The 56103-nt window shown below is 70.9% G+C and carries 52 protein-coding genes (1 of these 52 running past the window's edge); 29 read left to right on the top strand and 23 right to left on the bottom strand.

Translation table 11 applies throughout. The features are described from left to right. The 5 genes from BLW84_RS03055 to BLW84_RS03035 form a co-directional block, all read right to left on the bottom strand. Nucleotides 1–1893 carry the 5' portion of a VanW family protein gene (locus BLW84_RS03055; protein WP_093260970.1) on the bottom strand. It extends 180 nt beyond the left edge of the window, so 1893 of the gene's 2073 nt are visible here — the first part of the coding sequence; its start codon is at nucleotides 1891–1893; the stop codon falls past the left edge of the window. A gap of 81 nt (nucleotides 1894–1974) precedes the next feature. Then, complete coding sequence (locus tag BLW84_RS03050) at nucleotides 1975–2295, bottom strand: GroES family chaperonin (RefSeq protein ID WP_093260968.1); 321 nt, start codon at nucleotides 2293–2295, stop codon at nucleotides 1975–1977. Nucleotides 2296–2534: 239 nt separating this feature from the next. After that, nucleotides 2535–4388 (bottom strand): NHL domain-containing thioredoxin family protein, encoded by a 1854-nt coding sequence (locus BLW84_RS03045; RefSeq protein WP_093260966.1) that lies wholly within the window; start codon nucleotides 4386–4388, stop codon nucleotides 2535–2537. Nucleotides 4389–4545: 157 nt separating this feature from the next. After that, complete coding sequence (locus BLW84_RS03040; RefSeq protein ID WP_143060848.1) at nucleotides 4546–5169, bottom strand: hypothetical protein; 624 nt, start codon at nucleotides 5167–5169, stop codon at nucleotides 4546–4548. 218 nt (nucleotides 5170–5387) lie between these two features. Then, complete coding sequence (locus BLW84_RS03035) at nucleotides 5388–5807, bottom strand: hypothetical protein (protein WP_143060847.1); 420 nt, start codon at nucleotides 5805–5807, stop codon at nucleotides 5388–5390. A gap of 574 nt (nucleotides 5808–6381) precedes the next feature. Here BLW84_RS03035 and BLW84_RS03030 point away from each other — a divergent pair. Continuing rightward, nucleotides 6382–6801, top strand: coding sequence for a hypothetical protein (locus BLW84_RS03030; RefSeq protein WP_093260960.1), 420 nt, complete (start codon nucleotides 6382–6384; stop codon nucleotides 6799–6801). On the opposite strand, the gene BLW84_RS03025 is transcribed toward BLW84_RS03030, so the two are convergent. Next, complete coding sequence (locus BLW84_RS03025; protein ID WP_093260958.1) at nucleotides 6788–7978, bottom strand: ATP-binding protein; 1191 nt, start codon at nucleotides 7976–7978, stop codon at nucleotides 6788–6790. The two genes, BLW84_RS03030 and BLW84_RS03025, sit on opposite strands and share 14 nt — an antisense overlap. Before the next feature lie 204 nt (nucleotides 7979–8182). Here BLW84_RS03025 and BLW84_RS03020 point away from each other — a divergent pair, with 204 nt between their 5' ends. Beyond that, nucleotides 8183–9373, top strand: coding sequence for a CoA transferase (locus BLW84_RS03020; protein WP_093260955.1), 1191 nt, complete (start codon nucleotides 8183–8185; stop codon nucleotides 9371–9373). Between the two features lie 433 nt (nucleotides 9374–9806). Here the strand turns inward: BLW84_RS03020 and BLW84_RS03015 are convergent, their stop codons facing one another. Then, on the bottom strand, nucleotides 9807–11084 hold the full coding sequence (locus BLW84_RS03015) for an acetyl-CoA C-acetyltransferase (RefSeq protein ID WP_093260953.1): 1278 nt from the start codon (nucleotides 11082–11084) through the stop codon (nucleotides 9807–9809). Nucleotides 11085–11189: 105 nt separating this feature from the next. Between BLW84_RS03015 and BLW84_RS03010 the strand changes: the two genes are divergently transcribed. Together BLW84_RS03010 and BLW84_RS03005 are read left to right on the top strand one after the other, a co-directional pair. Continuing rightward, the gene (locus BLW84_RS03010) at nucleotides 11190–12527 is read left to right on the top strand and encodes a 3-oxoacyl-ACP reductase (RefSeq protein WP_093260951.1); all 1338 of its coding nucleotides are present in this window, start codon (nucleotides 11190–11192) and stop codon (nucleotides 12525–12527) included. Between the two features lie 27 nt (nucleotides 12528–12554). Continuing rightward, nucleotides 12555–13394 (top strand): MaoC/PaaZ C-terminal domain-containing protein, encoded by an 840-nt coding sequence (locus BLW84_RS03005; protein ID WP_093260949.1) that lies wholly within the window; start codon nucleotides 12555–12557, stop codon nucleotides 13392–13394. Between the two features lie 13 nt (nucleotides 13395–13407). Here BLW84_RS03005 and BLW84_RS03000 read toward each other — a convergent pair whose 3' ends face one another. Continuing rightward, nucleotides 13408–14061, bottom strand: a complete 654-nt coding sequence (locus BLW84_RS03000) for a TetR/AcrR family transcriptional regulator (protein WP_093260947.1) — start codon at nucleotides 14059–14061, stop codon at nucleotides 13408–13410. A 121-nt stretch (nucleotides 14062–14182) separates the two neighbouring features. Between BLW84_RS03000 and BLW84_RS02995 the strand changes: the two genes are divergently transcribed. The 5 genes from BLW84_RS02995 to BLW84_RS02975 all read left to right on the top strand — a co-directional run bounded on the left by BLW84_RS02995 (nucleotide 14183) and on the right by BLW84_RS02975 (nucleotide 17928). After that, nucleotides 14183–14737, top strand: a complete 555-nt coding sequence (locus BLW84_RS02995; RefSeq protein ID WP_245760891.1) for an SCP2 sterol-binding domain-containing protein — start codon at nucleotides 14183–14185, stop codon at nucleotides 14735–14737. Between the two features lie 145 nt (nucleotides 14738–14882). Then, nucleotides 14883–16091, top strand: a complete 1209-nt coding sequence (locus BLW84_RS02990; RefSeq protein ID WP_093261133.1) for an acyl-CoA dehydrogenase family protein — start codon at nucleotides 14883–14885, stop codon at nucleotides 16089–16091. A gap of 95 nt (nucleotides 16092–16186) precedes the next feature. Then, on the top strand, nucleotides 16187–16756 hold the full coding sequence (locus tag BLW84_RS02985) for a hypothetical protein (RefSeq protein WP_093260943.1): 570 nt from the start codon (nucleotides 16187–16189) through the stop codon (nucleotides 16754–16756). A 359-nt stretch (nucleotides 16757–17115) separates the two neighbouring features. After that, entirely contained in the window at nucleotides 17116–17349 is a 234-nt protein-coding gene (locus BLW84_RS02980; protein WP_093260941.1) for a hypothetical protein, read from the top strand. 108 nt (nucleotides 17350–17457) lie between these two features. Continuing rightward, on the top strand, nucleotides 17458–17928 hold the full coding sequence (locus BLW84_RS02975; protein WP_093260939.1) for a pyridoxamine 5'-phosphate oxidase family protein: 471 nt from the start codon (nucleotides 17458–17460) through the stop codon (nucleotides 17926–17928). Between the two features lie 51 nt (nucleotides 17929–17979). Here the strand turns inward: BLW84_RS02975 and BLW84_RS02970 are convergent, their stop codons facing one another. From BLW84_RS02970 to pdhA, 3 genes are all read right to left on the bottom strand, one after another. Next, entirely contained in the window at nucleotides 17980–19293 is a 1314-nt protein-coding gene (locus tag BLW84_RS02970) for a dihydrolipoamide acetyltransferase family protein (RefSeq protein WP_093260937.1), read from the bottom strand. Nucleotides 19294–19556: 263 nt separating this feature from the next. Further along, nucleotides 19557–20573: an alpha-ketoacid dehydrogenase subunit beta gene (locus tag BLW84_RS02965; protein ID WP_093260935.1), complete on the bottom strand. Its 1017-nt coding sequence runs from the start codon at nucleotides 20571–20573 to the stop codon at nucleotides 19557–19559. Continuing rightward, nucleotides 20573–21790 (bottom strand): pyruvate dehydrogenase (acetyl-transferring) E1 component subunit alpha, encoded by a 1218-nt coding sequence (pdhA, locus tag BLW84_RS02960; protein ID WP_093260933.1) that lies wholly within the window; start codon nucleotides 21788–21790, stop codon nucleotides 20573–20575. The genes BLW84_RS02965 and pdhA overlap by 1 nt, the downstream gene beginning before the upstream one ends. Before the next feature lie 354 nt (nucleotides 21791–22144). Here pdhA and BLW84_RS02955 point away from each other — a divergent pair, with 354 nt between their 5' ends. From BLW84_RS02955 to BLW84_RS02930, 6 genes are all read left to right on the top strand, one after another. Next, nucleotides 22145–22804 carry a GOLPH3/VPS74 family protein gene (locus BLW84_RS02955; RefSeq protein ID WP_177226242.1) on the top strand — a complete coding sequence of 220 codons (660 nt, stop codon included), beginning with the start codon at nucleotides 22145–22147 and terminating at the stop codon, nucleotides 22802–22804. A gap of 129 nt (nucleotides 22805–22933) precedes the next feature. Further along, nucleotides 22934–23584: a GOLPH3/VPS74 family protein gene (locus BLW84_RS02950; protein WP_093260929.1), complete on the top strand. Its 651-nt coding sequence runs from the start codon at nucleotides 22934–22936 to the stop codon at nucleotides 23582–23584. Between the two features lie 105 nt (nucleotides 23585–23689). Beyond that, nucleotides 23690–24241 (top strand): GOLPH3/VPS74 family protein, encoded by a 552-nt coding sequence (locus BLW84_RS02945; protein ID WP_177226241.1) that lies wholly within the window; start codon nucleotides 23690–23692, stop codon nucleotides 24239–24241. Nucleotides 24242–24293: 52 nt separating this feature from the next. Beyond that, nucleotides 24294–25709 (top strand): M20/M25/M40 family metallo-hydrolase, encoded by a 1416-nt coding sequence (locus BLW84_RS02940; RefSeq protein WP_093260925.1) that lies wholly within the window; start codon nucleotides 24294–24296, stop codon nucleotides 25707–25709. A 20-nt stretch (nucleotides 25710–25729) separates the two neighbouring features. Beyond that, nucleotides 25730–26560, top strand: coding sequence for an ABC transporter ATP-binding protein (locus BLW84_RS02935; protein ID WP_093260923.1), 831 nt, complete (start codon nucleotides 25730–25732; stop codon nucleotides 26558–26560). After that, nucleotides 26557–27204, top strand: coding sequence for a hypothetical protein (locus BLW84_RS02930; RefSeq protein WP_093261131.1), 648 nt, complete (start codon nucleotides 26557–26559; stop codon nucleotides 27202–27204). The genes BLW84_RS02935 and BLW84_RS02930 overlap by 4 nt, the downstream gene beginning before the upstream one ends. Before the next feature lie 28 nt (nucleotides 27205–27232). On the opposite strand, the gene BLW84_RS02925 is transcribed toward BLW84_RS02930, so the two are convergent. The 5 genes from BLW84_RS02925 to BLW84_RS02905 form a co-directional block, all read right to left on the bottom strand. Further along, nucleotides 27233–27424, bottom strand: coding sequence for a PspC domain-containing protein (locus tag BLW84_RS02925; RefSeq protein WP_245760890.1), 192 nt, complete (start codon nucleotides 27422–27424; stop codon nucleotides 27233–27235). Between the two features lie 172 nt (nucleotides 27425–27596). Then, nucleotides 27597–28013, bottom strand: a complete 417-nt coding sequence (locus BLW84_RS02920; protein ID WP_093260921.1) for a hypothetical protein — start codon at nucleotides 28011–28013, stop codon at nucleotides 27597–27599. A gap of 30 nt (nucleotides 28014–28043) precedes the next feature. Then, complete coding sequence (locus BLW84_RS02915) at nucleotides 28044–29690, bottom strand: glycosyltransferase family 87 protein (RefSeq protein WP_245760889.1); 1647 nt, start codon at nucleotides 29688–29690, stop codon at nucleotides 28044–28046. A 78-nt stretch (nucleotides 29691–29768) separates the two neighbouring features. Further along, complete coding sequence (locus tag BLW84_RS02910; protein WP_143060846.1) at nucleotides 29769–32723, bottom strand: transglycosylase domain-containing protein; 2955 nt, start codon at nucleotides 32721–32723, stop codon at nucleotides 29769–29771. A 420-nt stretch (nucleotides 32724–33143) separates the two neighbouring features. After that, nucleotides 33144–33548: a DUF5318 domain-containing protein gene (locus BLW84_RS02905; protein WP_207954109.1), complete on the bottom strand. Its 405-nt coding sequence runs from the start codon at nucleotides 33546–33548 to the stop codon at nucleotides 33144–33146. Nucleotides 33549–33796: 248 nt separating this feature from the next. On the opposite strand from BLW84_RS02905, the gene BLW84_RS02900 reads away from it, so the two are divergent. Then, a complete protein-coding gene (locus BLW84_RS02900; RefSeq protein ID WP_093260915.1) occupies nucleotides 33797–34387 on the top strand; it encodes a PadR family transcriptional regulator in 591 nt (196 codons plus the stop codon). Between the two features lie 20 nt (nucleotides 34388–34407). Further along, the gene (locus BLW84_RS02895) at nucleotides 34408–35499 is read left to right on the top strand and encodes an inositol-3-phosphate synthase (RefSeq protein ID WP_093260913.1); all 1092 of its coding nucleotides are present in this window, start codon (nucleotides 34408–34410) and stop codon (nucleotides 35497–35499) included. A gap of 540 nt (nucleotides 35500–36039) precedes the next feature. Here BLW84_RS02895 and BLW84_RS02890 read toward each other — a convergent pair. Then, a complete protein-coding gene (locus BLW84_RS02890; RefSeq protein ID WP_093260911.1) occupies nucleotides 36040–36891 on the bottom strand; it encodes a GGDEF domain-containing protein in 852 nt (283 codons plus the stop codon). A 293-nt stretch (nucleotides 36892–37184) separates the two neighbouring features. Here BLW84_RS02890 and BLW84_RS02885 point away from each other — a divergent pair, with 293 nt between their 5' ends. Beyond that, nucleotides 37185–38489, top strand: coding sequence for a glycosyltransferase 87 family protein (locus BLW84_RS02885; RefSeq protein ID WP_093260909.1), 1305 nt, complete (start codon nucleotides 37185–37187; stop codon nucleotides 38487–38489). 60 nt (nucleotides 38490–38549) lie between these two features. Here the strand turns inward: BLW84_RS02885 and BLW84_RS02880 are convergent, their stop codons facing one another. After that, complete coding sequence (locus tag BLW84_RS02880; RefSeq protein ID WP_093261125.1) at nucleotides 38550–39917, bottom strand: hypothetical protein; 1368 nt, start codon at nucleotides 39915–39917, stop codon at nucleotides 38550–38552. Between the two features lie 177 nt (nucleotides 39918–40094). Beyond that, nucleotides 40095–40958 (bottom strand): hypothetical protein, encoded by an 864-nt coding sequence (locus BLW84_RS02875; RefSeq protein WP_093260907.1) that lies wholly within the window; start codon nucleotides 40956–40958, stop codon nucleotides 40095–40097. A 201-nt stretch (nucleotides 40959–41159) separates the two neighbouring features. On the opposite strand from BLW84_RS02875, the gene BLW84_RS02870 reads away from it, so the two are divergent. Beyond that, complete coding sequence (locus BLW84_RS02870; RefSeq protein WP_093260904.1) at nucleotides 41160–42338, top strand: AI-2E family transporter; 1179 nt, start codon at nucleotides 41160–41162, stop codon at nucleotides 42336–42338. Nucleotides 42339–42591: 253 nt separating this feature from the next. On the opposite strand, the gene BLW84_RS02865 is transcribed toward BLW84_RS02870, so the two are convergent. Further along, entirely contained in the window at nucleotides 42592–43788 is a 1197-nt protein-coding gene (locus BLW84_RS02865) for a GGDEF domain-containing protein (RefSeq protein ID WP_245760888.1), read from the bottom strand. A gap of 173 nt (nucleotides 43789–43961) precedes the next feature. Here BLW84_RS02865 and macS point away from each other — a divergent pair, with 173 nt between their 5' ends. The 6 genes from macS to BLW84_RS02845 all read left to right on the top strand — a co-directional run bounded on the left by macS (nucleotide 43962) and on the right by BLW84_RS02845 (nucleotide 49165). Then, nucleotides 43962–45146 carry a MacS family sensor histidine kinase gene (gene macS, locus BLW84_RS02860; protein ID WP_093260902.1) on the top strand — a complete coding sequence of 395 codons (1185 nt, stop codon included), beginning with the start codon at nucleotides 43962–43964 and terminating at the stop codon, nucleotides 45144–45146. Then, a complete protein-coding gene (locus BLW84_RS02855) occupies nucleotides 45143–45820 on the top strand; it encodes a response regulator (RefSeq protein WP_093260900.1) in 678 nt (225 codons plus the stop codon). Before macS ends, BLW84_RS02855 begins: the two co-directional genes overlap by 4 nt. Before the next feature lie 503 nt (nucleotides 45821–46323). Then, nucleotides 46324–46485 carry a hypothetical protein gene (locus tag BLW84_RS47200; RefSeq protein ID WP_168584091.1) on the top strand — a complete coding sequence of 54 codons (162 nt, stop codon included), beginning with the start codon at nucleotides 46324–46326 and terminating at the stop codon, nucleotides 46483–46485. Nucleotides 46486–46566: 81 nt separating this feature from the next. Continuing rightward, a complete protein-coding gene (locus BLW84_RS47195) occupies nucleotides 46567–46740 on the top strand; it encodes a hypothetical protein (RefSeq protein ID WP_177226239.1) in 174 nt (57 codons plus the stop codon). 87 nt (nucleotides 46741–46827) lie between these two features. Further along, nucleotides 46828–48159: a hypothetical protein gene (locus tag BLW84_RS02850; protein ID WP_093260898.1), complete on the top strand. Its 1332-nt coding sequence runs from the start codon at nucleotides 46828–46830 to the stop codon at nucleotides 48157–48159. Between the two features lie 250 nt (nucleotides 48160–48409). After that, entirely contained in the window at nucleotides 48410–49165 is a 756-nt protein-coding gene (locus tag BLW84_RS02845) for an AfsR/SARP family transcriptional regulator (RefSeq protein ID WP_177226238.1), read from the top strand. Nucleotides 49166–49404: 239 nt separating this feature from the next. Here the strand turns inward: BLW84_RS02845 and ptsP are convergent, their stop codons facing one another. Next, nucleotides 49405–51042: a phosphoenolpyruvate--protein phosphotransferase gene (ptsP, locus tag BLW84_RS02840; protein WP_093260894.1), complete on the bottom strand. Its 1638-nt coding sequence runs from the start codon at nucleotides 51040–51042 to the stop codon at nucleotides 49405–49407. Nucleotides 51043–51253: 211 nt separating this feature from the next. Between ptsP and BLW84_RS02835 the strand changes: the two genes are divergently transcribed. Then, nucleotides 51254–51529 (top strand): hypothetical protein, encoded by a 276-nt coding sequence (locus tag BLW84_RS02835; protein WP_093260892.1) that lies wholly within the window; start codon nucleotides 51254–51256, stop codon nucleotides 51527–51529. 297 nt (nucleotides 51530–51826) lie between these two features. On the opposite strand, the gene BLW84_RS02830 is transcribed toward BLW84_RS02835, so the two are convergent. Next, nucleotides 51827–52159: a glutaredoxin family protein gene (locus tag BLW84_RS02830; protein ID WP_093260890.1), complete on the bottom strand. Its 333-nt coding sequence runs from the start codon at nucleotides 52157–52159 to the stop codon at nucleotides 51827–51829. A gap of 275 nt (nucleotides 52160–52434) precedes the next feature. Here BLW84_RS02830 and BLW84_RS02825 point away from each other — a divergent pair, with 275 nt between their 5' ends. Continuing rightward, nucleotides 52435–53139, top strand: coding sequence for a TetR/AcrR family transcriptional regulator (locus tag BLW84_RS02825; RefSeq protein WP_093260888.1), 705 nt, complete (start codon nucleotides 52435–52437; stop codon nucleotides 53137–53139). 288 nt (nucleotides 53140–53427) lie between these two features. Then, nucleotides 53428–53940: a hypothetical protein gene (locus BLW84_RS02820; RefSeq protein WP_143060845.1), complete on the top strand. Its 513-nt coding sequence runs from the start codon at nucleotides 53428–53430 to the stop codon at nucleotides 53938–53940. Nucleotides 53941–54141: 201 nt separating this feature from the next. Here BLW84_RS02820 and BLW84_RS02815 read toward each other — a convergent pair whose 3' ends face one another. Further along, a complete protein-coding gene (locus BLW84_RS02815; protein WP_093260884.1) occupies nucleotides 54142–55107 on the bottom strand; it encodes a hypothetical protein in 966 nt (321 codons plus the stop codon). 142 nt (nucleotides 55108–55249) lie between these two features. On the opposite strand from BLW84_RS02815, the gene BLW84_RS02810 reads away from it, so the two are divergent. Further along, nucleotides 55250–56077: an isocitrate lyase/PEP mutase family protein gene (locus tag BLW84_RS02810; RefSeq protein ID WP_093260882.1), complete on the top strand. Its 828-nt coding sequence runs from the start codon at nucleotides 55250–55252 to the stop codon at nucleotides 56075–56077. The last annotated feature ends 26 nt before the right edge of the window (nucleotides 56078–56103 follow it).

The raw sequence follows: 56103 nt of genomic DNA, 5'->3' as shown, positions 1-56103 counted from the left end.
CGGCGGCACGACCTTCTCCTGCGGCTGCGTGGGATTGGTCCGCTCGCCGGTCTGCGAGGACACGTCGAACTGCTTGGTGCCCCAGAGCTGCACCGTGATCGACGACGGCGTCCAGCGGGTGGTGATCATGATCCCGCTCTTGGCGACGTTCTTGAACTTGACGTCGATGATGCTCGCGCCGTTGGGGCTCTGGAACACGGTGGCCTCGCGGCCCGCCGGGTAGCGGCTGATGTAGTAGCTGTGCGCCTTGTGCTCGACGTTCTGCATGCCCGCGAAGTACGAGGCGTTGTACAGCGTCGTGGCGAACTGCGAGATGCCGCCGCCGACGGCCCGGCCCGGGCGGCCGTTCTCGATGATCCCGGACTCGACGTAGCCCTGCGGGATCCCGCGCGGCCCGGTGTGCCCGTTGAGGCTGAAGACCTCGCCCGGCTTAATGATCGCGCCGTTGACCTGCTCGGCGGTGCGCCGGATGTTCACCCCGGACGCGGCCTCGAACCCGCCGGTGCTGAACTCGCCGACCACCTCGCGGATGCCCATCTGGTTGGCCTGGTCGGTGGTGAACTTGGCGGGCTGGTGCACGTAGATGGCCTGCACCGCGCGGTCCTGCGGCCTGCGGAGCACCTCGTCGAGCCGCTCGAAGCTCTTGTTCCAGTCGACGCCGATGCCGTCGGTGGACGGCCGGACCACCGGCGCGCCGCCTTCCAGGACGATCTCGGCGTCCTTGCCGGGCTTGATCGTGTCGGCCAGCTGCGGTTCGACGCTGCCGATCGCGGCCGGCAGGTCCACGTGGGACTTCAGCCCGCCGGCGCCGTCCGGCTCGAACCGCAGCGCAGCGGCGATCGCCGCGGGCGCCAGCGTCGCGTCCTTGCCCTGGCCGCGCACCGTCACCGGCGCGGACACCGCGGGCTGCGCCACCTCGCGCAGCGCCCGCTGAACGCCCTCGCTGGTCGTGCTGACCGGCTGCTCGGTGAAGGGCACCTGAACGGCGACGTCGTCCGCCCAGTGGGTGAGCACCTCGTCGGTGGCCCGCTGCGCGTCGATGGACTGCCCGGTGACCGGGTCGACGGCGACCGGCTTGGCGCCCTCGAACCGGATGGTGCCTTCGGCCGCGGTCCGGTCCAGCTGCGGCCGGACCTGCTCCAGCGCCTGGACCAGCTGCTCGCGGTCGCCGTGGCTGACCGGGGCGACCTCGTGCGTCGAGAACAGCGAGCCGATCCGGGTGAACGGGTTCAGCGGCTGGCTGCCCGCCTGCTGGACGGTGGCCGTCCAGTCCATCTGCAGCCCGGCCTGCTCCGGGTTGATCGTGGCGGTGCGGTCGCCGACCCGCAGCTCGACGGGCTGGTTGAGGCCCGGGCCGAGCTTCTCGCGGAGCTCCGTCTCGGCGGCGGTCTCGTCCAGGCCGCCGATGTCGACGCCGGCCACCACCGTGCCGCGCGGCACCTGGCCGCTGGTGAAGACCAGGTCACCGATGTAGAGCAGCGCCAGCGCGCCGACCACGGCGCCGGCGACGATGCCGGCGCGGATCAGGCTGCGGCGCTTCTTGTCGGCGTCGGACGGCGGCGGGGTCGCGGCGGTCCAGCCGCCGGGCTGGGCGCCGACCTGCGGGATCGCCTGGGTCTCGCCGATGCGGAACGTGGAGAAGTCGCCGGGCACCGCGGCGATCTGAGCGGTCCGCTCGGCGTCGGACTCCGGTGCCGGCTGCTGGGCCTCCGGCTTCGCGGCGCCCGACAGGTTGGGGCGGGTGCGTTCGTCGAAGTCGGCCCGCACCGGTGGGATCCGGGTGGTCTGCTCGACGCTGGTCTCCGGCTGGGCAGCGCCGGAACGTTCCGGGTCGGTGCGCATCCGTTCGGTCGACGGCTCGGCACCGCTTCGATGATCGTGGTTTTCCGGCACCGCTTCCCCTTCTCGTGTCGGTCGTGCGGTGGGGCGCGTGACGATATCGGCGGCCGGCTCCGCGAGGGAAGGCCGCGTCGACTACAGGTACAGCCCGGTGCCCTGTTCGGTGCGTTCGCTGGCCACGGCGTGCAGGTCCCGCTCCCGCATCACGAGATAGGCCTGGCCCTGGACCTCGACCTCGAACTGCTCGTCGGGGTTGAACAGCACCTGGTCTCCGACCTTCACCGTGCGCACGTGACTGCCCACGCCGAAGACCTCGCCCCACAGCAACCGCTTGGCCACCTGGGCGGTCGCCGGAATCACGATGCCGCCGCTGCTGCGGCGTTCGCCGGATTCCGGGGAGATGCGCACCATGACCCGGTCGTGCAGCATCTGGATTTCGAGCTTGGCATCGGTCACCCGAAAAGTTTACTTGCCGCCGCCCGGCGACCAACCGGCCAGGGCAGGGCTTTCCGGCCCCGCCACGGCGGATCCACCGGTGCCACCAACGGTTTCCGCTGGTCAAGTGCTCGTGAGCGGTTTGGAGTGCCATAGCACTCCAAACCGCTCACGAGCATCTACCTGCGGAAACACCAGCACGCGACGTACCCGGCGGCCCCTGTCAACACCCGGTGCGGTGATCCACCCGGGCCGCGAGATCACGCCCCGGCGTCAAGGCCGCCCATCACCAGCGGCAGCCGCTCCGGCCCGGCGGCCGTGATCTTGATCGGCACGCCCCAGTCCTGCCTGGTCAGGCGGCAGGCCGGGTGCTCGACCGACGGGTCGTCGTCGCAGCTGGCGGCCTGCGCCACCACGTGCAGCACGCCCTGCTCGATGCCCTCGGCCAGCACCAGGCGCCGCGTCAGGTCGGTGCCCACACCGGAGCCCTCGATCAGCAGTTCCGCCGGCGAAGAGGTGATCTCCAGCCTGGTCGACGGCCCGTAGCGCTCGTCCAGCTTGGTGCCCGGCGGCGGCGTGAACACCACGGCGAGCTCGACCGCACCGCTGCCGATCTCCGTGGCCGGCCGCTTGACCTGCTGCGACGCCCCCTCGACGAGGCGCGCCGCGACGCCCGGCGGGACCGGCCGCTCGAGCCGGTGCGCGGCGGAGGCGACCACGACGAGCTCCCCGTCCACCACGGCCGCGCCGGAGGGCTCCGCGACATCGGTGGCCAGCGTCGACACCTCGCCGGTCGCCGGCTCGTAGCGCCGGACGGCGCCGTTGTAGGTGTCGCAGACCGCGACCGAACCGTCGGGCAGGACCGCGACGCCGAGCGGGTGCTGGAGCAGCGCCTTCTCGGCGGGGCCGTCGGCGTGGCCGAAGTCGAACAGCCCGGTGCCGACGGCCGTGCGCACCGCGAAGCCATCGCCCGCGGCCTCGACCCAGCGCAGCGCGGAGGTCTCGGAGTCGGCCAGCCAGAGCCGGTCGCCGCCGTCGGCCAGCCCGGACGGCTGCGCGAAGAACGCCTCCTCGGCGGCGCCGTCGCGCAGGCCCTCGACCGTCGTCCCGGCGAACCGCCGGACCTCGCCGGCGACCGGGTCGAACAGGCCGAGCGTGTGGTTGCCCGCCATCGCGATCACGACGCTGCCGGCCGGTTCCCACCAGGCGACGTCCCAGGGGCTGGTCAGCGGCGTCTCCAGCGCGGGTCCGCCGTCGGAGCCGTCGCGCCACTGCTCGCCGGTCCCGGCCAGGGTGGTGACCTCGCCGTCCGCGAGCCGGACACCGCGCAGCAGGTGGTTGACGGTGTCGGCGACCACGACGTCGTAGCCGACCTGCTCGGCGACGTGCTGCGGCAGCAGCGCGAGACCGGCGGGCTCGGAGAACTCGGCATCGGCGCCGTCCGCGCGACCGCGCCGACCGGCGCCGATGCGGCGCACCACGGTCTCGCCGTCGGCGGCGAACTCGACCAGCGAGTGGTTCGCGGAGTCGGACACCAGCAGGTTCCCGCTCGGCAGGGCGATGACCTTGCCGGGGAAGCGGAGCGTGGTCTCGGGCGCCTCCGGCGGCACGTACGGGCCGTTCCCGCGGTGCAGCGTGCCCTTGGCCTCGTGCTCGGCGATGATCTCGGTGATCACGCTGCGCAGCGCCTCGACGTGCCCCTCACCAGCGGCGACGTGCACGACGTAGCCCTCTGGATCGACGACGACCAGCGTCGGCCACGCCTTGACGGCGTAGTTCTGCCAGGTGGTCAGCTCCGGGTCGTCGAGCACCGGGTGGTGCACGGCGTAGCGCTCGACGGCGGCGACCAGCGCGTCCGGATCGGCCTCGTGCTCGAACTTCGGCGAGTGCACGCCGACGGTGACGACCTCCTCGGCGAACTCGGCCTCCAAGGGCCGCAGCTCGTCGAGCACGTGCAAGCAGTTGATGCAGCAGAACGTCCAGAAATCGAGCAGGACGACACGGCCACGCAGGTCGGCGAGCTTGATCTGCTTTCCGCCGGTGTTCAACCACTGGCGGCCCACGAACTCGGGCGCACGGACACGGGCACGGCGTTTCTGCTGCTCAACACTCACGTCCGCAGTCAACAACACAGGGTCGGGCGGTGTTCCTCAGGGTCCGGTCGCACGAGCCGATGCCCACTCGCCAGACGAATCACGACCACGGGAGGGCGGATGGAGCAACAGTCACTCGCCCCCGGAGGTAGGACCAACCGCGTCACGCCGTGTCGCATCAGCCGAAGCGGAACGAGCCGATCACGCCCAGCCCGCTGAGCACGCCGACGACCGTCAGCAGCAGGCACCCGACGATGGCCGACATCAGCCACGCTCGGCGTCGCGACGTCGCGACGAACGCGATGCCGAGCGCCGCCCAGAGCAGGCCTTCGACGAAGAACCACGGCTCGTTCAGCAGCAGGTCTTGCAGGTCGGCGACCTGCCGGTCGAACGACCGCCATAGGCTCGGCGGAAGCTGCGTCGGGTGAACGCCGGTCAGGCTGAGCACCCGCAGCGTGCTCATGACCAGTGCATGCATGCAGCAGCCGACGGCCCCGATCCAGCCGAGCACCGGCAATGCCCGTCGCAGAGCGCCTACCCGCACCGCGACGAGCGGCAACAGGGCGGCGAACAGGATGATCGCGGCACCGAAGGCGTTGATAGCGCGGAACTCGGCGCTGGAGACCGGCCGGCCGATCATGCCGACGGTGCGGCCCGCCGCGTAATACGCCCGGTAGCAGGCGTAGGCGAACCCCCACAGCGCGAGAGCGACAACGATTCCCCGCGGCGAGCCTGGTCGAGAGATCGTGGTCTCAACCGCCCGATCACGGTTTCGTGCTGCCGGCTCCACAATGCGGGGCATCCTGGGCCCTTTCTCCCATGGTCACCGGCGCTGGAACAGGCACGTCCCCGCGCCGGTGACTTCGGCTGCGGCTTGTGATTCTCGCGCAACGATGTTGAGAGACCACCAAGGAAGCGCAAACAGGGCAAAAGCGACGCATGGTCCGCTGACCCTCCATCGCGCCGCCCGGTGTTCCGACGGGTGCGGTCACCCGAGTCGCGCCTCACTCCTCGGACCGGTCAGCCCCGGGTCCACGAAGGCCACCACCGCGGGACGTGGTCGACGCACTCGGCGAGCTGGTCCGGCTCGGCCCAGTAGAAGTACACCGTCCCGACCTCCGCGTAGAACGCCGCCGCGACGACCAGCGCGATGCCGGCGCCGGCCACCGCCAGCGGGTGCCGGAGCCGGCGCGCGGCGGCGCAGATCAGCGGGAATGCCACCGCGAACACGACGAGGTTGAGCACGAACAGCACCGGCACCGACAGCATCAGTGCGGCCCCGTAGCGCTCGGCGTCGGCGAGGCAGGCAGCCCACGCCGCGCCGACGACGAAGTACTCGGCCGCCGTCAGGAGCGGCACTAGGACCGCGGCCGCGAGCAGGCCTGGGCCCGCACCCTTCCCGGACCTGCGCTCGGGAGCGCGCTGCTGATCAGCACTCACGCACGAAGTCAACAGCACGCCGCCGGGCGGAGTGGGCGGATTGGACCAACCCGCCCGGCCGCGGATCAGAGGCGGTTGCGGTCGCGGACGTAGAAGGCGGTGGCCGCCAAGGTGGGGACCAGGGCGCCGACCAGGACGATGACGGCTTCCATTCGCGACTCCTCTTCGCGCGCGACGACGGTTCGCCGAGGAACCCGGGAATAACGCCGGGTTCGACCGGTTTGAAGTGGTGAGGTGGGCGAGATGCCCGATAACGGCGGGTGTGCCGGAATTGGAAAGCCCCGCGATGCTGCCAGGTCGGGGGTCCGACAGCACCGCGGGGTCATCCTGCATATCGACACCCGACGGCTTCCCGTTACAGACATGTCGACATGTGTCTCAGGTCACCCTGATCCGACCCGAACCAGCGATCCCATCAGCCTTTATACAGCTATCTAGCAACTGATCTAGATAGGCCTAGAAAGACGTAGCGGCGGGCCGCCCACTAGGGGACATCTCCGGGAGAACACCCGATGAGCTGCGAAGATCCACGCAGCACACTCCGAGGTGATCACCTCTCGGAAGGGTCCGCCACATGCGCGAGCAACCCGCCGCCCTGCGGAGCTCGATCCTGCTCTGGCTGATCGCCGTGGGTGCCGGCGTCGTCGAAACGCTGATCCACGTCGTCCAGGCGCCGGCCGGCCCGCTGCTGCTGCAGGCCGCGGTCCGGATGCTCATCTACGCCGCCATCGCCGCCCTGGTGTTCCGGCTCCGCAGCGGCGAGAACTGGGTGCGCGTCGTGCTGGCCGTGCTGCTCGGCGGGATCGGGATGCTGAGCATGGTCGGGCCGCCGCTCGTCTCGGCGCTGACCGGCGGCGGGATCGCCCCGCCCGCGGACGCCTGGCAGCTCGCCTTCCTCCTGGTCCGCGCGCTGCACGTGATCGCCGTGGTCGGCGCGCTGGTGGCGATGTTCCGGCCGAGCGCCAACCGGTTCTGCCGGCCTATTCCTGCGTGAGCAGGTAGCGGCCGAAGTGCGGGACGGTGAACGCGATCAGGCCGCGTTCGCCCGAGTACACCAGGCCCTTCTTGATCAGGCTGTCGCGCGCCGGGGACAGCGAGGACGGGCGGCGCTCCAGGTACTCCGCGATGGACGCCGTCGGCGCCGGCTCGTCGCGGCCCTCGACCAGCTCCGCCATCGCCCGCAGGTATTCGCGCTCGGCGGGCGTGGCCCGCTCGTAGCGGGAGCCGAAGAAGCCGACCGCGAGCTCCGTCTCCGCCTCCGGCGCCGCCAGCCGCACGTCCTCGTCGCCGATCTCCGCGCGCACCGCCGCGTCCCAGGTCGCCTTGCCGTAGGACTGCACGAAGTACGGGTAGCCGCCGGAGATCGTGAACAGGGCGTCCAGGGCGGCCGGGGTGATCTCGGCGTCCTCGCGCTCGATGGGCGCGACGACGGCGCGGTCGGCTTCCGAACGGGCCAGCCGGTCGATCCGCACGTACCGGAACAGCCGCTCGGAGTAGGACTTGCTCGCCGACAGCACGGCGGGCAGGTGCGGCAGCCCCGCGCCGACGACCACCAGCGGCGCGCCGGACTGGGACAGCTCGTGGCAGGCGGCGCACAGCGCCGAGACGTCGGCGGGCTGCACGTCCTGCATCTCGTCGATCAGCAGCGCGATGCCGGTGCCGACGTCCGCGGCCAGCTCGGCGACCTCGGTGAACAGCTCGACCAGGTCGATCTCGATGTCCCCGGAGTCGGCCCGGCCCTGGGCGGCGGGCACGTCGATGCCCGGCTGCCAGCGGTCCCGCAGCTTCGCGCCGTCCGGGTTCGCCTTCAGCACGAACGCCTTCAGGACGGCGAGCACCTCCTCGACGCGGTCCGGGGCGCGGTGCCGGACGGCGAGATCGCGGATCGCGCGGTGCAGCGCCGCGGACAGCGGGCGCCGCAGCCCGGCCTCCGGGCGGGCCTCCACCTTGCCCGCGCCCCAGCCGCGCTTGACCGCCATCGAGCGCAGCTCGCCGAGCAGCACCGTCTTGCCGACGCCACGCAGGCCGGTGAGCACGAGGCTGCGCTCCGGGCGACCGCGCGCGACTCGTTCGAGCACGACGTCGAAGGCGTCGACCTCGCGATCCCGGCCGGCCAGTTCGGGCGGTCGCTGTCCGGCGCCGGGGGCGAAGGGGTTGCGGACCGGGTCCATTCCTCGGACTTTATCCAGTCGTCTAGCGCTGATTCGATATTCGGCGAGAAACCGCGATGGGCGTGTTCCCGTCGACTCGACGAATATCGGTCTGTCCAGGCAAGACACTAGATGGAGCGATACTCGCGAATCCTGCTGGTCGCCGGCCTGTGATCTTCGGCCGGGTCTGCTGCGGCGGCCGCTCCGAGCACCGAGGATCTGGCCATGGCTACGGAGTCCTGGCGAGAGCCGCTGTCCGAAGCGCTGGGCGCGCTCGGCGTCGATCGCGATCCCACCGAACTGGCCGTGACGGGCGGCCTCGGGCACCTCGGATCCCGGCTGCCGGTGGAAGACACCGCGATCGCCTGCGTCGGCGCGGCGCTGCTCGCGTCGACCCGGCGGCCCGTCGAGCTCGCGACCGGGCACGTCGCCGCCGCGATGCGCAGCGAGGCGCACCTCCGGCTCGACGGCGAGCCGCCGCTGGACGGCTTCGCGCCGATGTCGCGGTTCTGGCGGACCGCGGACGGCTGGGTACGCACGCACGGCAACTACCCCTGGCACCGCGAAGCGCTGGTGCGCGCGCTCGGCACGCCCGATGACGTCGCGGCCGTGGCGTCGGCGATCGGGGAACTCCCGACGCGCGAGGCGGAATCACGCGTGGTCGAGGCCGGTGGGATCGCCGCCGCCGTGCGCACTCCGCAGGAATGGCTGGCCGAGCCGCCGGGTCGGGCCGTCGCGGCGCAGCCGCTCGTCGGGACGAGCCGGATCGGCGACGCCGCGCCGAGGAGCAGGGGAGACCGGCTCCGGGTGCTCGACCTGACTCGGGTGATCGCCGGGCCGGTGTGCACCCGCTTCCTCGCAGCGCTCGGCGCGGACGTGCTGCGCATCGACCCGCCGCACCGCCCGGAACGCCCCGGCAGCTACGACACGCTGCTCGACAAGCGCACCGCCATGCTCGACGCCGGTACGCCGGAAGGCCTTGCGCTGCTTCACGAACTGCTGGCCGGGGCCGATGTGCTCGTGCACGGCTACCGGCCGGGCGCGCTCCGCCGCTTCGGGCTCGGCGCCGAGGAGCTCGCCGAACGGCATCCGGGCCTGGTGGTGGTCTCGCTGTCGGCCTGGGGAACGGCCGGGCCGTGGGGCGAGCGGCGCGGTTTCGACAGCATCGTGCAGGCGGCCTCCGGAATCGCCACCATCGAGTCCACATCGGACGGACCGGGCGCGCTGCCCTGCCAGCTGCTCGACCACGGCACCGGCTACCTCTGCGCGGCGGCGGTGCTCGACGGCCTGCGGCGGCAGTCCGAGGCGGGCGGCACCTGGCTCCGCGAACTCTCCCTGGCCCGGACCGCGCACTGGCTCTCGGCCGACCGCGCGCGGAACGTCCGCCGGTCCCGGCGGGCGCCGAGCCCTGGCTGACCGAACTCGACTCGCCGGACGGCCGGATCACCGCGGTCGCCCCGCCCGGCCGGATCGACGGAAGACCCCTGACCTGGCACACCATCCACGCCTACGGCACCGACGAACCCCGCTGGTGACGAACCCCGGAATCCCCGATCCCGCCCGAAACCAGAAGATTCGCACCCCAGCTCTGGAGATCCCCGATCTTGGCCAAGAACCCGTTTCGAAATGGCTCCACCCGGCTCGCGCCCGACGCCTGACACCGATGGCGATTTCGCGCGAAATCCCCACACCACGCCCGGGGCGGCCACGTCCCACACGTGCCTGCGCACCACGCTGAAACGCCCCTGGAAGATCCGTGCCCTCCCGGCTGCCGGGCACTCCCGGCCTGGCGTTGGGCCTTCCCGATTTCGCCTGGAATCGGGGGGGGTCCGTGCCAGGTGTGCGTCGGTCAGCGTTCGAGGATGGCCGTCATGCCTTGGCCGCCCGCCGCGCAGATCGAGATCAGGCCCCGGCCCGAGCCCTTCTCCGCGAGCAGCTTCGCCAGGGTCGCGACGATCCGGCCGCCCGTTGCCGCGAACGGGTGGCCCGCCGCCAGGGACGAGCCGTTGACGTTGAGCTTCGCCGGGTCGATCTCGCCCACCGGCTCGGCCCGGCCGAGCCGGTCCTTGCAGAACTCCGGGTCCTGCCAGGCCTTCAGGGTCGCCAGCACCTGCGAGGCGAACGCCTCGTGCACCTCGTAGAAGTCGAAGTCGCCCAGCCCCAGGCCCGTCCGGTCGAGCAGCTTCGGCACCGCATAGGCCGGGGCCATCAGCAGGCCGTCGTCGCCGCTGACGTGGTCGACCGCGCCGGACACCACCTCGCCGAGGTAGGCCAGCACCGGCAGCCGCCGCTGCTCAGCCCACTCCTCGCTGGCGAGCAGCACGGTGGACGCGCCGTCGGTCAGCGGCGTCGAGTTGCCCGCCGTCATGGTCGCGCCCTCGCCGCGGCCGAACACCGGCTTGAGCTTGGCGAGCTTCTCCACCGAGCTGTCCGGCCGCAGGTTCTGGTCCCGGGCCTGGCCCTGGAAGGACGTGATCAGGTCGTCGAAGAAGCCGCGGTCGTAGGCGGCGGCGAGCCGCTGGTGGCTGCGCGCGGCCAGCTCGTCCTGCTCCTCGCGACCGATCTCCCAGGCCAGCGCGGTCTTCGCGGCGTGCTCGCCCATCGAAAGCCCGGTGCGGGGTTCGGCGTTGCGCGGGATCTCCGGCACGACGTGCTGCGGCCGGACGCCGGCCAGCGCCTTCAACCGGCCGGCCGCGGACCTGGCGTGGTTGGCCCGCAGCAGGACGCGGCGCAGGTCCTCGTTGACCGCGATCGGCGCGTCGCTGGCCGAGTCGACGCCGCCGGCGATGCCGACGTCGAGCTGGCCGAGGGCGATCTTGTTCGCCACCGACACCACGCTCTCCAGCCCGGTCGCGCAGGCCATCTGCACGTCGTGGGCGGGCGTGCGCGGGTCGAGCCTGGAGCCCAGCACGGTCTCGCGCGCCAGGTTGAAGTCGCGGCTGTGCTTCAGCACCGCCCCGGCGACGAACTCGCCGAGCCGTTCGCCCTGCAGCCCGAACCGCGCGATCAGCCCGTCCAGGGCCGCGGTGAGCATGTCCTGGTTGGAGGCGCGGGCGTAGGGGCCGCCGGACCGGGCGAACGGAATCCGGTTGCCGCCGATGATCGCTACTCGCCGAACGGTGGCCATGGCCTGACTCCCTAGTTGATGCGATGCTCTCTGGCAACCTAACTTACCCGCGGGTAGGTTAGACGTCGAGCGAACTTCGCGCCCCAAACCCGCTGGAGTGTCCACATGGCCGACCGGTACCAGCAGTTCACCCTGTCCCCGATCGGGCGGCAGGTCGTCAAGCGGCTCGGCCTGCCCGCGCCGACGCCGCTGCGCCGCTACCGTCCCGGCGACCCCGTGGTCAGCGGCCCGGTGCTGGTCGGCGCCGCGCCCGGCGGACGGCTCGGCGACGCGATCGCGACGACGCTCGAGGACGTTCACGCCCAGGCCCACCAGACACCGGCCGAGGGCGAGCGCTACTCGGGGCTGATCTTCGACGCGACCGGCATCGAGAGCAGCGAGCAGCTGCGCGAGCTGCGCGAGTTCTTCGGCCCGACTATCCGCCAGACCGACCGCTGCGGCCGGGTGATCGTGCTCGGCGCACCGCCTGAAGAGCAGCAGGACCCACGCGCGCACACCGCGCAGCGCGCGCTCGAAGGCTTCGTTCGCTCGGCGGGCAAGGAACTCAAGCGCGGCGCGACCGCGCAGCTGGTCTACGTCGCCAGGGGAGCAGAGGACGCGCTCGACTCGACGCTGCGGTTCCTGCTCTCGTCGAAGTCCGCGTACGTCTCCGGGCAGGTGATCCGGATCGGCCCGGCGGAAGTGCCGGAGGTCGACCGGAAGAGCCCGCTGCACGACAAGATCGCCCTGGTCACCGGCGCATCGCGGGGCATCGGCGAGGCGATCGCGGAGACCCTCGCGCGCGACGGCGCACACGTGGTGTGCCTGGACGTGCCCGCGCAGGGCGGCGACCTCGCCAAGGTCGCCAACCGCATCGGCGGCTCGACGCTGCAGCTGGACATCACCGCCGACGACGCGCCCAACCGGATCGAGGAGCACTTCGCGCAGCGCCACGGCGGGCTGGACGTCGTGGTGCACAACGCGGGCATCACGCGGGACAAGACGATCGGCCGGATGACGTCGCAACAGTGGGACGCGGTGCTCGCGGTGAACCTGACCGCCCAGGAGCGGATCAACGAACTACTGCTCGCCGACGGCTCGCCGCTGCGGCCCGGCGGGCGGATCATCGGCGTCGCCTCGATCAGCGGCATCGCGGGCAACGTCGGGCAGGGCAACTACGCGGCGTCCAAGGCCGGCGTGATCGGGCACGTGCGGTCCACCGCCGGGATCGCGGCGAGCCGCGGCGCCACCATCAACGCGGTCGCGCCGGGCTTCATCGAGACCAAGATGACCGCGGCCATCCCGCTGTTCGTGCGCGAGGCGGGCCGCCGGATGAACAGCATGTCCCAGGGCGGGCTGCCGGTGGACGTCGCGGAGACCATCGCCTGGTTCGCCGACCCGGCGTCGGCCGGGGTGAACGGCAACGTGGTCCGGGTCTGCGGCCAGAGCCTCCTCGGCGCCTGATCCACTCGACGGAACGGAAACCCCGCGATGCCGGAACTGAGCACTGCACCGAAGCTTTCCGCGCTGTACCTCAAGGCGGTCGCGACCGGGCCGACCCGGCGCGGCGACAGCCTGCCGGACACCGAGTACCTGCGCCGCGACATCGAGATCGACCGCGATCGGCTCGCCGAGTACGACCGGGTGTGCGGGTTCGGGCTGCGCGACGAGCTCCCGATCACCTACCCGCACGTGCTGTCGTTCCCGCTGTCGGTGCGGCTGATGACCGATCCGGGTTTCCCGTTCCCGCTGGTCGGGCTGGTGCACGTGGCCAACACGATCCGCCAGGAGCGCCCGCTGCTGGTCACCGACGTGCTGACGCAGCGGGTCCGGGTGGCCGACCTGCGCCCGCACCCGAAGGGACGGCAGTTCGACGTCATCACGGAGACCAGCGCGGGCGACGAGGTGGTGTGGCGGGAGGTCAGCACCTACCTCCGGCGCGGCGGCGCGCCGGAGCACGGCGAGGCGGCGGAGCGGTCCGCGGCGTCGGAGCCGGCCGGGGAGCCGATGGCGACCTGGCGGGTGGCGGGCGACACCGGGCGGCGGTATGCGGCGGTTTCCGGGGACCGCAACCCGATCCACCTGCATCCGCTGACCGCCAAGGCTTTCGGGTTCCCGCGGGCGATCGCGCACGGCATGTGGTCGAAGGCCCGCTGCCTGGCGGCGTTCGCGGAGCGGCTGCCGGACGCGTACTCGGTGGACGTCGAGTTCCGCAAGCCGCTACTACTCCCGTCCACAGTGGACTTCACGCTGAGCAGGCCGGACGAGGGCTGGAACTTCGCCCTCCACGCCCGCTCCGGAAAACCCCACCTGCTCGGCCGGATCCGCTGACGCCCGCGGACCGCTAGGAGCCTGGCGTCCAGGAGCGGCCTTCGACGAGGTCGCCGAAGCCCATCCAGACCATGTTCATCAGGCGCATCGCCATCCCCTCGGCGGTGTGCTCGGGATGCTGGAACCACCACTCCACCAGCGACTCGCCGGCCCCGACCAGGGCCACCGCGAACGGCTCGGTCTGCTCCGCCTGCATCGGCTGCGCCGATCCGGCGGTCGCCTGCGCCAGCAGCGCCGCGATCAGGCTGGTCGCCCGCTCCCGCCACTCCACCAGCTCCGAGACGAACGGCTCGCCCTGCAGGTTCGCCTGCCGGTGCAGCACCGTCCAGCCCGCCTGGTTGTGGTGCACGTACTCGAAGAACACCTGCAGGCCGCGCCACAGCTGCTCGTCCGGGCTGAGCCCGGCTTCGACGGCCGTGCTGATCGCCTCGATCAGCCGGGCCGCCTCCCGCCGGATGCAGGCGACGAACAGCTCGTCCTTGGCACCGAGGTAGGCGTAGAGCATCGGCTTGGAGATGCCCGCGACCTCAGAGATCTCGTCCATCGACGCGGTGTGGAAGCCGTGCGTGGCGAACACCTCGACCGCGGCGTCCAGGATCTGCCGCTCGCGAACCGCCCGCGGCAGGCGCCGCGACCGGGGGCGGCCGTTGTCCTGACGATCGACCATCTCACCTCTTACGCTGGTCTTTTCCGGTCAGGCTAGATCAGATCCGATCCGCTGCACCCGCTTGCCTTCGAACCTACTCGAACGTAGTCTTACTCACGAGTAGGTAATGGAGGTGGCACCGATGCCCCAACCCGAGACCGACCCGATCGCGGCCCTCGGCGAGGTCGACCCCAAGAAGGTCGGCAAGGAAGAGTTCGTCGCGCTGCTCGAAGCCGCCTCCGAGATCGCCGGCAGCGGCACCCCGGTCGACCTGAGCGCGCTGCGGCCGGAGCAGTTCGCGCGGCTGATCTCGCGCGCCTCCGACGCCCAGATCGAAGCCGTGATGGAGCGCCCCGAACTGCGCGAACGCATCCTAGACGAGGTGTTCCGGCGGATGGGCGAGCACTACAAGGCCGAGAAGGCCAGCTCGATCGAGGCCGTGGTGCGGTGGCGGATCGGCACCGAAGACGACCTGCTGCGCTACGAATGCGTGCTGGCCGACGGCCAGTGCACCGTGAGCAAGGACCCGCGGCACGAGCCGCGGGTGACGATCACGACGCCCCCGGCGGATTTCCTGAAACTGGCCTCCGGCAACGCCTCGGCGCCCATGCTGTTCATGAAGGGCAAGCTCAAGGTTGCCGGCGATCTCGGCTTCGCCGCCGGGCTGACGAAACTCTTCCAGATCCCCAAGGCCTGAGGCTCGCCCGGCCCGGCAGTACGGTCGGCGGTGCCGGTTGCGAGGACGGGCCGAGCGGCTGCGCCGCCTCGAGGACGAAGAACCAGAGCAGACAGGCGCCGAGCAGCCGGGTCGGCTGCTCGGCGAACACACCAACAGGACGGCGATGACTTTCTCCCTGGAACTGAGCGAGGAACAGCAGGAGCTGCGCGACTGGGTGCACGGCTTCGCCGAGCAGACCCTCCGGCCGGCCGCGCGGGAATGGGACGAGCGCGAGGAAACCCCCTGGCCGATCATCCGGGAGGCCGCCAAGATCGGGCTCTACGGCTTCGAAACGCTGGCCACGTTCTGGGCCGACGACACCGGCCTGTCGCTGCCGATCGCCAACGAGGAGCTGTTCTGGGGCGACGGCGGCATCGGCATGGCGATCTTCGGCACCACCCTCGCGGTCGCCGGGATCTTCGCCACGGGCACGCCCGACCAGCTCGCCGAGTGGGTGCCGCAGTGCTACGGCGACGCGGACGACCCGAAGGTCGCGGCGTTCTGCTCGTCGGAGCCCGGAGCCGGTTCCGACGTCGCGGCGATGCGCACCCGCGCGGTCTACGACGAGGCGACCGACGAGTGGGTGCTCAACGGCCAGAAGGCGTGGGCCACCAACGGCGGGATCGCGAACGTGCACGTAGTGCAGGCGGTCGTCGACCCGGAGCTGGGCTCCCGCGGCCAGGCCGCGTTCGTGGTGCCGCCGGGCACCAAGGGCCTGGAGGCGCCGAGCAAGATCCGCAAGCACGGGCTGCGCGCCTCGCACACCGCCGACGTGTTCCTGGACGACGTGCGGGTGCCCGGCAGCTGCCTGCTGGGCGGCAAGGAGAAGCTGGACGAGCGGCTGGCCCGCGCCCGCGAGGGCGGCAAGGCCGGCTCGCAGGCGGCGATGAAGACCTTCGAGCTGTCCCGCCCGACCGTCGGCGCGCAGGCCATCGGCATCGCGCGGGCGGCCTACGAGACCGCCCTGGAGTACGCGCAGCAGCGGGAGACCTTCGGGCGGCCCATCATCGAGAACCAGTCGATCGCGTTCACGCTGGCCGACATGCGGATGGAGATCGACGCGGCGCGGCTGCTGGTGTGGCGGGCGGCATGGCTGGGCCGCAACGGCGGGTTCACCGCGGGCGAGGGCTCGATGTCGAAGCTCAAGGCGGGCCGGGTGGCCACCTGGGCGACGGAGCGGGCGATCCAGATCCTCGGCGGCAACGGCTACACCCGGGAGTTCCCGGTGGAGCGGATGCACCGCGACGCCAAGATCTACGACATCTTCGAGGGCACCGAGCAGATCCAGCAGCTGGTGGTGGCCCGCGCCATCTCCGGGCGACACATCGCCTGAGCCGACCGGGCCGTCGCGGATTCCCGCGGCGGCCCGCTTCCGGTAGATCGCCGAAAGCCGCTCCGCCGACCGTCCGGCGGTGACAGCATCGCCGCATGTTCGAACAGTTCCTCGACGCCTACCGGCTCACCGCCACCGACGGCGGGCAGGAAGTCCTCGACTCCGTCCACCCCGTCCTCGCACCGCTGTTCTCGCAGCTCGGCGGCAGCACCTTCGACGACGGGCTGTACCGGGTGCACACCCCGGCCAGCGCGGCGGTCATCGACGGCTTCGTCGTGGACGCGTTCCCCGAGCTGGACGGGCGGGTGGCCTGCTTCGGCTTCGACTGGCTCGGCCAGCAGTGGGCCATCGACACCGGGTCCGGGTCGCCCGGCGACCCGCACGTGCTGCTGATCAACCCCAACACCGCCGAGGTGAGCCCGTTCCCCATCGCCTTCTCCCGGTTCCACGACGAGGTGTTCGTCGACATCAAGGACCTCGGCGAGCGGCATCTCGGCGAGTGGGCGGCGGAGTATCCGGGGCAGCTCCCGCTGGCCTTCGACGAGTGCGTCGGGAACAGGATCCCGATCTTCGCCGGCGGGGCGGACTCGTTCGAGAACATGAGCAAGCAGGACGTTCGGGTGCTCTGGGGCACCCACAGCCAGATCCTCGCCCAGCTCCGCTAGAGCGTCCGACCGGCTCTGTTGGCCATGGTTTGCCCGGATTGCGGAGTGGCGATCGCCACGGTGCGGAATTGCACAAAGTGAACGCAGGTTGAACCAGGGCGGTGCACCATTTTGTGGGCCCGTGCATCGGCGCCAAGCGGCGGGTGCACCATGGGACTGGTCCGAATGGATGAATGTCGGCGGCGGTGGAGTCACCATCCGCCTCGGCGCGCGTCACACCGGCGTGGGACGGGCACCTTGCGGTGCCCGGCTGCGCCGGGCGAGCTGCTCCGCAGGGAGGGCTCGGAACGAGACGCGGTGGACGACGTCGCGCGCGGCGGCCCGGCCACAGCTTCGAGAGTGAACGGGAGGGCGAAGCGGTGAAGAAGACCACCCCTGACCTGGAGACACCGATCTTCCGGGAACTGAACAGCGAGCTCGGCGAGCTGCCCGAGATCGACGTCCACGACTTCGACAAGCACGCGTTCGACTTCCTCCGCGAGTACGACGAGCAGAAGTCGTCGGCGGACGAGTCCGCGGAGGCGGCCGAGCCGGTGGCGGCGTCGGCGAGTGGTGGATCCCGGCGCGGCGGACGACGCCGCAAGGGCGACTGACCCGTACCCGGTTTTGACGCGAACGGCCTGTTCGCCTCGTTCGGCGAGGTGACCAGGCCGTTCGCGCCTTCCTGCGCGGTGTCGGTGCCGCCTGCCACGATGGCGCGCATGACGTCGTGGCAGGAATTCGCGGAACAAGCGCCTGAACTGGCGGAAAGCGTCCGGGCGCGGTTGGAGGCGGCCAAGCACCACGTGCTGGCCACGTTGCGCCGGGACGGTTCGCCGCGGGTCAGCGGCACGGAGGTCGGCTGGCGCGGCCCGGACCTCACGATGGGCTCGATGCCCGGCGCCAGGAAGGCGCTGGACCTGCGGCGGGATCCGCGGTTCGCGCTGCACACCAACCCCGACGACGGTTCGATGGCGGCGCCGGACGCGAAGATCGCCGGCCGGGCGGTCGAGGTGACCGGCGACGAGCTGCGGGCGTGGGTCGAGGAGGCCAAGCCGCCGAGCGAGGACTCGCACCTCTTCCGCCTGGACCTCACCGAGGTGACCACCACCGGCCTCGCCGACGACCACACCCACCTGGTCATCCGGCACTGGACGCCGGCCGAAGGCCTCCGCACCTTCAAGCGCACGTGAGAAAGCGCCTTCCACCGGTGTTGCCGGCGGAAGGCGCCTCCTCGCTGCCGATCAGTACGTGATGGCGATGCCGGGGTCGGACAGCAGCGCTCCGACGTCCGCCAGGAACTGGGAGCCCTGCTGGCCGTCGACCACCCGGTGGTCGAAGCTCAGCGCCAGCTGGCAGACCTTCCGGGGCACCACCTGGCCGTCCACCACCCACGGCATGTCGCGGATCGCGCCGAGCGCGAGGATCGCCGACTCGCCCGGGTTGAGGATCGGCGTCCCGGTGTCGACGCCGAACACGCCGACGTTGGTGATGGTGATCGTGCCGCCCACCATCTCCGCCGGGGTCGTCTTGCCCTCCCGCGCGGTCGTGGCGAGCCGCTCCAGCGCCTCCGCCAGCTCCTTCAGGGACATCCGGTCGGCGTCGCGGACCTTGGGCACCACCAGGCCGCGCGGCGTGGCCGCCGCGATGCCCAGGTGCACGTAGTCCTTGTAGACGATCTCGCCGGCCGCGCCGTCCCAGGTGGCGTTGACGTCCGGGGTCCGGCGGGCCGCGAGGCACACGGCCTTCGCCGCGAACGCCAGCGGCGTGATCTTGACGCCGCGGAACTCCGGGTGCGACTTCAGGCGTTCCCGCAGCTCCATCATCGGCGTGACGTCGATGGTGAGGAACTCGGTGACGTGCGGGGCGGTGAACGCGCTGTCCACCATCGCCTGCGCGGTCGCCTTGCGGACGCCCTTGATCGGCACCCGCCGCTCCCGCCCGGGGGCCTCTGCCGCCGCGGGCAGCCCGACGGCCGTGCCGCCCGCGGCGGACTGCACGTCCTCGCGGGTGATCACGCCACCGGACCCGGACCCGCTGAGCGCGGTCAGGTCCACGCCGAGGTCCTTGGCCAGCTTGCGCACCGGCGGCTTCGCCAGCGGCACGTAGCCGCCCTGCTGCGCCACCGGCTCCACCGCGACCGGTTCCGGCACCGGAACCTCCACGACCTGCGCGGCCACGGGCACCCGGCCCTTGCGCGGGCGGCGCTTGGCGCTCGCCGTCCGCGGGCCGTAGCCGACCAGCGTGGCGATGCGGCCGTTGGACTCCTCGCCGATCTTGCCGGACCCCTCGGCGGGGGCGGCTCCACCGGCCGAGCCTTCGAGGTCGATCGCGATGATCGGCGACCCGACCTCGACGGTCTGCCCGGGCTCGACGAGCAGCTCGCGGACCGTTCCGGCCCACGGGCAGGGCAGCTCGACGGACGCCTTGGCCGTCTCGATCTCGACGATCACCTGGTTGACGGTGACGGCGTCACCGGGCCGGACGCGCCAGCCGAGGATTTCCGCTTCGGTCAGCCCCTCGCCGACGTCGGGCAGCGGGAAGTGCTTCAGTGCCATCGAACGACTCCTTCAGAGCCTGTTGGCGAACTCGGTCTTGATTTTGTCTTTGAAGCGGCGAAGCCGCTTGGCCCGCTCTCGCAGCTCGCACCGCCGCGGGTTCACGGTGCCCACCCCTCCGGGGTTCTCCCAGCGAGGACAGCCCCGACGTGGTGAATAGGTCATTCATGAGGTCGGGGATCCCACAGCGAGAAGGCGACAGCAACTCCCGCAGGGGGGCGCCACCCGCACCGCCACGCAGAACGAGTCCGGAGACAGGCCTGTCAGTACGCCAGCGAGCGGTCGACTGCGTCGAGTACCCGGTCCAGGTCGGGCAGGTAGCCCTCCTCCAGCTTGCTGGGCGGGTACGGCGTGTCGAAGCCCGTCGCGCGCAGCACCGGGGCCTCCAGCGAGTAGAAGCACTCCTGCTGCACCCTCGTGGCGATCTCCGAGGTGACCGATGCCTCCGCCGGGGCCTCGCTGACCAGCACCAGCCGGCCGGTGCGGCGCACCGACTCGAACACCGGGTCCAGGTCCAGCGGCGACAGCGTGCGCAGGTCGATGACCTCCAGCTCCAGCCCGTCCTCCGCCGCCGCGGCCGCCGCGTCGAGGCAGGTGCGGACCATCGGCCCGTACGCCGCCACGGTCACCGCCGAACCGGCGCGCACCACGCGCGAGTTGAACAGCGGGATCGGCGGCGCGCTCGGGTCGAGCTCGGCCTTCTCGTAGTAGCGGCGCTTCGGCTCGAAGAACAGCACCGGGTCGTCGCACTCGATGGCCTGCTGCAGCATCCAGTAGGCGTCCACCGGGTTCGAGCAGGACACCACCTTCAGGCCGCCGATGTGTGCGAACAGCGATTCCGGCGACTCCGAGTGGTGCTCGACGGCGCCGATGCCGCCGCCGAAGGGCACCCGCACCACGACCGGCATCTTCAGCTTGCCCTGGCTGCGGAAGTGCAGCTTGGCCAGCTGGGAGACGATCTGGTCGAAGCCGGGGAAGATGAAGCCGTCGAACTGGATCTCGCACACCGGGCGGTAGCCGCGGATGGCCAGCCCGATGGCGGCGCCGATGATGCCGGACTCGGCCAGCGGCGTGTCCAGCACGCGGTGCTCGCCGAAGTCCTTCTGCAGGCCGTCGGTGATCCGGAAGACGCCGCCGAGCTTGCCGACGTCCTCGCCCATCACCAGGACCTTCGGGTCGCGTTCCAGCGACGCGCGCAGGCCCATGTTCAGCGCCTTGGCGATCGTGACGGTCTGGGTCCCAGCCGTGGCGGTCGGGCGTTCCAACGCGGGCGCGGCCATCAGCGCACACCTCCTGCCATCGCCTCGTCGGCGAATCCGGCCAGGTACTGGAGGTAGTCCTCGCGCTGGGCGGCCAGCTGCGGGGTCTCCTCGGCGTAGACCTCGGAGAACATCCGTTCCGGTGGTGGTTCGGGCATGTTGAAGCAGAAGTCGCGCAGCCGGGCGGCGAGCTCGTCGGCCTCGGCGTCGATGCCGTCGAAGAAGCCCTGGTCGGCGATCTGCTCGCGGACCAAGTGCACGCGCAGCCGTTCGATCGGGTCCTTGAGCTTCCAGGCCTCGTGCTCGTCGGCCAGCCGGTACCGGGTCGGGTCGTCGGAGGTGGTGTGCGCGTCCATCCGGTAGGTGAACGCCTCGATCAGCACCGGGCCGTTGCCCTGGCGGCACTCGTCCAGCGCCCACTTGCTGACCGCGAGGCTGGCCAGCACATCGTTGCCGTCCACCCGGATGCCGGGGAAGCCGTACCCGCTGGCGCGCCGGTAGAGCGGCACGCGGGTCTGGCGCTCCAGCGGCTCGGAGATCGCCCACTGGTTGTTCTGGCAGAAGAAGACCACCGGCGCGTCGTAGACGGCCGACCACACCATCGCCTCGTGCACGTCACCCTGGCTGGTGGCGCCGTCACCGAAGAAGACCATGGTGGCCTCGCCGTCGGGCTCGCCGACCTTGCCGTCGAAGCGCTGGCCCATCGCGTAGCCGGTGGCGTTCAGGCACTGGTTGCCGATGACGATCGTGTACAGGTGGAACCGGGTGTCGACCGGGTCCCAGCTGCCGTGGTCGGTGCCGCGGAAGATGCCCAGCAGGTCGGTCGGATCGATGCCGCGGCACCAGGCGACGCCGTGCTCGCGGTAGCTGGGGAAGGCCATGTCCTGCGGCTGCAACGCCCGGCCGGCCCCGATCTGGGCGGCTTCCTGGCCGAGCAACGGCACCCAGATGCCCAGTTGGCCCTGCCGCTGCAGGGCGTTGCCCTCCCGGTCGGCGCGGCGCACCAGCACCATGTCCCGGTACAGGTCGCGCAACTGCGCGTCGGAGACGTCGATGTCGAAGTCCGGGTGCTCGACCCGCTGACCTTCTGGGGTGAGTAGCTGAACCAGGTCAGCTCCACCTTCGCTCGTGGCGCGCAAACCGGCGATCACCTGCTCCCGTGTGGGTTTCGCTGCGACAGCGGCAGGGGGGCCGGTGGTGCCTTCGGTCTCGGGTCGCGTCCATTGCTCGGGGGACATGCGTGATCTCCTCGTGTCGCGCCGGCCCACCCGCTTGTGGCGGTGTGGCCCGACAGCCCCGGCCGAAACCGCAGGTGATCTGGTGGATCGCCCGGCGTTCCGGTCGGAGCGGTTGGATCGCTCCCCGTCATCCTGGCACGAAACCGGCCCTTTTCGTGAGCCCTGCCACAGGGATTCGGCACGACCGCGGCCCGGTCTGCGTCCTCCCGTGTGATCACCGTAGTTCGCCGTCGAAAAAGGCAAAACCGCAGGTCATCGAAGTAATGGAGGTCCGACTAATGCTTTGTGGACCATCGCGGTACCGATATTGCGAAGCCGGTGTCTCTGGCGGCAAAAATAGGACAAACTGGACCCGTGGCCGAGTTCCCCAACCCGTTCGCGCTACCCGACGAGTTCGTCCTGCTGCTCCACAAGGACAACGGCACGTACTTCGTCAGCGCGAACCCGAACACGGCGACCGCCGCAGCCGAGATCGGCGAGCTGGTCCTGCGGGACCGCGTCGAGCTGACCGGCACGGCGGTGCGCCTGGTCGACTCCGGTGCCAGCGGACTGCCGTGGATGGACCGGCTGTTCGAGGACTTCCTGCAACGAGCGGGGCGGCCGGACCGGCCGATCGACCTGAGCTGGTGGCTGGCGGGGCGCACCGGCACGTTCGCGACGCACCGCCAGGTGCTGGTCGAGCACGGAATCCTGCGCCGCGAGCGGCGGAAGTTCCTGGGCGTGCTGCCGGACGACCGCTACCACCCGGATCGCGGTGTTCGCGGGGCGCTGCTCGCCGAGCTGCACGAGCTGGCCGCCGGCCTGCGGCCGGTCGACGAGCGGTTGGCGCTGCTCAGCGCGCTTACCTACCGCAGCGGACTGGTCTACCTGCTCGACTTCGACCGCGCGCAGCGGAACCGGCTGAAGTCGATCGCCGAGACGGAGGACCTGGGCGACGCCGTCGGCGCGGCGGTCGCGGCGGCGCTGGTGGCCATCACGGCGGTCCCGGCGATCATCGCCGTGGCGGGCGGCTGAACCCCGCCGGACGCAGAGAACACTTCCCATGGCCGAACCGCTGGCGATGCGGTTCCTGGCGGCGATGGGCCGCGTCCAGTCGGTCCGATTCCGCCGCGTCTGCCGCGATTCGCTGGGAGACTGGGCGGCATGACCACGCTGACCCTGCCCGAAGAGTTCGTGCTGCTGCTCCAGAAGGACAACGGCTCGTACCACTCGATGTCCGACTACGCCGGCGCGGCGGAACTCGGCGAGCTCGTGCTGCAGCAGCGGATCGAATTCGTCCAGAAGAAGATCCAGGTGCTCGACGCGAGCCCGAGCGGCGTCGGCTGGCTCGACGACTGCATGGCATACCTGGTGAAGAAGGCGGGGCCGGCGAACAAGCCGGTGGCCGCGCAAAGCTTCATCCAGCGCCGCAAGAACGCGCGCAAGGTGCACTGCGCGGCCCTCGCGGAGCGCGGCCTGATGCGCCACGAGGAGAAGTCGGCGCTGTTCATCCCGTACGCCAAGTACTTCCCCGACCCCGGGACGCGGCAGGCGCTGATCGCCGAACTGCGCGCGGTCGCCCGCGACGAGATCGCGCTGGACAACCGCCGGGCGCTGCTCGCGGCGATGGTGCACGCGACCAACCTGGTGCGAACGCTCGGGCTGGAGCGCGCGGAGCGCAAGCGGCTGAAGGAGATCAGCAAGGGCGAGCAGCTCGGCAAGGCCGTGGAAGCCGCGGTCGCGGCCGCGACCGCGGCGATCAGCGCCGGAGCCATCGCGGCCACCACCTCCGCGGCCGTGGGAAGCGGCAGCTGAAGGAGCGATCATGGCACGGATCCTGCCCGAGGAATTGACGCTGATCGGCCGCACGCCCGCGGGCACGAGTACGGCTCGTCGACCAGGCTCGCCGTCGCCGCGGGTGTGATCGGCGAGCTCGCCCTGCACCGCCGCATCATGATCGACCGCGGCTACGTCTTCGTCACCGATCCGACCCCGATGGCGCACCCGTTCCTGGACCACTTGCTCGGCAAGCTGATCCAGCGGCCATCGGCGATCTCGCTGACCAACTGCCTGCGGGACCAGGCGCTGCTGTACGAATCGTGGCTGCAGCACCTCGTGCGGGCCGGGCTACTCCGGCCCGAAGCGGCCGGCCACCCGTCGGGTGGCACGCGATACGTGCCGGACCCGGAGGTCCGCGATCCGGCGCTCACCCGACTCCGGTACCTGCTGAACGGCTGGGCGGAGCAGGATCCGCGCACCATCGCGCTCGCCGGGATCGTGCACGGCAGCGGGCTCGGCGACGACCTGATCCCGTTCCCTGCGGACCGGGCGGCGCTGGCCGTGTTCGGGCAGCAAGACCCGATCGGTCAGGCGATCATGGCGATCCACACCGAAGACCGGCGGTCCGCCGATGCCGAGGCGGGCACGTTCCTCGTCGTCCTGTCGCTGCTTGCCGCACCGGGGGGCTGCTGAGCAGTTCCGGCCATCCACGACGACCAGGTGGGAGCGGGCATAGGATCGCGGTGTGGATCGTGCAGCCGTAGCGAAGACCGTTGACCAGGCGTGGGACGAATCCGTCCTGCCGAGCCTCTCCGAGCTGGTGAAGATCCCGGCGATCTCGCCCTCCTTCGACTCCGAGTGGGTCGCCTCCGGGCATCTCGACGCCGCCATCGAGCACCTGCGGGCGTGGATCGCGGCGCGGGACATCGCGGGCGCGAACATCGAGGTCGTGCGGCTGCCGGAACGCACCCCGCTGCTCCTGGTGGACATCCCGGCCAGCGAGGGCGCGCCCGACGAGACGGTGCTGCTCTACGGCCACCTCGACAAGCAGCCGCCGGTCGGCGGCTGGTCCGAGGGCCTCGGGCCGTGGACGCCGGTGGTCCGCGACGGCCAGCTGTACGGCCGCGGCTCCGCCGACGACGGCTACGCCGGGTACGCGGCGATCACCGCCATCGAGGCGGTCCGCGCGCACGGCGGCGCGCACGCGCGCTGCGTGGTGCTGCTGGAGACCGGCGAGGAGTCCGGCAGCCCCGACCTGCCCGCCTACCTGGACCACCTGTCCGACCGGCTCGGCGCCGTGTCGCTGGTGGTGTGCCTGGACTCCGGCGCGGGCGACTACGACCGGCTGTGGCTGACGAACTCGCTGCGCGGCATGGTGCAGCTCGAGGTCAAGGTGCAGGTGCTCGACAGCGGCCTGCACTCCGGCATCGCCAGCGGCATCGCGCCCAGCTCGTTCCGGGTGCTGCGGGAGCTGCTGGACCGGCTGGAGGACTCCGCGACCGGCGAGATCCTGGTGCCCGAGCTGACCGTGCAGATCCCGGAGAACCGGGTCGCCGAGGTGCGCGCCGCGATCGAGGCCGTGCCCGGCCTGGTGCGCAACGTCGTGCCGTGGCCGGAGGGGCTGCGCCCGGTCGACGAGGACGAGGTCGAGCTCGCCCTGAACAGCACCTGGCGGCCGACGCTCTCGGTGATCGGCGCCGACGGGCTGCCGAAGCCCGCGGACGCGGGCAACGTGCTGCGGCCCTACACGACGGTGCTGCTGAGCTTCCGGCTGCCGCCGACCGCCGACCCGGAGGCCGCGATCCGCGCGGTCCAGGAGCGGCTGACCACCGACGTGCCCTACGGCGCGAAGGTGACCTTCGGGCACGCCGAGACCGGGCTGGGCTGGAACGCGCCCGACCTCGCGCCGTGGCTGGCGGCGGTGCTGGACCAGGCGAGCGACGAGGTGTTCGGCGCGGGCTGGCGGACGATGGGCCTCGGCGGCTCGATCCCGTTCATGGGCCTGCTGCACAACGCCTACCCGGACGCCCAGTTCGTGGTGACCGGCGCGCTCGGCCCGGACAGCAACGCGCACGTGCCGGACGAGTCGCTGCACCTGGCCTTCGCGGCCAAGGTCACCTCGGCCATCGCCTACGTCCTCGACGCCCACGCCCGCCGCTGACCGAAATCTCGCGTCGGCGGATGCGGACGACTTTCGAGGGGACGGGCGTGGCGGTTCGGGAGCTTTCGGGCGTTACCAAGCGCCATGGGGCCCGGTCAGTGCTTCGGGGCGTTGACCTCGACGTGCCGGCCGGTGCGGCCGTGGGCATCTTGGGCGCCAACGGGTCCGGGAAGTCGACGCTGCTGCGCATCCTGGCCGGGATCTCGCGGCCGTCCGGCGGCACCGTCAGCGGACGCCCGCGCATCGGGTACGTGCCGGACCGGTTTCCCGCTCGGCAGCGGATGAGCGCCCGCGCCTACCTCCGCCACCTGGGCCGGATCGGCGGACTGTCCACTGTGGATGCCACGGCTCGGGCCGACGGCTGGCTCGACCGCTTCGCGCTCGCCGGCGGCCCGGACACCCCGCTACGCGACCTGTCGAAGGGCAACGCGCAGAAGGTCGGGATCGCGCAGGCGCTGCTGTGCGATCCCGAGCTCCTGGTGCTGGACGAACCGTGGTCGGGCCTGGATCCGGACTCGCGCGGCGTGCTCACCGAGGTGATCGGCGAGGTCGCGGCGGCGGGCACGGCCGTCGTGTTCACCGACCATCGCCCGGAAGCGGTGCGGGCGCTGGCCACCCGCTCGCACCGGCTCGCCGACGGGCGCCTCGAACCGCTCGAAGCCGAGGTCGAGACTTGCCGGATCGTGTTGTGCGACGGCGAATCCGTCGACTGGGCGGCGCAGCCCGGCGTGCAGGCGGTGCGGCCGGGCCATCTGGACGTGACGCTGGTGGTGACCGTGGAAGCTCGGGAATCCTTGCTGCTCAAGGCGATCCAGCAGGGTTGCGCGGTGCTCTCGGTGGCCTCGCGGTGATCCCGCTGATCCGCTACCAGCTGGCCATCCTCGGCCACTCGCAGCGCTACCTGCCGCCGGTGCTGCTCTACATCGGGTTGCTGGCCGTTTTCTACAGCAACAACGACGGCCCGGCGCTGCCCGGTTTCGCGGTGACCGCGGCGGGATTGCTGGTCGTGGCGGGCTGGTTGACGATCGCGCTGGTCGACGTGGAGGACGTCGTGCAGCGCACGGTCACCCGCGCACACGCCGGATCGATGGCCCGGATGCTGGTCGGCGTCGTGCTGGCGGTGCTGTGCTGCTCGATCGGGCTCGCGGTGCTTTCCGTTGCCTGGGCGGAGATCTCGCACGGGCTCGACCACCCGCCGGGCGATCTCGGCATCGGCGTGCTGGCGCACGTCGCGTGCGCCGCGTTCGGCATCGCCGTGGCCCTGCCGTGCTCCGGACTGGTCGTCCGCCGCATCGGGTACACGGTGATCGCGGCGGCGGCGCTGTTCGCGATCACCTTGCTGGCGAAGTGGATTCCGCTGGCGTTCCCACTGCTGCTGGCGCTGAGCGCGGACGCGACGAGCGCCGCGCTGCTCGTGCGGTCCGCGCTCGTCGCCGCCTTCGGCCTGGCCGCCAGCACGCTGCTGGTCACGGCCTGGTGCGTCCGCCGCGCCTAGCGGCGGTACCGCCGATTTCGCGGCAGGGTCAGCGCTTCGGGATCAGGACCCAGAGCACGATGTAGATCACGAACTGCGGGCCGGGCAGCAGGCAGGACAGCAGGAACAGCAGGCGGACGGTGAACGGCTTCATCCCGAACCGGTCGGCCAGACCGGCGCACACCCCCGCGATCATCGCCTTGTCGCTCGGCCGGGACAGTGCCATGCGGTACGTCGTCATGCCTCAATGCTCGCCGAGGCGGTGCCGCGATACGTCAGGGAACGACCCCGAGATCCCCCTGAACCGGATCCGACCGCAGGCTGACGCCCCGTCCGCCCGCAGTCCTACGCCGGAAGCGCCGGTGCCCGCCCGGCGGGGGACCCGGGCGGGCACCTCTCTTTCGGCGGGTCGATCAGCAGCGGGCGTGGTAGGTGCGGTCCGCCAGGACCTGCCGCCCGGAGGTCACCACGACCTCGGTCGCCTTCTCGTTGGTCAGCGGGACCTGCGCCGAGACCAGGCCGCCGCGACCGACCGTCCCGACGGCGCGCGGCTCGCCGTCGACGGTCACCTCGAACGGCACGTACCCGTCCGCAGCGCCGCGGATCTCGTAGCGGACCAGCGGCGACGCGCTCAGGTCACCGGGGAAGAACGCGCTCAACCACGGGAACGTCGCGGTGAGCGGCGACAGGTCATGGCAGGTCGCTTCGCCCAGGCGGACTTCCAGCACACCCGGCGACGTCTCGGCCGACGCGGGCGCGGCGGGCGCGGCGGGCGCGGCCAGCACGGCCGCCGCGGTGAGCACCAGGGTGCGGGATCGTCGGCCGACCATCGGCGAAGCACCTCCATCAGGGGCGGAAGATCACCGCCTCGACGCTAAAGCGCGCGTCCCCGGTCCGGGCCGATCCTTACCCCAGCGGGCGACACCGGGTAACACGAATCGGTCTCGTGTGCCGTCCAGGAAGCCGCCGCACGGGTCGTCGATCGCGCCCGGCTCGCGCCCGCCCCGCATCGCGAGCGCCGCGCGGATCTTGTCCCGCTCCGGCCGCACGATCTCCTGGACGACCAGCACGCACAGCGCGACGACCATCGCGTCGCGGATCACCACCGCGCCCAGGAACCAGCCCTCCGGCAGGCCCTTGTTGCCGGTGCCGAGGTAGTAGTACATCCGCGGCGCCCACACCGCGGCGTCGACGATCATCCAGGTCAGCAGCAGCCGCCAGCGCGGAATGGCCAGCACCGCCAACGGCACCAGCCAGAGCGAGTACTGCGGGCTCCACACCTTGTTGGTCAGCAGGAACGCCGCGACCACCAGGAAGCACAGCTGCGCCAGCCGCGGCCGGGTCGGCGCGGCCAGCGCCAGCCACCCGACGCCGAGGCAGGCGACGAGGAACAGGGCGAGACTGACCGCGTTCAGCACCGTCGGCGTGGCACCGTCCCGCAGCGGGCCGTCGAAACCCGCCCAGCCGGTGAAGTACATCAGCACGTTGTACAGCGAGTCCGGATCTGCCGGGCGTTCGTTGTTGAGCCGGAAGAACTCCCGCCAACCCTCCGGGTAGAGCACGAGCACCGGCACGTTGACCACCAGCCAGGCCAGCGCGGCGGCCAGCACCGAGCGCAGCGCGTCCGCCGTCTTCCCGGCGCGCCAGGCCAGCACCAGCAGCGGGCCGAGGAAGAACAGCGGGTAGAGCTTCGCCGCGCCGCCGAGCCCGATCAGCACCCCTGCGAGCACCGGCCTGCGCCGCGCCCACGCGAGCAGGCCGGCGGTGCCGAAAGCCGTGGCCAGGGCGTCGAAATTGGTGAAGACGTGCACGAAGACCAGCGGCGACACGGCGGCCAGCGCGGCGTCCCAGACCCGCCGGCGGGACAGCAGCACCAGCGCCCAGATCGTCACCAACCAGGCCGCGGCCAGCCAGAACGCCGAGATGTTGAAGTACAGCACGCTGGTCAGGCCGGCCGGCAGCCAGCCGAAGCCCGCCAGGGTCGCCCAACCGTCCGCGGCCCGCGCGTTGACCCACTGGAACAACCCGGTCAGCACCGGGTACTCCATGTACCGGACCTTCTCCTGCGGCGTGCCGGCGTTCTCCAGCCAGGCCGTCTTGTACGGGAACGCGTCGTCCGGCGCGAGATCGCCCATGCCGTAGCGCGGGATGATGTCGGTGTAGCACATGGCGGTGTACTGCTTGCTGTTCCGCCAGTCCAGCTGCGGCCCGTTGCCGGTGTCGTAGGTGACCTGGCAGGGCGCCTTGAACAGCCAGGACGCGGCCAGCACCAGCACCGCGAAGAACAAGATCACCCGCAGCGGCGTCCAGAACCACTGGCGCCCGACCTGCGCGTGCCGCCCGAGGCGGCCGCCGAAGGGCCGGCTGAGCTTCTGCGCCATCGGCTCGGTCCAGGTCGGCGCGACGCGATCAGCGGGGTCGAGGGAATCGCTGTCCACCGCCGAACTCGCGCGCCCGCCGGGGGTCGGCGTCGGTTCGGTGCTGCCGGGCTCGTTCGAGGTGGACACGCCCGGATGCTACTTGGGGCCGGACGAAGCGGAGGGGCACCCGCCGTCTCGCGGGTGCCCCTCCGGGTGTGCTGCGTCCTATCCGTTCGGCTTCGTCCTGGTCGGTGCGACGTTCGGCGGTCCGTCGCCGGAATTACCGCCGCCACCGCTGTCGTTGCAGTTCGGGTCGAGCCAACTGCAGTGGCCGGGCCGCTCCTTGCTGGTGGTCGGCTCGTCCGGCTCGCTGGTCTCGGTCTGCGGCGAGGTCGGCGGCTGCGACGTCGTCGGCGGCGGCTCCGTGGTCGGCGGCGGAGGCGGCGGGACGTCCGCGAACTGCCCGATCGAGTCGCCCTTCGGGAACTCCTCGACCTTCTTGCCCTGCAGGTAGGAATCCATGAACTTCTTCCACACCTTGGCGGGCCAGCTGCCGCCGTAGAAGCTCGCGCCGGTCGAGTCGGCCAGCGGTTGCGGGCCGCCGTCGTCGTTCTGAATCGCCACCGCGGTGGAGATCTGCGGCACCGCGCCGATCATCCAGGCGTTCTTGTTCTTCGTGGTGTTCAGCCACTGGTGGGTACCGGTCTTGGACACCACGGGCCGGTTGCCGGCCAGCGGGACCTTCGAGTGCTCGGCGACCTCCAGCATCGACTGCGAGACGTTGTAGGCGATGTCCTTGCTCTCCGACGCGCTGCCGTAGGCGGGCTCAGGCTCCGGGATCTTGAGGTCGAACGCACCGGTCTCGGGGCTGATGGCCTCCTTCACGAAGTGCGCCGGAACCTTGTTGCCGCCGTTGACGAACGAGCCGTACGCGGCCGCCATGTCCTGCGGGAGCACCCGGTACATGCCCAGCGCGATACCGGCCTCGACGGCCCCGCCGGGGCTTTCCAGCTTCGTCGACTCCGGAATGCCCGCCTGGTAAGCGGCGTCGGCCACCTTCTTCGGCCCGAAATCGGCCGCCATGTTGACGAACACGGTGTTGACGGACTTGGTCATCGCCTCGCGGATACCGCAGTGCGTCGGGTCGTCGCAGCGGACGCCGGGCGCGTTGTCGAACTTGTGCCCGGCGATCGTCTGGGGGCCGCTGCCGTCGTAGTACTCGCCGATGCCCTTGCCGCTCTCCAGGCCGGCGATCACCGCGAACGGCTTGAACGACGAGCCCGGTTCCTGGATCGTGCTGGCCCAGTCCAGGTCGCCGTTCTGCTTCTTGGACCCGTAGTACGCCCGGACCTCACCGTTCTCCGGGTCGACCGCGACCAGCGAGGTGCGGAGCGTCTCCGGCTGGGAACCCATCACGTCCTGCACGGCCTGCTCGGCCTTCTGCTGCGCGCCCGGATCGATGGTCGTCTTGATCACGTAGCCGCCGCGGGACAGCTCGCTCTCGCTCAGACCCTTGGGCTCCAGCTCGGCCAAGATGGCCTTGTAGATGGCGTCCTGCTCCGGCGTCAACCTGCTGTTGGTCTTCCACTCCAACCGCGGCAGGGTCTGCGGCATCTTCATGGACGCCTTCTCCGCCGAGGTGATGAAGCCGTTCTCCGCCATCTGCCCGACGACGTAGTCCCAGCGCTTCTCGGCCTTCTCCGGGTTCAGGCCCGGGTCGTTGCTGTTCTTGCCGTAGGGCGTCTGCACCACGCCGGCGAGCACGGCGGCCTCGGCCGCGTTGAGCTCGCTCGGCTTCTTGCCGAAGTAGGCCCGCGCCGCGGCCGTGATGCCGTTCGCACCGCGGCCGTAGTCGGCCGTGTTCATGTAGGCGAGCATGATGTTGTCTTTGCTCTGGTTGTTCGTCAGCTTGAACGCCAGGACGACCTCTTTGATCTTGCGGACGTAGGTCGGGTCCTTCTTGAGGTCCTGGTCCAGCTTGAGGAACTGCTGGGTGATCGTGGAGCCACCACCGACGCCGGAACCGGTCGCCAGGTAGTAGACCGACCGCACGATGCCGTTGAAGTCGAAGCCGGGGTTGGTGCGGAAGCTGGCGTCCTCGGCCGCCATGGTGGCGTTCTGCATCGCCACCGAGACCTCGCTGATGTCGTGCACGACCTCCGCCGAGCCGTCCGGCTCGATGCGCCCCATCGGCGAACCGTCCGCGTACTTCAGCTCGATCGGCCGGGTCTTGCTCATCACCGCAGCCTCGCTCGGCGGATCCCAGGCGATGTAGCCGTAGATGAACACCGCGGTCGGCACCAGGACGGCTAAGGCCGCGGCGACGTAGCAGGACCGGCGGACACGCTGCCAGAGCCGACTGCGCTTCGCTTGGCGGGCGCTCATTTCGTCGTCCGGGTCGGGGATGTCGTCCGGGCCGGCGTGGAAGTCGTCATCCCGGTACCGGTCGTCGAGATCGCGGCCGCGATCATCGAAGTCGTCGCCATTCCGATCATCCCCGTCGTGCCCGCCGTACGGGTCGTCGCCGTAGTCGTCGGCGTAGTAGTTGTAGTTCCCCTGCTCCTGGTGCGTGAGCAGCTGCGGCTCGGGGGCTACGCCCCCGCCGCCACCGGCACCGCCCTTCGGCCCACCGGCGGCTCCCGCCGCCGCGCCTGCGGCGCCCATGGCGGCTCCACCGGCCGCGCCTCCGGCTCCGGCCGCGCCCGCACCGGCCGCGCCTCCGGCTCCGGCCGCGCCCGCACCGGCGGCGCCTGCCATCCCGGCGCCTGCGGCCGCCCCGGCGATCCCGCCTGCGGCGGCTCCCGCCGCGGCAGCACCACCGGCCCGGCGTCGATCGCTGTCGCGATCGTCCGCCGGGGTCTGCGGGATGTTCTGCGTCGGCTGCTCGCCTGGCGGCTGCGGCGGCCGCCCTGGCGGCGGTCCCGGCGGGGGCGGCGGTGGGCCTTGCCGACCCTGCTGCGCGCCTGGCGGCGGCGGTGGCGGCCCCTGCCGTCCGGCGTTCGGCGGCACCTGGGTGTACGTGGTCGGCAGGTCGAGCTTGCGCCCGCCGTCGTCGTCGGGTTCGCGGGAGTCCCCGCTGAGCCGCTTGCCCAGCGGCGAGTCGTCATCGTCGTCATCGTCGAACGACGGCGTCCACGCGCCGGTCTGCTCCTGCGGCGGCTCCGCTTCCGGCCACTTCATGGGCTGGCCGGGCGGCGGCACCGGGGCGTGCTGCTGCGTTTCCTCCGAGCTGCGGTCCGCACCCGGCCGCCGGTTGCCCGGCGGGTTCGGCGGCGCCGACCGCGGGCCGGGGCCGCCTGATCGCGGCTCGTCACCCGGCCATGCCGGGGCACCCGCACCTGGCGGGCCCGGCGGCGGGCCGGGTGCCGGGCGCTGCGGGGGGCGTGCCTGGTCACCGGGGCGCGGAGGCCCAGGTGGCGGGGGTGGCGTGCCTCGACCGTCGGGGTGCGGATGCCGTGAGTGGCGCCCTCGAGTGGGGTCGTCACGCTCGTCGTTCACGAGTGGGCCTCCAGGACAGGCGTCGTCGGACGCCGTGTGATGCGTTCACGTCGGGGTTGCGCCGCACCGGGCGCGCGATCGCGTTCGGGGTCACGACCGCTGTCACTCCGCTGCAGTCTTGCGCCGGGACCGGCTGTTGTTCAACCCATCAGTCCCGAGGACGTACGACTGCACGAGGTGGTTCCAGTTACATGTGCGGCATACCTCTACGACGTAGACGTTGAACTCCTCGAACATGGCCGCCATCCGGTCGAGCTCCTCGGGGGCCCGCGCCGTTCCGGACGCGTGCTTGAGGGCGTCGCCGAAGACCCAGGACACCAGGGTCAACGGTTCCTTCCGGCACACCGGGCAGGTCACCCCGCTCGGCTCACCATGGAATTTCGCCGCCCGCAGCAGGTACGGGTCGGCGTCGCAGACCTCCATCACCCCGACGCGGCCAGCGTGGACCTGCGCGAGCAGCGCTCGGCGCTGCAACGCGTAGTCGACCACTTGCCGTTGGGTCCGCACGCCCACAGAGTACGTGTCGACGACGGCTGCTCCATGCGCCGTTCAGGGCAGGCCGGGCCCCCGGCCGCCACCAGCGGTGACGACTACCACGTCTAGGGCCGCTCGATTGTGTTTTCCGATATATCGGCGCGATACACTCCCAAGGGTGGCCTGCCTCGCCGCGATCTGTGGGTGTGCGGGGCCGCCCTGGAATCCGGCGCTGCGATTGGGCGGCAATCGGGCGCTGAACGCGGGCGGAGGAGGTGCAGATGCTTGAACTCGCCGTGCTCGGACTGCTCCACGAAGCCCCGATGCACGGCTATGAGCTGCGGAAGCGGTTGCACGACACGCTCGGCGCCTTCCGCGCACTGTCCTGCGGGACTTTGTACCCGACGTTACGCAGGCTGCTCCGCGCCGGGTTGATCGAGGAAGAAACCGACGCACCCGGCTCGCGCGGGTGGGGTCGGCGGACGCGCCGCGTGTATCGCATCACAGCCGCCGGGCAGGACCGGTTCGCCGAGCTGGTCGGCGACTGCGGGCCGCAGGCTTGCGACGACAACGCCTTCGGCGTGCACATGGTGTTCTTCTCCCGCACGCCGGCCGAGGTCCGGATGCGGATCTTGGAAGGGCGTCGGCGCCGCGTCGAGGAACGCCGCGACGACCTGCGCAGCGCACTGGCGGACGCCGGGGACCGGTTGGACCGTTATACCCGCGAGCTGCACCGACTCCGGCTGGACCACAGCGAGCACGAGGTCCGCTGGCTCGACGAAATCATCCAACAGGAACGCGCCGAGCAGGCTGCTGCGGCGCCAGGCCGACCCAACGTCGGCGAGCAAGAACTGCAAGGACACGACAGATGAGCAAGAAGGAGGGCCCTGCCATGGGCGGAGATCGTCGAGCGGTGCGGGTGGCGATCGCGGGCGTCGGGAACTGCGCGGCGTCGCTGGTGCAGGGCGTTCACTACTACGCCGACGCCGAGCCCGGGACCCGGGTACCGGGCCTGATGCACGTCACCTTCGGCGACTACCACGTGCGCGACGTGAAGTTCGTCGCCGCCTTCGACGTGGACGCGAAGAAGGTCGGCCGCGACCTGTCCGAGGCGATCGTCGCCAGCGAGAACAACACCATCAAGATCGCCGACGTGCCGCCGCTGGGCGTCACGGTGCAGCGCGGCCACACCTACGACGGTCTCGGCCGCTTCTACCGGGAGACCATCGAGGAGTCCGACGAGCGGCCGGTCGACGTGGTGCAGGCGCTCAAGGACGCCGAGGTCGACGTCCTGGTGTCCTACCTGCCGGTGGGCTCCGAGGCGGCGGACAAGTTCTACGCGCAGTGCGCGCTGGACGCCGGCGTGGCCTTCGTCAACGCGCTGCCGGTGTTCATCGCCTCCGACCCGGAGTGGGCGCAGAAGTTCACCGACGCGGGCGTGCCGATCGTCGGCGACGACATCAAGTCGCAGGTCGGGGCCACCATCACGCACCGGGTGCTGGCCAAGCTGTTCGAGGACCGCGGCGTGCACCTGGACCGCACGATGCAGCTGAACGTCGGCGGCAACATGGACTTCCTGAACATGAAGGAACTGGAGCGGCTGGAGTCGAAGAAGACCTCCAAGACGCAGTCGGTGACCTCGCAGGTGGACCGCGACCTCGGCAAGCGCAACGTGCACATCGGACCGTCGGACTACGTGCCGTGGCTGGACGACCGCAAGTGGGCCTACATCCGGCTGGAGGGCCGCGCGTTCGGCGACGTGCCGCTGAACCTGGAGTACAAGCTGGAGGTGTGGGACTCGCCGAACTCGGCGGGGATCATCATCGACGCGGTCCGGGCCGCCAAGATCGCCAAGGACCGGGGCATCGGCGGACCGATCCTGTCCGCGTCGTCGTACTTCATGAAGTCGCCGCCGGAGCAGTACTCCGACTCCGCCGCCTACCAGGCGGTCGAGGACTTCATCGCAGGCAAGCTGGAGCACTGACCACTCGCCGCAATTTCAATGAGGTTTTTCCAACCTCGTTTTGCGTGGCGGTGCCGGTAGCGGAACCTCAGCGTCCGCCTGGCTGTGGGTGCCCTGACTTATGTATGTCCAATACACGGCGTCAGGGCCGTCCTCGCCGGAGGAACCCCAGAGGGGTGGGCTCCGTGAACCCGCGGCGGTGCCAGTTGCGAGGGTGGGCCTGAAAGCGCCTGACGGCGCTTGGCGACCGCACGCACGCAGGCGCAGGTCAGACACCGCAGCTGCGGTACCCGACCAGGATGAAAAACCCTCAATTGAAACTGCGGTCACCACCAGCGGTCGAGGACGTGCGCCACGCCGAACCCCTGTGGACAACTTCGGCCGCCTGTGGACAACCCGCGCAATTTCGATGGAAACCGAAGGTCCGATTTCCATCGAAGTTGCGGAGACCCGGACGGCGGAGACCGGGCATGAGGGCATGAGGAGGGGGCACCCGCTTCGCGCGGGTGCCCCCTGTTTCTTGCTCGGGGCCTGCTCAAGACCCACGCGGTACCTCCTTTCCTAGTGTTGGAGCTGTTGTTCGGCCCGGGCGAGAACCGCGTGCACCGACGCTTGGCCGTCGGTGGTCACCCAGCTCACCCGCAACCCGGGACGAACTCGCTTCCGGCCGATGCGCACCGGCCAGCCCGCCGCCGCCCGCGCCTGCGCGGCGATCTCCTCGCCGGTGCCGCTCGGGTGCTCCGCGACCACCGCGAACTCGTCGCCGCCGTAGCGGGCGACGGTGTGCTCGTCGCTGAGGCCCTCCCGGAGCCGCCCGGCCAGCGTGGTCAGCAGGTCGTCGCCGCGGTCGAAGCCGTACTCGGCGTTGAAGTCGGCCAGCTGCTGCACGTCGATGAGCACCAGCGTGGACAGCGTTCCTCGGCTGCGCGCACGGACCAGCGACTGCTCCAGCCGGTCCAGCAGGAGGACGCGGGCGGGCAGGCCGGTCAGCGGGTCCAGCAGACCGCGGCTGTGCGGGACGTCGGTGTGCACGGGCTGCAGCAATACCAGCACCCGGCGGCGGCCCTGCACCTGCACCGCGTGGTAGTCCGCCCAGATGCGGCTCAGCGGTTGGCCGCTGCGGGCGATCACCATCGGGATGGACAGCGGCGAACCGGCGCGCAGCACCTGGCCGGCCAGCTCGGCCCAGTCGGGCATCGGGGCGCCAGTGTCGTCGCGCACTTGCCAGCCGGCCGGCCGGGCGCCGGTGAGCAGGTCGGCCTTGGCCAGCTTCATCAGCTCGGCGGCGACGTCGTTGGTGGCCAGCACCTGGCCACGGTCGTCGGTCAGCAGCACGCCGAGATTCAGTCCGCTGATGAGTTCGTCCCAAACCGGCGCCAACTGGCCTGGTGCGGTCACCTCGAGGACACTCATTCGGCCCCCTCCTCCCCACCAAACGGAGCAGTCTGTCTGAGCCTCCCCTCAGTGCAGGGCGAAATTCAAGGCCTCAGTGACCACCCGTATTGATGGTATTCACGCTGCGCATATGACTGTGCGTTAGTTGTTCACACACCGTTTCCGCCCAGGTCACCTCGGCGGCCGGGACTTCGTGATTCGAGCAGGTGAAACATCGACAGGTGGCATTGCGCTCAAAACGCCCCGCGCCACCCCATCGGCAGATCGAATCCCTACGCTGGTCGGGGTGCCGACAGGCGAGAGGATGGTGCATGCCGGTGCACGGGACCGCGGGTCTACCGCCGCTGCGGGAGCGGTTGCGCGACCACCGATCTCTGCTGACCGTGATCGCGGTCGCGGAGCTGGTCGCGGTGATGGTGGTCTCCACCGTCAACACGCACGACCACATCGACGGCGAGGTGTACCGGCTCGGCGCGAAGGCGCTGCTGGCCGGGCGCGACCTCTACAACGGCCTGCCGGCCACCGAATCCGGACTGGAGCTGCCGTTCATCTACCCGCCGTTCGCGGCGATCGTGTTCGCGCCGTTGGCGCTGATCCCGAAAGCCGGCTCGACCGCGGTGATCATGCTGGTCAGCCACCTCGCGCTGATCGCGACGCTGTACGTGGTGCTCAGCGCGTCGACGTTCCTGCGCGCGCACCGGGACAAGGTGCTGCTGGTGACGGCGGCGGCGCTGCCGCTGGCCACGATCAGCGAGCCGGTGCTGGAGACGATCACCTACGCGCAGATCAACATCGTGCTGATGGCGCTGGTCGCGATCGACTGCCTGTGGCGGACCGACGGCGCGAAGAAGCTGCCGTACCCGCGCGGCCTGCTGATCGGCCTGGCCGCCGGGATCAAGCTGACGCCGCTGGTGTTCCTGCTGCTGCCGCTGCTGCGCCGGGACGTCCGGATGATCGTGGTCTCGCTGCTGACCTTCCTGGGCACCGCGCTGCTGGGCTTCGCGCTGACCTTCGACAACGCCCGGCGGTTCTGGCTGCAGGAGATGCTGGCCAGCAGCAACGTGTCCTTCGGGCCGAAGTTCACCGGTGACGCGTCGACCTACGCGGGCAACCAGTCGCTGCGCTCGCTGCTGAGCAAGATGTCCACGCAGAGCCTGACCGTGGTGTTCGGGCTGCTCGCGCTCCTCGCACTGGTGCTGGCCGTGGCGGGGATGGTGCACGCGGTCCGGCAGCGGGACCTGCCGACGGCGGTGACGATCAACGCCATCTTCGGGCTGCTGGTGTCGCCGATCTCCTGGTCGCACCACTGGGTCTGGGCGATCCCCGGGCTGGTGCTGCTGATCGGCGCGGCTTACGTCCGGCGGAACTGGGGGCTGCTGCTGGCGACCGCCATGACGGCCGGGTTCTTCATGATGGGCCCGCACTGGAAGATGCCCCAGGGCGACGGCCTGGAGCTGACCTGGAACTTCTTGCAGCAGCTGATCGGCAACGCCTACGTCTACTTCGGACTGGCGTTCCTGCTCTACAACGCGGTGCTGTGGTGGCGGTCCCGGCGCACGGTGATCGACCCGGGCGAAGCAGCCCCGGAAACCCCCCGAACCGCTCCGGTGCCGTAGTTCCCAGGCATGAAAAAACCGGGGCGAGCGTGATGCTCGCCCCGGTTTTTCGCGTTCGGATCAGATCCGGTTGAACACGACCGTGTCCGCGTTCTCCAGGGAGCGCAGCGCGCCGTCCGAGGTCAAGCCCGGCGTCGGGAGCGTGTGGCCCTGCACCGCCGTGATGTCCGGGACGCCGCCGTCGAGCACCGGCAGCGCCATGCCGCCGGTCCGCGGTGCGGGCACCGGCCGGAACGGGTTCCGGGTGACGACCTCCTCCGGGGGCACCGCCGCGGCCAGCGCATCCAGCACTGTGACCGCGACGTCGGAGCGCAGCGGCGCGGCGGTGAACGCCGGCTCGTCGCTGCGCGCCGCGGTGCCGTCCAGCGCGGCGGAGATCCGGCTGACCTGCGGCACCGAGGTCTGGCCGCCGCTGAACGCGTTGAGCTCGCCCAGCACCGGCAGCGGCGCCGTCACGCCGGGGGACTCGCTGCGCTGCGTGGTGCCCGGCGTCCGGGACACGCTGACCAGGGGGATTCCGGTGAGGTCCGGGATCTCGTTGGCCTTCACCTGGTGTTCGCCCGGCACCTCCAGCGGCACGAGGTCGGCGCGCGGCGCCGGCTCGGCGGCGACCGCGGACAGCGCCCCGGCCAGCACCTCGTGCGGCACGGTGCGCAGGTCGCTGCGCAGCCCGGGCAGCTCCGCGGTGGTGAGATCCACCTGGTCCGGCGTCACCAGGCCGCCCTGGCCGCCGACCAGCGCGTCCTCCCAGAGGTCGACGATGCCGCCGGCCGGGGCGCTGAAGCCGTCGAAGTAGACCAGGTCGTCGTGCGGGATCATGAGGTCTGCAGGGACATCCAGGAGCGCACCCGTTGGAAATGCACCCTCGTCGAGGGTGTTGGCACCTCCCTGGATGACGGCACCGATGGGACCAGCCCAGCTCAGCGAGCGGTGGAAGCCCTCGGCGGGCGTGACCGGGCGTTCGCCGTCGAAGGGCGACAGGCCGGGCACGAGGTCCAGCGGTCGGGCTTCGGCGGGGTCGGCGACCCAGCCGGCCAGGTGCAGCGGGGCGGTCTGCGCCGGGATGTGCCAGTCGCGCAGCGCCGGCATCTCCCGGGTCAGCTCGTTCTCGACGGCCGGCAGCAGGTCGTGCACCGGGTCGATGGTGCCCGCGATCGCGGTGACCGGGTGGCTGGTCCGCGACTCCACCAGCGGTGCGTTGTACCGCGTGCCGGAGCTCTCGGGGAACAGCTCACCCGCGAAGCACCGATCGGCAGGCACCGCATCGTCTCCGAGCTCGTCGAGTACTGGCGGGAGCATCGATTCGCCCAGTGGCGGGGTCGGACGCTCCGGGCAGGCCTGGCTGGCGGACGCGACCCCCGTGCCGACGGCCAACATCCCACCGGTGACCAGCGCGGCTTGCACTCCGCGCTTCGCCCAAGTCTGCATGAATTTCTCCTTCACAAGGTTTCCCCGTGCGGGGGAGCAAAATCAACTGCGGGCGCCACACCGTCATCGGAACTTGATCATCTGGAGACGGCGGGCATCGGAAATGTGGATCCGGGTTGCGCGCGGCGGATTTCCTTTCGGCGGCAACGAGATCCGTCGCCTGCGCCGCGCGGCGGCCTAGTCGGGGGTGGTGCCCGGCTGCGGTTCGGGCGCGCTGCTCAGCGTGCTGGCGAAGTCGCGGGTCGACGCCCCGGCGAAGACGGGGGTGCGAGCCGGTTCGGCCGGGTAGCAGCCGACCGCGGCGGTGTTGTGCTGCTGCCCGTCGCCGGTACCGCCGCAGCCGGGCGCGCCGGGCAGCGTGGGCAGGGCGAAAGGCCTTGGCCAGCCCTGGTTTCCGGGCGCCTCAGCGGGTTCCGGCCCGCGCGGCCCGGTGACCGTCTCCGCCTGCTCCGACGACCGCTGGTGCTCGACCAGCTGCGCCGACTGCGGGACGGCGGGCGCCGCGCCCGGCGCCGGTACGGCCTGCGGAAGCGGCGAGGGTGGTGAAAAACCCTGCTGCGGGGTGGTTTCCCCGGTCAGCAGCGAGCCGCCTAGCCCGCCCAGTCCATTGTCGACGGACGTGGACAGCGCGCCCGCCTGGGCTTCGGTGACCGACAGCGCATCGCCCGCGGTGTGCCGGACGCCGTCGGCGGACTCCTGCAGCACGCCGGTCACCGGCTTCGCCGCGTCGAGCAACCGCTCCGCCGGCTCGGACCGGACCAGCTCGACCGGGTTCAGGCGGCCCAGCGAGAACGCCGCCGGGCCGGACCGTTCGGTGGTCGCACCTTCCGCCGGCGCGGCCGGTGGGTTCGCGGATTCCGGCGGCGCGGCCGATTCGTCGGCGGGCGCGGCCGGGGCGACGTTCGCGGCGTCCGCCGGGAGCCCGGTGCCGATGAGCCAAGCCGCGGAGGTTCCGGCGGCCGTCGCGCCCACCACCACCAGGGCACGGGTCAGCAGCCGCCACGGTCGGGCGGCTCCCGTCGTGCGGTCGCGGCGGGACATCTCGGTGCCAGAACCTCCTCGGCTTCGGGCGACTCCCCGTTGGACTCTGCCTCCTCGCCGCCGCGCACTCTTTCACCACAACTGCCACTTCCGTAAGCGCAGAGCGACAGCTTCGCCACATCGTGTTACTGGTGTTCCGGGCCGATTGCGCGCCGTGGTCATTCCGCCCCTGGGGCCGCTGGTCGGCGCTACGGTGGCAGGGTGGACGACTTCAAGATCACCACCCGGGACGACGCGGCGGCGTCGATTCCCCGCGTGCTCCGCGTCTCGGCGGCGTTGAGCTGGCGGTTGGTGGTGATACTCGGTGCCCTGTACGTGGTGGGTCTGGTCATCGGCCAGATCTACGTCGTCGTGATCCCGGTGGCCATCGCGCTGCTGCTGTCGGCGCTGCTGGCCCCGATCGTGTCCTGGCTGGCCCGGCGCGGCGTGCCGCGGGCGCTGGCCACCGCGATGGTGCTGATCGGCGGGCTCGCGGTCGTCGGCGGCGTCCTCACCTTCGTCATCAACGCGTTCATCGAGGGCTTCCCCGACCTGCAGCGCCAGGTCGTCGCCAGCCTCAACCAGCTGAAGGACTCGCTGGCGCAGGGCCCGCTGCAGATCAACGAGGAGCAGATAGGCCGCTATCTGGATCAGGCTCAGGAGTGGCTGGCCGCCAACCAGGCGGCGCTGACCAGCGGCGCGCTATCCACCGCGGGCACCTTCGGCAACTTCCTCACCGGGTTGGTGCTGGCGCTGTTCACGCTGATCTACTTCCTGCACGACGGCCGCGGGGTGTGGCTGTTCGTGACGAAGCTGGCGCCGAAGCACGTGCGGCACCGGGTCGACGTCGCCGGCTGCAAGGGCTTCGCGTCGCTGGTCGGCTTCGTGCGGGCGACCGCGCTGGTCGCGGTGGTGGACGCGCTCGGCATCGGGACGGGCCTGATGATCCTGGGCGTGCCGCTGGCGATCCCGCTGGCTGCGCTGGTGTTCCTCGGCGGTTTCGTGCCGATCGTCGGCGCGGTGGCCTCTGGTGCGGTCGCGGTGCTGGTGGCGCTGGTGACCAAGGGCTGGGTCGTCGCGCTGATCGTGGTCGGCATCGTGCTCGCGGTGCAGCAGATCGAGGGCAACGTGCTGCAGCCCCTGATCCTGGGCCGCGCCGTGCAGATCCACGCGCTGGGCGTGGTGCTGGCGATCAGCATCGGCGTGGTGGTCTCGGGCATCATCGGCGCGCTGCTCGCGGTGCCGATGGTCGCGGTGCTGAACTCGGCGATCCGCTCGCTGGTGGAGGAGGAACCGGAGCAACCGGCCGAACCCGCCGAGAAGGCCGAAGCGGAACCACCACCACCGGACGAAACCCCGGACGAGAAGCCGGACCCGGCGCCGCAGAACTCCGAGGTCTGACGGGGTTCAAGAGGCTGTTTTGAACGTTGTGGCGTGGGTTTTCATTGTCTTTGAAGCGGCGCAGCCGCTTAGCCCACCTGCGAAACCGGCACCGCCGCGGGTTCTCAGGCTGTGCCCGCCCGAAGGGGCTCTCGGCGAGGCCAGTCCCCGACGTGGTGAATTGGCATTCATGATGTCGGGGATCCCACAGCCAGGCGGCGTCTGAGGTTCCGCTACCCGCACCGCAACGCAAGATGAGCCTGGAAACAGGGGTTCAGGCGAGGGTGACCGCGTTGCGGCCGCCGGACTTCGCCGCGAGGAGGGCCGCGTCGGCGGCCACCAGCAGGTCGGTGAGCTCGTAGCCGAAGCGGGACGTGGTGGCAACGCCGATGCTGACCGTCAGGTCGTCGAGCTCCCGGTGCCGCCCGTGGATGTCGCGGGCGGGCACCGACAACGCGGCCGTCGACGCCCGGATCCGGTCCGCCACCGCGCACGCGATGCCGGTGTCCGTGCCCGGCAGCAGCACCACGAACTCCTCGCCGCCGAAGCGGCCGACCACGTCTTCCCGCCGCACGCTGCTGCGCAGCATCATCGCGACGGCCGCCAGCACCGTGTCACCCGCCAGGTGCCCGATCTCGTCGTTGACCCGCTTGAAGTGGTCGAGGTCGAGCAGCAGCAGCGACACCGGCTGGCCGCGGGTCTGCGCCCGGTGGAGTTCGTTGCGCGCCAACCGCTCCCAGTGCGCGGCGTTGGCCAGGCCCGTCTTGCCGTCCCGCTGCGCGGACCGCCGCCACTGCGGCAGCTGGCTCGCCAGATCCAGCAGGACCAGCGGCGGCCCGGCCAGCAGGGCGCTGCCCGGCTCGCTGTGCACCGCCACCGCCAGCAGCCCGCCCAGGCTCGCCGCGACGATGCCGAGCAGCACGTCGATCGGCTCGCCCACCACCTCCGCCCGCGCCGCCGACGGGTTGCGCAGCCGGATGCCGCCGGCGACCACGAAGGCCCGCACCAGCAGCAGCACCGCGCCGGTCAGCACGAACTGCGCCGGCGACCAGCCGGGCTCCGACCAGCCGATGAGGAACCGCGCGGACAGCGTGGCGATCGTGGTGGCCGCCGTGGTGAACAGCCAGCGGTGCAGCTCCGGGCGGCCGTCCAGCACGCCGTGCAGCGTCGGCCCGAGCAGCAGGAGCACCAGCAGGTTCGGCGGCAGCGTGAGGATTCCGGCGGCGAGGTAGGCGATGTGCAGCGTCCACGGGTTCCGCCGCACCTGCCGCTGCACGTTGATCGACACCGAGGTGATCACGATGACCGTCCCGGCGGTGGCGGCCAGCATCGCGAAGGTCAGCAGCTCGCGCGGCAGCGGCGACCGGCTCGTCACGAAGACCAGCACGACCAGTACCAACGCGATCGCCTGGACGGTGAGCACGTAGGCGATCGCCGCGGGCCGCAGTCGCCACAGCAACCATCCCCCCACCAAGCCGATCACCTCCCCCGCGAGCCTCGCACAGCGAACGACCCCGCCGAAGCTCGCCACTCGGGCCATTCGGGGCGATGCTCGTCGTGATCACAAACACGCAGAGTGCTCGATCCGGCGGTCTCCGCCAACCTGGATGTACGGCAGGATGGTCCGCTGGGGAAGGAGCGAATGTGGGCAATCCGCAACAGCCGTCGCGCCAACCGCAGGTGGCCGACGGCCGCTCGCCGCTTTGGCGCGGGCACAACGTGTTCCGCGTGGTCACGTTCCTCTACGCCTGCTTCTGGTTCTTCTACCAGCTCGGCGATTACGAGCGGCCGTGGCTGGCGGCGGTGGTCATCTCCCTGATGGGCGGGTGGACGGCGTTCACCGTCTGGCGGTACTGGTCCCGCGCGGGGCGCACCAACCGGATGGTGCTGATCGACTGCGTCGTGGTGTCCGCGCTGTTCCTCAGCAACGAATTCATCCTCACCGAGCACCAGATGCTCCACAACTTCCCGACGGTGGTGACGGTGTGGCATCCGACGATGGTCACCGCCGCCGCCTCGCAGTGGGGCGTGTTCGGCGGGCTGACGACCGGGATCATCGCGGCGGCCAGCAACTACCTGATCCGCGGCTTCAGCGACCAGACCATGTCGCTGGACACCCTGCTGCTGGTCGGCACCGGCCTGGTGATCGGCCTGGCCTCGGACACCGCGCGCCGGTCCACCGATCGGCTGGCCCGCGCGCTGCGCGCGGAGGCCGCGACCGCGGAGCGGGAACGGCTGGCGCGCAACATCCACGACAGCGTGCTGCAGGTGCTCGCACGGGTGCGGCGACGCGGCGCGGAGCTCGGCGGCGAAGCTTCCGAGCTGGCGAAACTCGCGGGAGAGCAAGAGATCGCACTGCGCGCGCTGGTCGCCACCACTCCGCAGGAGACCGCGGAGGACGGTGAGGTCGACCTCGCCGCGCGGCTGCAGGTGCTGCGCACCGGCCGGATCAACGTGTCGGTACCGGGCAATTCGGTGCGCTTGCCGGAGCCGCTGAGCAGCGACCTGTTCGCGGCGGTGCGGGAAGCGCTGGCGAACGTCGAGAAGCACGCCGGCGCGGACGCCCGGGCATGGGTGCTGCTGGAGGAGCTGCCGGACGAGGTCGTGCTCACCGTTCGCGACGACGGCCCGGGCATCCCCGAGGGCCGCCTCGAAGAAGCCGCCGCCGAGGGACGGTTGGGCGTGGCCAAGTCGATTCGGGGCCGGGTGGAGTCGATGGGTGGCACGATCACGCTCGACACCACGCCCGGCGAGGGAACCGAGTGGGAGGTCCGGGTTCCCCGACCGGAAGCGATCCCGGCCAAGCGCCGCAGAGGAGGAAGACGATGAGCGAGCCGCCCGTCACCGTGATGGTCGTCGACGACCACCCGATGTGGCGCGACGGGGTCGCCCGCGACCTGACGGAGCGCGGCTTCGAGGTTCGGGCCACCGCGAGCGACGGCGCGTCCGCGCTGCGCATCGCGCGGACCGTCAAGCCCGACGTCGTGCTGATGGACCTCAACCTGGGCGACACCTCCGGGGTCAGCGCCACCCTGCACATCACCCAGGAGATCTCCGGTACCCGGGTGCTAGTGCTGTCCGCCAGCGGCGAGCACAACGACGTGCTGGAGGCGGTGAAGGCCGGCGCGTCCGGCTACCTGGTGAAGTCGGCGTCGGTCGAGGAGCTGGTGGACGCGGTCCAGCGCACCGCCGCCGGCGACGCGGTGTTCACGCCCGGCCTGGCCGGGCTGGTGCTCGGGGAGTACCGGCGGATGGCGATCACCCCGGACTCGGAGTCGCAGGCGCCGCAGCTGACCGACCGGGAGACCGAGGTGCTGCGGCTGGTAGCGAAGGGGATGACGGCCCGGCAGATCGCCAAGAAGCTGGTCATCTCGCATCGCACGGTGGAGAACCACGTCCAGTCGACGCTGCGCAAGCTGCAGCTCCACAACCGGGTGGAGCTCGCCCGCTACGCCATCGAGCACGGCCTGGACCAGGAGGAGGCCGAGCCCGAGGGGGCCTGAGGTACGAGGGCGAACTCCTTTTCCCTAGCGGTACGGGTGGCGGCCCCCCTGCGGGAGTTGCTGTCGCCTTCTCGCTGTGGGATCCCCGACATCATGAATGCCAATTCACCACGTCGGGGCTGTCCTCGCGAGAAGACCCCTGAGAACCCGCGGCGGTGCAAGCTGCGTAGGTGGGCTAAGCGCCTCCGGCGCTTCAAGAACAAGTGAATTCGCAGGTCAAGACCCGTGTGCCCGGTCGGCGCACGGGTCTTTTTTTCGTTGGGTGACCCGCGATCCGTGCAGGATTTTCCCGGTTCACCCGATTCAACGATGAAAGATCTTCACCGGGTCCCCTTTTCGCTGGACACCCCCGTCATTACGGGCCGTGATCCCGGGTTCCGCGCGCCGCCCCGCGACTCCGCGTGACGGCGTGGTGACGGGCCGGTGACGGGTCTCTGGCGTACTCGTCACCAGCGGCACGAAGCCGCAGTCGAAATTCCGTCAATGCGAACAGGAGCCTGACCATGGAGTTTTCGTACGAGTTCGCTGAGATGCTGCCCGAGCGCGAGGCCCTCGGCGGCTGGTGGGGCGGCGACGTCAACACCATCGTGGCCGACAACACCGCGGTGGCCCTCTTCGGGTCCCAGGCGACGGCCGCCCAGGTCATCACGCAGGTCTCGCGCTGACCGGTCTGCCGTTAACACCTCCGGCCGCCCACCGCTGCTGCGCGTGGTGGGCGGCCGGCCACCAAAACGAGGAGATGGCACATGGAAACTCTCGATCTGCACGACCAGTCCGCGGAACTGCTCCCGCAGCGCGAAGCCCTGGGGGGCTGCGGCTGCAACCTGTTCCCTGACGTCAACACCATCGTGGCGGTCAACACCGCCGTGGCTCTCTTCGGGTCGCAGGCCACGGCCGCCCAGGTCATCAACCAGGTCTGACGGCCCAGTCTGGCCGGGAGCGAAGCGTTCGCTCCCGGCCAGGCTCGCACGCTGCCCACCACGTGAACGGGTTCGCAGGAGGAAGCCATGTCCGAAGTCACCCAGACCGACCGCGTGCCGGAGACCGACGAGCAGGCGGTCGCGCGGCTGGCCGACGGAGTGTCGCTGTGCGGGGAGTACGAGGGTGGCGGCTTCGACGAACCGCGTTACCTGATCTCCCGCGGTGACGGCCAGATGGTGCTGGTCTCGCCGCTGCTGTACCAGATCGCGACGGCGATCGACGGCACCCGGAACCTGGCCGAAGTGGCGTCGCAGGCGTCGCGGGCGACCGGACGGGAACTGTCCGCCGCCAACGCGGAGTTCCTCATCAACGAGAAGCTGCACCCGCTCGGCATCGCCACCCTGTCCGAGCCGCTGGCCGAGCCGCCGAAGGCGGATCCGCTGCTGTCGCTGGCGATGCACGGCGTGCTCGCGCCGCCCCGGGTGGTGCGGGCGGCGGCCGCCGTCCTGGCGCCGCTGTACACGCCCGTCGTCGTGGTGCTCGTGCTGTTGGGGCTGGTCGCGTTCGACGCGTGGCTGATCGGCTCCGGCTACGTCGACCTGGCGTTCCAGTCGTCCGTCGGGGAACCGTCGCAGGTGCTCCTGCTGCTCGGCCTGATGGTGAGCAGCACGCTGTTCCACGAGCTGGGGCACGCCGCCGGGTGCCACTACGGCGGCGCCAAGCCGGGCGCGATCGGCGTCGGCGTCATGCTGATCATCCCGTGCTTCTACACGAACGTCACCGATGCCTACCGCCTGGACCGGCGGGGCCGGCTGCGCACCGACCTGGGCGGCATCTACTTCAACGCGGTGTTCATCCTGGCGATGGCCGGGATCTACGGCCTGACCGGCTTCGCGCCGCTGCTGGTCTTCATCGCGCTGAGCCACATCCAGATCCTGCAGCAGCTGCTGCCGCTGCTGCGCATGGACGGCTACTACATCCTCGGCGACCTGGTCGGGGTGCCGAACCTGTTCTCCCAGATCCGCCCGTTCCTGCTGCGCCTCGTGGGGCGGAGCGGCAACGTGCCCGGCACGCACTCCGGGCTGCGACCGCGGGTGCGGATCCTGGTCACCGCCTGGGTCCTGGTCGTGGTGCCCACGCTGATCTTCGCGCTGGGGATGCTGCTCTGGCGGCTCCCGGTCTACCTGTCCAGGGCGTTCAGCCGGGGCCACGACTACTGGACGATGCTGACGACCGGTGTCGGGCAGGGGCAGTTCTGGGCCCCGCTCCTGGCGATCGTCTCGATGTTCATCCTGCTGCTGCCGTGGCTCGGCGCAGGCGCCTTCGCGGTGCGCAGCTACCGGCGGCTCGCCCGGCTCATCTCGCGCCGCCGCAAGCAACGGAGCACCAGCGGGCGCCACCGCAGCGTGCGCGCCTGAAGTGTTCCTTCATGGGGCTCCCACCGGGGGGTGTGGGAGCCCCACACGTGTGCGAGGAGGGCCATTTGTCACGGTCCGTTGTGCGGTAACAGCCGAGTGGAGTGGCCCCGATAGGCACGGATGTGGGCCCTGGTTCCGGCGTCCACGCCGGTGCTCGGGAACTTCCGGGGGAGGGGCAGTCGCTGCCCCGCGAAGCGCCCGTTTCAGGCCTGTCGAGGGGGGAACAATGACCGGTGGAACAGTGCGTCCGATGACACGCGTGCGGGCGCGCACTCCTGCGCAGCCCGACCAACCGTTCCGGCTGTCGCTGCTCGGCGGCTGGGATCTGCAGGCTGGCGGCGAGGGCGTGGCGATGTCCAGCAACGGGCAGCGCGTGCTCGCCTTCCTCGCGCTGCGCGGGCGCACACAGCGTGACTACCTCGCCGGCATCCTGTGGCCGGAAAGCGACGAGCAGAGCGCACTGGCCAATCTCCGGACGACCCTGTGGCGGGTGCGCCAGCGGGCGCACGGCGCGGTGATCAGCACCTCGCACGAGCTGCAGCTCGCGCCGCTGGTGACGCTGGACGTCGACGGGCTGGTCGCGGCGGGGCGCTACCTGGTGCGCCAGGATTCGACGGAGTCGCCCGCGGACTGCGCGGAGATCGGCCGCGACCTGGCGAGGCACGCGCCGCTGCTGCCGGGCTGGTACGACGACTGGGTGCTGACCGAGCGCGAGAGCCTGCAGCAGCTGCAGGTGCACGCGCTGGAGGTGGCCGCGGAGCGGCTGGTGCAGTCGCGCCACCTGGGGGCGGCGCTGGAGATCGCGCAGGCGGCGACCCAGGTGGAACCGTTCCGCGAGACGGCACACTGCGCGGTGGTCAAGGTGCTGCTGCAGCAGGCGAATCCGGCGCAGGCGGTGCGCCACTACCAGCGCTACGAGCGCCTCTTGGACCGCGAGCTCGGCATCGAGCCGTCGCCGAACCTGCGCGACCTGGTCCGCCCGGTCCTGGCCCGATCCCGGGCCTGACGCCGCGATCACGGGCCTGCCCCCGAATGCTCGTGCCAGGCCCGGCACCGCGGTCGATGCTCCACCGAGCGCTGGGTGGATGCGGTGAACGGCCCGTTCACCTCGTCTATCGGAACAAACGGTCCGTTCACTCCACGCCAGCAGCGCCCACCCGACATCGGGTGGATGCGGTGAACGGCCCGTTCACCTCGTCTATCGAGGCGAACAGGCCGTTCACTCCGCACCAGGTGCGGGGCCGATCAGGCGAGAACCGTCCGGACCGCTTCTCGCGCGCGGGCCGGGGTCGCGGCCGCGAGGGCTGCTTCCGCCGCCTGCTCGAACGTCGCGAGCGAGTGCTCGGCGAGCGCCGCGCCGACCGCCGGGACCGCCGCCGCGGCCATCGACAGGCTGGTCACGCCGAGGCCCGCGAACACGCCGGCCAGCAGCGGGTCGGAGGCGGCCTCGCCGCACACGCCGACGGGCTTGTCGAGCTGCCGCCCGGCCCGGCCGATCATCGCGATCAGCCGCAGCAGCGCCGGCTGCCAGGGGTCGTTGAGCTCCGCGAGCGCGCCCGCCTGCCGGTCGGCGGCGAAGACGTACTGCGCGAGGTCGTTGGTGCCGATGCTGACGAAGTCGACCGCGCCGAGGATCTCCGCCGCGCTCAACGCCGCCGCCGGGATCTCGATCATCACGCCGGCTCGCGCCAGGCCCGCGGCTCGCACCCGGGCGGCGAACCAGGCGGCCTCGTCGACGGTCGCGACCATCGGGGCCATCACGGACACCTCGGCGCCGGAATCGGCCGCGGCCGCGGCGATCGCCGCCAGCTGCCGTTCCAGCACGTCGGGCCGGTCGAAGGCGACCCGCAGCCCGCGCACGCCGAGCGCCGGGTTCGGCTCCACGCCCATGTCGAGGAACGCCAGCGGCTTGTCCGCGCCGGCGTCGAGCGTGCGGACGATGACCGGCTTGCCCGCGAACGGCGCGATGACCTCGTGGTACGCGGACCGCTGCGTCTCGACGGCCGGTTCCTCGCTCGCGCCGAGATAGCAGAACTCGGTGCGGAACAGGCCGACTCCCTGCGCACCGGCCGCGACGGCGGCGCGCGCGTCGGCGCCCGATCCGACGTTGGCGATGACCTTGATCGGCTTGCCGTCCGCGGTCTCGCCGACGCCGTTCCACTCCTTGGCCACGGCGCGCTCCGCGGCCTGCGCGGGCAGGGCCTCCTCGGAGGTCTCGACCTCACCGCTGTCGCCGTCCACGATCGCGCCGGCCACGCCGGGCACTCCGAGCACGCCACGGACCGCCACCACCGCCGGGATTCCCAGCGCTCGCGCCAGGATCGCGGTGTGGCTGGTCGGGCCGCCCTCCTCGGTGACGAGCGCGAGCACCAGGCTCGGGTCGAGGTCGGCGGTGTCGGCGGGGGCGAGGTCGCGGGCCAGCAGCACGCTGGGCTGCTGGAGCTCGGGCACGCCGGGCGGCGTCACGCCGTGCAGCCCGGCGATGATCCGGTCCCGGACGTCCTGCACGTCGCGGGCGCGTTCGGCCATGTAGCCGCCGGCCGCGCTCAGCGCCTCGGCGAAGCCGTTGGCCGCCTCGAACACCGCGCGCGGCGCGGGCATCGAGCGGCCGGTGACGAGCTGTTCGGCTTGCGAGATCAGGGCCGGGTCGAGCGCCATCGCGGCGGTCGTCTCCAGCACGGCCTTGGCGTCGCCCTCGACCCGGGTGGCGCGCTCGAACAGCCGCTCGGCGACGGCTTCGGCGGCGGGCCGGATGCGGGCCGCGTCGGCGGCCGGGTCGGTGGGCGCGGGAGTGGCGGACGGTTCGGGCAGAGGATCGGCGACCCGGGCGACCGGCCCCGAGGCGCGGCCGGAGCTGACTCCGACACCAGTCAAACGCGACATGGTCTAGACCATACCCTTCTCATTCGGGCTTTGGGGCGATCGTAGGCACGAGTACACCGTTCGGCCCGAACGTCGCGGCCAGCGTGAACACGCCCCGTGGCGACAGTGGTTCTTACGTCCCCCGAATGTCGCATTGAATCCATTACCGATGAGTAACAACTGAGTAGCCGTACGGATCCGACCGCAACCCCCGGAACAGGAGGCTGTGGGCATGGCATTGAGCACTCAGATCACCGAAACGAAACCGCGCCTCGACTGGTTCGCCGAGCCCCTGGCCGCGATCGTGAACCTCTTCGCCAGCCAGCTCTCCGAATCCGGCACGGGCAGGAGCGACACGTCGGGAGTGGCCTCCGACAGCCTCCCGCCGCCCACGAGCGAACTGCCCGGCAGGCCGGTTCCCATCCCGGGCGAGCCCGTCGACACCAGCCATGCCCGTCCCGTGCAGTCCCCGGTCGTTCCGACCGGGGCTGCCCCGTCTCCGGAGTGATTCCGCGTCCATGCCACCAAGACACCGCCGCCAGGCCCGCGAACGGCCCGTTCACCTCGGAAGCAGAGGAGAACGGGCCGTTCACTTCGTGCCTGCCGACCACAGTTCGATCCCGTTCGGGGATCCACCGTTCGAGCTAAATTCCAGTCTTACATGGATCTTTTCGGAGCAGTCGGGCGTCAAACTGAACGGGTTGTTGCTCGCCGGTATCGCGCCACCGACGATCACAACCTGCTGAGGGCCGGCCGCAACGCCCCCCGTGCGGTCGGCCCCCAGTGAAAAGCCCGTCGTGCGCACTCAGTCCCGGGCCTTGCGCAGGCCGAGGGCCTTCAGCGCACCGTCCACCTTGCCGGGCTGCTGCTCCGGCAGCAGGTGCGGCGCCTGATCGGCGACCGCGGAGACCACCTCGCTCGCCGAGGGGTTGACCGCCTGCCACTCGCCCACGACCACGGTCGGCACCGTCTCGTTCCCGTCGGCGATGGAGCGGACCACCGCCGCCGCGTTCGGGTCCTCCCAGATGTCCACCTCGGTGAAGGCCAGGCCCTGGCGCCGCAGCCCGGCGCGCAGCGCGGTGCAGAACGGGCAGCCGGGCCGGGTGTAGACGACGACTTCCTCGACGACGGCGCTCATCTTGTCTCCTCCAGTCATGCGTGCTGGTCGCCGCGCGGCTCCGGGGCCGGTCCCGCGGCGTTGCCCACGAGCTGCAACATCGCGGGCACCCGAATCATTCGCGACACCGCCGCATCCGGGGCCGGAGCGAGACGATGGTCACCCCGTGACGGCCTCCCGATCACGACCGAGGTGTCGGATTCGGCCGCGTGCCCCGGACGAGGGGCCGGATGGGCCACAATCACGAGCGGCCGACCGGGTAAGGCGGGTCGGCCACACCGACACAGGAGTCGCACATGACCGAGGTGTCCCGGCGCGGGAGGGTTCGCGCGGCCACCGAGCTCGAAATCCGCCAGCACGCGCGGGCGCTGCTCGTCGAGCACGGGAGCGACGCGGTCACGCTGCGCGCGATCGCCCGCGAGCTGGGCATCACGGCGCCGGCCCTGTACCGGTACTGCGAATCCCGCGAAGACCTGCTGCGCCAGCTCTGCGACGACATCTGCGCCGACCTGGCGACCGAGCTGCACGCCGTGCTGGCACCGGCGGCCGGGGGATTCCTGGACAAGATCTTCGCGGTCTGCCGGGGTTTCCGGGGCTGGGCGATGGCGCATCCCGAGGAGTTCGCGCTGGTCTTCGCCACGCCGCGGGGCGAAGAGGGCAGCCGCAGGCAGGACCAGTTCGCCGGCGTCTTCCTGGGCATCGTCGGCCCGTTCCTGGCCGAAGGCGCGGTGAAGATCGACTCCGCGCCGGTGCCGTTCGACTTGCCGGACATGTCGGCGCAGCGGGACGCCTTGGCGGCGGCGTTGTCCACCGAGGGCATCGCGGTTCCGCCGGAAGCACTGAGCCCGGACGCTGTGTACGTGCTGCTGCGCTGGTGGGTCCGCCTGTACGGGCACGTGGCCCTGGAGGTCTTCGGCCGCTTCCCGTTCGACCTCAAGCACGCCGACCGCCTCTTCGACTCGATGCTCCACGAGCTGGCCCACGAATCCGGCCTGGCCTGACACCACTCGCGCCCGGCTCGTCGAATTCGCCCGTTTCCGCCCGAAATCGGGGATTTCTTCGCCCTGGCAGCTCATCTGCATACTCCGAACGGAGTAAGTTTCGGGCCCTGCCGATCTTTTCGCGATCCTCGATCAACCTCGCCCTCGCGCCAGGCGTCACAAGGACGTTCAAAAAAGCGCGGGAAGGGTTGCACAATGTTCCACAAGTCGGGGCGAGTTCTCATCGCGGCACTGGCGGTTGGCGCCGCCCTGTTCGCCGGCGGTTGCGCCGCCGGAGCAGGACAGGCCATGCAGCCCCCTCAATCTCCGAACGTCGCCACGACCGCCCAGGGATCGATAGCCTCGGACAGCCAGGCGACGCAGAGTTCCGGCGGCAACGCCGAGCCCGAGACCGGCATGACCACCGGCAAGACCACTGGGAAGAACTCGAGCCAGGGCGGGGAAACCGGCAACGGCTCGACGGCCGGTTCCGAGCAGGACATCCCGATCGGCAGCTACACGCGGGACGGCCAGACGAAGAAGTTCGTGACCTCGCCGACGGAGCTGATCCTGCCGGACTCCGCCAGCGGCGGCGCCTCGGACGTGCAGTTCACGAACGTCACCTGGACCAAGTGGGGCGAAAACGGCGCGGAGGGCAGCGGCGACGCCTTCATCACCGGCGGCGGCGCTCCGCCGGAGACCATCCAAAATGTACGGATCATCTTGGACGACGCGAAGACCGTCGAGGGCACGCGGCAGTTCACCCACTTCCTGCTCATGTACCCGGACGGCACGGTCAACGAAGGCCGGACCGACTTCTGATCCCCACCTCTTTCGGCGAGACCGGAAGGCGGTGCACGGCCCCCTGGTGCACCGCACGGCGCCCGGTCTCGTCGAACCTGCCACCCCGGCGCGCCATGCCGGGGTGGCAGTCCCGCGCCAGCGGCCGGTGACGCCGCGCAAGAAGAAGCAGCGGCCCGTGGGGTGCTCGGGCCGCTGCTCCGTCTGTGAGACCGGTCGGGATCAGAAGTTGGTGATCGCCGAGATGTTGCCCTTGTGCAGGTTCTCGATCACGTTGCGGGCGTCGCGGTACTTGTAGGAACCCGACTCGAAGAGCAGGTAGGCATCGCCCTTGTACTCCGTGATGCCCTCGGCCATGCTCGGGGCGCGGAAGCACTTCGTGGACGGCTTGTCGATGTCCGTCGCGTCCTTGTCCACCACGAAGACGTTGCTGCGCTTGTCGCGGCCGTAGGACGTGCTGAAGATGAACTTGTCCTTCGTGACCATCAGGCCCTGCGTCTTGGTGGGCACCTCGTAGCCGTGCTCCGTGGTCAGCGAGCCGTTCTCGTTGATCTTGTACGAGAACATCTTGCCGCGGCCGCCGTCGTTGAACTTGCCCGCGTACAGGGTGTCCCCGTAGCTGGAGATGAACGACGCCGCGTACACCCGCCGTCCCTGGCCGTCCTGCTTGACGTACGGGACGCCGCCCTTCTTCATGGCGTCCCTGAGGTCGGACAGCTTGTACTTGCGGATCGTGTCCCACTTGCCGGAGTCGCGGCCCTGCACGAAGGCCCAGCCCTTGCTGACCGTGATGCCGCCGACGTGCGACTCGGCGATGGCGACGGTGCCGACGTGCTTGCCGGTCTTCGGATCGATGCCGACGATGCGCGCGTCCTGGCCCTTCGCGCCGTACTCGGTCACCAGCAGCAGGTCGCTGTTGGGGCCGTCCCAGTTGTACCAGGGCGAAATGCCCTGCGGCGTGTACTTGTCCAGGCCCGGGACCGCCGGGCCCTTGCCGAAGGCCTTGTCGTAGACCTCCGACGCCGACGGGCCGCTGTAGAACGGGCCATTACCGCTGGCTTTCGTCTCGCACTTGATGCCCTGGTCGGCATCGCCTTCCTCGGCCGCGGCCGAGGTCGTCGCAGCGGTGCTGAGCAGGAACGCGCCGCTGACCGCGGTGATCGCGACTTTGCGGAGGAGGTTGGACATCGTGCCTCTCAAACATTTCGGCGTCCGTAGTACCTCCCTGTGACGCACGGGAGCCGCCACGGTTCCACCTGAGATCCACTTCTTGTTCATCCGCCGGTCACGGCGGAGAACACCGGTCGTCCGAGCGTGGTGGACTGGGAGCATGACGATCACCCAGCAGGACAAGGCAGAACTCTTCCACTCACTGCACACCGACCGGACCCCGCTGGTCCTGGCGAACGCCTGGGACGTGGCCAGCGCGCGGCTGGTCGAGGAGGCCGGGTCCGCAGCGGTGGCGACCACCAGCGCCGGCGTCGCGTGGAGCCTCGGTGCGGCGGACGGCAACGCGCTCGACCGGGGGCTCGCCGTCGACCTGATCGCGCGCGTCGCCGCCGCGGTGGACCTGCCGGTCACCGCGGACGTAGAAGGCGGTTTCGCCGAAAACCCCGACGGCGTCGGGGAAACCATCCGCCTGATGCTGGCGGCGGGCGCGATCGGCGTCAACATCGAGGACAGCGTCGGCCCGTCCCTGCGCCCGGTCGAGGAGCAGGCCGCGCGCATCACCGCTGCCCGAGCCGCAGCCGACGAGGCTCAGATCCCGCTGTTCATCAACGCGCGCACCGACCCGTTCCTGCGCCCGGTCCACGACGACCCGGCCGAGCGGTTGCGCGACGCCATCGCCCGCGCGGCCGCCTACGCGGAGGCCGGGGCGTCCGGGATCTTCGTCCCCGGCGTCACCGATCTGGCGGTGGTCGCCGAGCTGGCGAAGAACGTCGACCGGCCGCTGAACGTCCTGGCCGGGCCGGGCGCACCTGCCGTCGCGGAACTGGCGGAGGCGGGCGCGGCCCGCATCAGCCTCGGTGCTGCGGTGGCGCAGGCGGCGTACGCCTTGGCGCGCAAGGGGATTCGGGAGGCGCTGGAGCACGGCACCTACCAATCGATCGCGGACGCCGTGGACTTCGGCGACTTCAACGCCCTGTTCCGCAGCTGACCGGCATCGCCGCGAACCTCAGCGTC

The sequence above is a fragment of the Saccharopolyspora shandongensis genome, from assembly GCF_900106995.1.
GTDB lineage: Bacteria > Actinomycetota > Actinomycetes > Mycobacteriales > Pseudonocardiaceae > Saccharopolyspora > Saccharopolyspora shandongensis.
The sequence above is the reverse complement of the archived record's forward strand: the minus strand, read 5'-3'. Positions and strand labels throughout refer to the sequence as shown.

What these genes read in the sequence shown, in the direction of transcription:
- BLW84_RS02910 (WP_143060846.1), bottom strand. Translation starts at nt 32,723, where the DNA reads ATGAAGTGGCCGGAAGCGGAGCCGCCGCAGGAGCAGACCGGCGCGTGG.
- BLW84_RS02845 (WP_177226238.1), top strand. Translation starts at nt 48,410, where the DNA reads ATGACACGCGTGCGGGCGCGCACTCCTGCGCAGCCCGACCAACCGTTC.
- BLW84_RS03025 (WP_093260958.1), bottom strand. Translation starts at nt 7,978, where the DNA reads ATGGACCCGGTCCGCAACCCCTTCGCCCCCGGCGCCGGACAGCGACCG.
- BLW84_RS02830 (WP_093260890.1), bottom strand. Translation starts at nt 52,159, where the DNA reads ATGAGCGCCGTCGTCGAGGAAGTCGTCGTCTACACCCGGCCCGGCTGC.
- pdhA (WP_093260933.1), bottom strand. Translation starts at nt 21,790, where the DNA reads ATGTCCCCCGAGCAATGGACGCGACCCGAGACCGAAGGCACCACCGGC.
- BLW84_RS03010 (WP_093260951.1), top strand. Translation starts at nt 11,190, where the DNA reads ATGGCCGACCGGTACCAGCAGTTCACCCTGTCCCCGATCGGGCGGCAG.
- BLW84_RS02950 (WP_093260929.1), top strand. Translation starts at nt 22,934, where the DNA reads ATGACCACGCTGACCCTGCCCGAAGAGTTCGTGCTGCTGCTCCAGAAG.
- BLW84_RS02925 (WP_245760890.1), bottom strand. Translation starts at nt 27,424, where the DNA reads ATGACGACGTACCGCATGGCACTGTCCCGGCCGAGCGACAAGGCGATG.
- BLW84_RS02975 (WP_093260939.1), top strand. Translation starts at nt 17,458, where the DNA reads ATGACGTCGTGGCAGGAATTCGCGGAACAAGCGCCTGAACTGGCGGAA.
- BLW84_RS02820 (WP_143060845.1), top strand. Translation starts at nt 53,428, where the DNA reads ATGCAGCCCCCTCAATCTCCGAACGTCGCCACGACCGCCCAGGGATCG.
- BLW84_RS02880 (WP_093261125.1), bottom strand. Translation starts at nt 39,917, where the DNA reads ATGCAGACTTGGGCGAAGCGCGGAGTGCAAGCCGCGCTGGTCACCGGT.
- BLW84_RS02900 (WP_093260915.1), top strand. Translation starts at nt 33,797, where the DNA reads ATGCTTGAACTCGCCGTGCTCGGACTGCTCCACGAAGCCCCGATGCAC.
- BLW84_RS02895 (WP_093260913.1), top strand. Translation starts at nt 34,408, where the DNA reads ATGGGCGGAGATCGTCGAGCGGTGCGGGTGGCGATCGCGGGCGTCGGG.
- BLW84_RS02990 (WP_093261133.1), top strand. Translation starts at nt 14,883, where the DNA reads ATGACTTTCTCCCTGGAACTGAGCGAGGAACAGCAGGAGCTGCGCGAC.
- BLW84_RS02835 (WP_093260892.1), top strand. Translation starts at nt 51,254, where the DNA reads ATGGCATTGAGCACTCAGATCACCGAAACGAAACCGCGCCTCGACTGG.
- BLW84_RS02875 (WP_093260907.1), bottom strand. Translation starts at nt 40,958, where the DNA reads ATGTCCCGCCGCGACCGCACGACGGGAGCCGCCCGACCGTGGCGGCTG.
- BLW84_RS02935 (WP_093260923.1), top strand. Translation starts at nt 25,730, where the DNA reads ATGCGGACGACTTTCGAGGGGACGGGCGTGGCGGTTCGGGAGCTTTCG.
- BLW84_RS02985 (WP_093260943.1), top strand. Translation starts at nt 16,187, where the DNA reads ATGTTCGAACAGTTCCTCGACGCCTACCGGCTCACCGCCACCGACGGC.
- BLW84_RS03015 (WP_093260953.1), bottom strand. Translation starts at nt 11,084, where the DNA reads ATGGCCACCGTTCGGCGAGTAGCGATCATCGGCGGCAACCGGATTCCG.
- BLW84_RS03030 (WP_093260960.1), top strand. Translation starts at nt 6,382, where the DNA reads ATGCGCGAGCAACCCGCCGCCCTGCGGAGCTCGATCCTGCTCTGGCTG.
- BLW84_RS02815 (WP_093260884.1), bottom strand. Translation starts at nt 55,107, where the DNA reads ATGTCCAACCTCCTCCGCAAAGTCGCGATCACCGCGGTCAGCGGCGCG.
- BLW84_RS03005 (WP_093260949.1), top strand. Translation starts at nt 12,555, where the DNA reads ATGCCGGAACTGAGCACTGCACCGAAGCTTTCCGCGCTGTACCTCAAG.
- BLW84_RS03020 (WP_093260955.1), top strand. Translation starts at nt 8,183, where the DNA reads ATGGCTACGGAGTCCTGGCGAGAGCCGCTGTCCGAAGCGCTGGGCGCG.
- ptsP (WP_093260894.1), bottom strand. Translation starts at nt 51,042, where the DNA reads ATGTCGCGTTTGACTGGTGTCGGAGTCAGCTCCGGCCGCGCCTCGGGG.
- BLW84_RS02850 (WP_093260898.1), top strand. Translation starts at nt 46,828, where the DNA reads ATGTCCGAAGTCACCCAGACCGACCGCGTGCCGGAGACCGACGAGCAG.
- BLW84_RS47195 (WP_177226239.1), top strand. Translation starts at nt 46,567, where the DNA reads ATGGAAACTCTCGATCTGCACGACCAGTCCGCGGAACTGCTCCCGCAG.
- BLW84_RS02995 (WP_245760891.1), top strand. Translation starts at nt 14,183, where the DNA reads ATGCCCCAACCCGAGACCGACCCGATCGCGGCCCTCGGCGAGGTCGAC.
- BLW84_RS47200 (WP_168584091.1), top strand. Translation starts at nt 46,324, where the DNA reads ATGGAGTTTTCGTACGAGTTCGCTGAGATGCTGCCCGAGCGCGAGGCC.
- BLW84_RS02810 (WP_093260882.1), top strand. Translation starts at nt 55,250, where the DNA reads ATGACGATCACCCAGCAGGACAAGGCAGAACTCTTCCACTCACTGCAC.
- BLW84_RS03040 (WP_143060848.1), bottom strand. Translation starts at nt 5,169, where the DNA reads ATGCCCCGCATTGTGGAGCCGGCAGCACGAAACCGTGATCGGGCGGTT.
- BLW84_RS02970 (WP_093260937.1), bottom strand. Translation starts at nt 19,293, where the DNA reads ATGGCACTGAAGCACTTCCCGCTGCCCGACGTCGGCGAGGGGCTGACC.
- BLW84_RS02855 (WP_093260900.1), top strand. Translation starts at nt 45,143, where the DNA reads ATGAGCGAGCCGCCCGTCACCGTGATGGTCGTCGACGACCACCCGATG.
- BLW84_RS02890 (WP_093260911.1), bottom strand. Translation starts at nt 36,891, where the DNA reads ATGAGTGTCCTCGAGGTGACCGCACCAGGCCAGTTGGCGCCGGTTTGG.
- BLW84_RS02965 (WP_093260935.1), bottom strand. Translation starts at nt 20,573, where the DNA reads ATGGCCGCGCCCGCGTTGGAACGCCCGACCGCCACGGCTGGGACCCAG.
- BLW84_RS02920 (WP_093260921.1), bottom strand. Translation starts at nt 28,013, where the DNA reads ATGGTCGGCCGACGATCCCGCACCCTGGTGCTCACCGCGGCGGCCGTG.
- BLW84_RS02885 (WP_093260909.1), top strand. Translation starts at nt 37,185, where the DNA reads ATGCCGGTGCACGGGACCGCGGGTCTACCGCCGCTGCGGGAGCGGTTG.
- BLW84_RS03000 (WP_093260947.1), bottom strand. Translation starts at nt 14,061, where the DNA reads ATGGTCGATCGTCAGGACAACGGCCGCCCCCGGTCGCGGCGCCTGCCG.
- BLW84_RS02825 (WP_093260888.1), top strand. Translation starts at nt 52,435, where the DNA reads ATGACCGAGGTGTCCCGGCGCGGGAGGGTTCGCGCGGCCACCGAGCTC.